This is a genomic window from Pseudomonas reinekei (assembly GCF_001945365.1).
GTDB classification, from domain to species: Bacteria; Pseudomonadota; Gammaproteobacteria; order Pseudomonadales; family Pseudomonadaceae; genus Aquipseudomonas; species Aquipseudomonas reinekei.
On sequence record NZ_MSTQ01000006.1, the window covers coordinates 342627 to 398603 of the forward strand.

At 60.7% G+C, this 55977-nt stretch carries 51 protein-coding genes and 2 tRNA genes (2 of these 53 running past the window's edge); 18 read left to right on the forward strand and 35 right to left on the reverse strand.

Annotated elements, in window-relative coordinates:
• The 6 genes from tsaA to rimO all read right to left on the reverse strand — a co-directional run.
• Nucleotides 1–675: the 5' portion of a tRNA (N6-threonylcarbamoyladenosine(37)-N6)-methyltransferase TrmO gene (tsaA, locus tag BVK86_RS12905; RefSeq protein ID WP_075946791.1), read on the reverse strand. It extends 24 nt beyond the left edge of the window; 675 of the gene's 699 nt are visible here — the first part of the coding sequence; it begins with the start codon at nt 673–675; the stop codon falls past the left edge of the window.
• Nucleotides 676–766: 91 nt separating this feature from the next.
• A complete protein-coding gene (locus BVK86_RS12910) occupies nt 767–1537 on the reverse strand; it encodes an SDR family oxidoreductase (RefSeq protein ID WP_075946792.1) in 771 nt (256 codons plus the stop codon).
• A 183-nt stretch (nt 1538–1720) separates the two neighbouring features.
• Entirely contained in the window at nt 1721–2191 is a 471-nt protein-coding gene (locus BVK86_RS12915) for a YehS family protein (RefSeq protein ID WP_046816549.1), read from the reverse strand.
• A gap of 76 nt (nt 2192–2267) precedes the next feature.
• Entirely contained in the window at nt 2268–2978 is a 711-nt protein-coding gene (locus BVK86_RS12920) for an rRNA pseudouridine synthase (RefSeq protein WP_075946793.1), read from the reverse strand.
• Between the two features lie 190 nt (nt 2979–3168).
• Nucleotides 3169–3642: a GNAT family N-acetyltransferase gene (locus BVK86_RS12925; protein WP_075946794.1), complete on the reverse strand. Its 474-nt coding sequence runs from the start codon at nt 3640–3642 to the stop codon at nt 3169–3171.
• Nucleotides 3643–3765: 123 nt separating this feature from the next.
• Nucleotides 3766–5103, reverse strand: a complete 1338-nt coding sequence (gene rimO / locus BVK86_RS12930; RefSeq protein ID WP_075946795.1) for a 30S ribosomal protein S12 methylthiotransferase RimO — start codon at nt 5101–5103, stop codon at nt 3766–3768.
• A gap of 290 nt (nt 5104–5393) precedes the next feature.
• Here rimO and BVK86_RS12940 point away from each other — a divergent pair, with 290 nt between their 5' ends.
• A complete protein-coding gene (locus BVK86_RS12940; protein WP_075946797.1) occupies nt 5394–7295 on the forward strand; it encodes a potassium transporter Kup in 1902 nt (633 codons plus the stop codon).
• Nucleotides 7296–7620: 325 nt separating this feature from the next.
• Here BVK86_RS12940 and BVK86_RS12945 read toward each other — a convergent pair whose 3' ends face one another.
• The 4 genes from BVK86_RS12945 to BVK86_RS12960 form a co-directional block, all read right to left on the reverse strand.
• Nucleotides 7621–8919 carry a virulence factor family protein gene (locus tag BVK86_RS12945; RefSeq protein WP_075946798.1) on the reverse strand — a complete coding sequence of 433 codons (1299 nt, stop codon included), beginning with the start codon at nt 8917–8919 and terminating at the stop codon, nt 7621–7623.
• Entirely contained in the window at nt 8919–11561 is a 2643-nt protein-coding gene (gene mprF, locus BVK86_RS12950; RefSeq protein ID WP_075946799.1) for a bifunctional lysylphosphatidylglycerol flippase/synthetase MprF, read from the reverse strand. The genes BVK86_RS12945 and mprF overlap by 1 nt, the downstream gene beginning before the upstream one ends.
• A 277-nt stretch (nt 11562–11838) precedes the next feature.
• A tRNA-Met gene (locus BVK86_RS12955) sits at nt 11839–11915 on the reverse strand.
• A 230-nt stretch (nt 11916–12145) separates the two neighbouring features.
• Nucleotides 12146–12222 (reverse strand) — tRNA-Met (locus BVK86_RS12960).
• 299 nt (nt 12223–12521) lie between these two features.
• Between BVK86_RS12960 and dinB the strand changes: the two genes are divergently transcribed.
• Nucleotides 12522–13583, forward strand: coding sequence for a DNA polymerase IV (gene dinB, locus BVK86_RS12965; protein ID WP_075946800.1), 1062 nt, complete (start codon nt 12522–12524; stop codon nt 13581–13583).
• Between the two features lie 114 nt (nt 13584–13697).
• Here dinB and BVK86_RS12970 read toward each other — a convergent pair whose 3' ends face one another.
• The 4 genes from BVK86_RS12970 to BVK86_RS12985 all read right to left on the reverse strand — a co-directional run bounded on the left by BVK86_RS12970 (nt 13698) and on the right by BVK86_RS12985 (nt 18496).
• Nucleotides 13698–14651: a hypothetical protein gene (locus BVK86_RS12970; protein ID WP_075946801.1), complete on the reverse strand. Its 954-nt coding sequence runs from the start codon at nt 14649–14651 to the stop codon at nt 13698–13700.
• A gap of 17 nt (nt 14652–14668) precedes the next feature.
• A complete protein-coding gene (locus tag BVK86_RS12975; RefSeq protein ID WP_075946802.1) occupies nt 14669–16384 on the reverse strand; it encodes a proline--tRNA ligase in 1716 nt (571 codons plus the stop codon).
• A gap of 154 nt (nt 16385–16538) precedes the next feature.
• A complete protein-coding gene (locus tag BVK86_RS12980; protein ID WP_075946803.1) occupies nt 16539–18098 on the reverse strand; it encodes an AmpG family muropeptide MFS transporter in 1560 nt (519 codons plus the stop codon).
• Between the two features lie 44 nt (nt 18099–18142).
• Nucleotides 18143–18496: an MGMT family protein gene (locus BVK86_RS12985; protein ID WP_075946804.1), complete on the reverse strand. Its 354-nt coding sequence runs from the start codon at nt 18494–18496 to the stop codon at nt 18143–18145.
• A gap of 162 nt (nt 18497–18658) precedes the next feature.
• Between BVK86_RS12985 and BVK86_RS12990 the strand changes: the two genes are divergently transcribed.
• Nucleotides 18659–19666: a DUF481 domain-containing protein gene (locus BVK86_RS12990; protein WP_075946805.1), complete on the forward strand. Its 1008-nt coding sequence runs from the start codon at nt 18659–18661 to the stop codon at nt 19664–19666.
• Between the two features lie 112 nt (nt 19667–19778).
• Here BVK86_RS12990 and BVK86_RS12995 read toward each other — a convergent pair whose 3' ends face one another.
• Entirely contained in the window at nt 19779–19988 is a 210-nt protein-coding gene (locus BVK86_RS12995; RefSeq protein WP_002554837.1) for a cold-shock protein, read from the reverse strand.
• Nucleotides 19989–20341: 353 nt separating this feature from the next.
• Here BVK86_RS12995 and dcd point away from each other — a divergent pair, with 353 nt between their 5' ends.
• Nucleotides 20342–20908 (forward strand): dCTP deaminase, encoded by a 567-nt coding sequence (gene dcd / locus BVK86_RS13000; protein ID WP_007940589.1) that lies wholly within the window; start codon nt 20342–20344, stop codon nt 20906–20908.
• Between the two features lie 106 nt (nt 20909–21014).
• Entirely contained in the window at nt 21015–21224 is a 210-nt protein-coding gene (locus tag BVK86_RS13005; protein ID WP_056856149.1) for a hypothetical protein, read from the forward strand.
• 57 nt (nt 21225–21281) lie between these two features.
• Here the strand turns inward: BVK86_RS13005 and pdeM are convergent, their stop codons facing one another.
• From pdeM to BVK86_RS13055, 10 genes are all read right to left on the reverse strand, one after another.
• A complete protein-coding gene (pdeM, locus tag BVK86_RS13010) occupies nt 21282–21941 on the reverse strand; it encodes a ligase-associated DNA damage response endonuclease PdeM (RefSeq protein ID WP_075946806.1) in 660 nt (219 codons plus the stop codon).
• On the reverse strand, nt 21938–24427 hold the full coding sequence (locus BVK86_RS13015; RefSeq protein ID WP_075946807.1) for a ligase-associated DNA damage response DEXH box helicase: 2490 nt from the start codon (nt 24425–24427) through the stop codon (nt 21938–21940). The genes pdeM and BVK86_RS13015 overlap by 4 nt, the downstream gene beginning before the upstream one ends.
• A gap of 175 nt (nt 24428–24602) precedes the next feature.
• A complete protein-coding gene (locus BVK86_RS13020) occupies nt 24603–25367 on the reverse strand; it encodes an ABC transporter ATP-binding protein (protein WP_075946808.1) in 765 nt (254 codons plus the stop codon).
• Nucleotides 25368–25380: 13 nt separating this feature from the next.
• The gene (locus BVK86_RS13025; protein ID WP_075946809.1) at nt 25381–26499 is read right to left on the reverse strand and encodes a succinylglutamate desuccinylase/aspartoacylase family protein; all 1119 of its coding nucleotides are present in this window, start codon (nt 26497–26499) and stop codon (nt 25381–25383) included.
• 11 nt (nt 26500–26510) lie between these two features.
• A complete protein-coding gene (locus tag BVK86_RS13030) occupies nt 26511–27221 on the reverse strand; it encodes an ABC transporter permease (protein WP_075946810.1) in 711 nt (236 codons plus the stop codon).
• Nucleotides 27218–27946: an ABC transporter permease gene (locus tag BVK86_RS13035; RefSeq protein WP_075946811.1), complete on the reverse strand. Its 729-nt coding sequence runs from the start codon at nt 27944–27946 to the stop codon at nt 27218–27220. Before BVK86_RS13035 ends, BVK86_RS13030 begins: the two co-directional genes overlap by 4 nt.
• Before the next feature lie 56 nt (nt 27947–28002).
• Entirely contained in the window at nt 28003–28785 is a 783-nt protein-coding gene (locus BVK86_RS13040) for a transporter substrate-binding domain-containing protein (RefSeq protein ID WP_075946812.1), read from the reverse strand.
• Nucleotides 28786–29125: 340 nt separating this feature from the next.
• The gene (locus BVK86_RS13045) at nt 29126–30814 is read right to left on the reverse strand and encodes an ATP-dependent DNA ligase (protein WP_075946813.1); all 1689 of its coding nucleotides are present in this window, start codon (nt 30812–30814) and stop codon (nt 29126–29128) included.
• Nucleotides 30811–31845, reverse strand: coding sequence for a ligase-associated DNA damage response exonuclease (locus BVK86_RS13050; protein ID WP_075946814.1), 1035 nt, complete (start codon nt 31843–31845; stop codon nt 30811–30813). Before BVK86_RS13050 ends, BVK86_RS13045 begins: the two co-directional genes overlap by 4 nt.
• A 135-nt stretch (nt 31846–31980) precedes the next feature.
• Nucleotides 31981–34431 carry a penicillin acylase family protein gene (locus BVK86_RS13055; protein ID WP_075946815.1) on the reverse strand — a complete coding sequence of 817 codons (2451 nt, stop codon included), beginning with the start codon at nt 34429–34431 and terminating at the stop codon, nt 31981–31983.
• 138 nt (nt 34432–34569) lie between these two features.
• Between BVK86_RS13055 and BVK86_RS13060 the strand changes: the two genes are divergently transcribed.
• Nucleotides 34570–35127 (forward strand): cysteine hydrolase family protein, encoded by a 558-nt coding sequence (locus BVK86_RS13060; RefSeq protein WP_075946816.1) that lies wholly within the window; start codon nt 34570–34572, stop codon nt 35125–35127.
• 102 nt (nt 35128–35229) lie between these two features.
• Here BVK86_RS13060 and BVK86_RS13065 read toward each other — a convergent pair whose 3' ends face one another.
• The 4 genes from BVK86_RS13065 to BVK86_RS13080 form a co-directional block, all read right to left on the reverse strand.
• On the reverse strand, nt 35230–35430 hold the full coding sequence (locus BVK86_RS13065) for an SEC-C metal-binding domain-containing protein (protein ID WP_034146774.1): 201 nt from the start codon (nt 35428–35430) through the stop codon (nt 35230–35232).
• Nucleotides 35431–35435: 5 nt separating this feature from the next.
• Entirely contained in the window at nt 35436–35921 is a 486-nt protein-coding gene (locus BVK86_RS13070) for an LEA/WHy family protein (protein ID WP_075946817.1), read from the reverse strand.
• A gap of 118 nt (nt 35922–36039) precedes the next feature.
• Nucleotides 36040–36516 (reverse strand): YchJ family protein, encoded by a 477-nt coding sequence (locus BVK86_RS13075; protein ID WP_075946818.1) that lies wholly within the window; start codon nt 36514–36516, stop codon nt 36040–36042.
• Between the two features lie 4 nt (nt 36517–36520).
• Nucleotides 36521–37018 carry a DUF6231 family protein gene (locus BVK86_RS13080; protein ID WP_056856134.1) on the reverse strand — a complete coding sequence of 166 codons (498 nt, stop codon included), beginning with the start codon at nt 37016–37018 and terminating at the stop codon, nt 36521–36523.
• Between the two features lie 190 nt (nt 37019–37208).
• Between BVK86_RS13080 and BVK86_RS13085 the strand changes: the two genes are divergently transcribed.
• The 4 genes from BVK86_RS13085 (at nt 37209) to BVK86_RS13100 (ending at nt 39884) form a co-directional block, all read left to right on the forward strand.
• Nucleotides 37209–37904 carry a PA1041 family peptidoglycan-binding anchor lipoprotein gene (locus BVK86_RS13085; protein ID WP_075946819.1) on the forward strand — a complete coding sequence of 232 codons (696 nt, stop codon included), beginning with the start codon at nt 37209–37211 and terminating at the stop codon, nt 37902–37904.
• 90 nt (nt 37905–37994) lie between these two features.
• Complete coding sequence (locus tag BVK86_RS13090; RefSeq protein ID WP_075946820.1) at nt 37995–38708, forward strand: PA1041 family peptidoglycan-binding anchor lipoprotein; 714 nt, start codon at nt 37995–37997, stop codon at nt 38706–38708.
• Nucleotides 38709–38854: 146 nt separating this feature from the next.
• Nucleotides 38855–39133, forward strand: coding sequence for a DUF1145 domain-containing protein (locus tag BVK86_RS13095; protein ID WP_075946821.1), 279 nt, complete (start codon nt 38855–38857; stop codon nt 39131–39133).
• A complete protein-coding gene (locus BVK86_RS13100) occupies nt 39126–39884 on the forward strand; it encodes a collagen-like triple helix repeat-containing protein (protein WP_075946822.1) in 759 nt (252 codons plus the stop codon). The genes BVK86_RS13095 and BVK86_RS13100 overlap by 8 nt, the downstream gene beginning before the upstream one ends.
• A 122-nt stretch (nt 39885–40006) precedes the next feature.
• On the opposite strand, the gene BVK86_RS13105 is transcribed toward BVK86_RS13100, so the two are convergent.
• A complete protein-coding gene (locus BVK86_RS13105; RefSeq protein WP_075946823.1) occupies nt 40007–40471 on the reverse strand; it encodes a CopD family protein in 465 nt (154 codons plus the stop codon).
• Nucleotides 40472–40570: 99 nt separating this feature from the next.
• On the opposite strand from BVK86_RS13105, the gene dinG reads away from it, so the two are divergent.
• From dinG to pdxH, 5 genes are all read left to right on the forward strand, one after another.
• Entirely contained in the window at nt 40571–42715 is a 2145-nt protein-coding gene (gene dinG, locus BVK86_RS13110; RefSeq protein WP_075946824.1) for an ATP-dependent DNA helicase DinG, read from the forward strand.
• A gap of 96 nt (nt 42716–42811) precedes the next feature.
• Entirely contained in the window at nt 42812–45313 is a 2502-nt protein-coding gene (locus BVK86_RS13115) for a beta-agarase (protein WP_075946825.1), read from the forward strand.
• 120 nt (nt 45314–45433) lie between these two features.
• The gene (locus BVK86_RS13120; RefSeq protein ID WP_075946826.1) at nt 45434–46579 is read left to right on the forward strand and encodes a serine hydrolase domain-containing protein; all 1146 of its coding nucleotides are present in this window, start codon (nt 45434–45436) and stop codon (nt 46577–46579) included.
• Between the two features lie 115 nt (nt 46580–46694).
• Nucleotides 46695–47786: an OmpA family protein gene (locus BVK86_RS13125; RefSeq protein ID WP_075946827.1), complete on the forward strand. Its 1092-nt coding sequence runs from the start codon at nt 46695–46697 to the stop codon at nt 47784–47786.
• Between the two features lie 24 nt (nt 47787–47810).
• On the forward strand, nt 47811–48458 hold the full coding sequence (gene pdxH / locus BVK86_RS13130) for a pyridoxamine 5'-phosphate oxidase (RefSeq protein ID WP_075946828.1): 648 nt from the start codon (nt 47811–47813) through the stop codon (nt 48456–48458).
• Nucleotides 48459–48463: 5 nt separating this feature from the next.
• Here the strand turns inward: pdxH and BVK86_RS13135 are convergent, their stop codons facing one another.
• Nucleotides 48464–48700 carry a hypothetical protein gene (locus tag BVK86_RS13135; RefSeq protein ID WP_075946829.1) on the reverse strand — a complete coding sequence of 79 codons (237 nt, stop codon included), beginning with the start codon at nt 48698–48700 and terminating at the stop codon, nt 48464–48466.
• Nucleotides 48701–48866: 166 nt separating this feature from the next.
• Here BVK86_RS13135 and BVK86_RS13140 point away from each other — a divergent pair, with 166 nt between their 5' ends.
• The gene (locus BVK86_RS13140; RefSeq protein WP_075946830.1) at nt 48867–49331 is read left to right on the forward strand and encodes an outer membrane lipoprotein; all 465 of its coding nucleotides are present in this window, start codon (nt 48867–48869) and stop codon (nt 49329–49331) included.
• A gap of 94 nt (nt 49332–49425) precedes the next feature.
• Here BVK86_RS13140 and nhaA read toward each other — a convergent pair whose 3' ends face one another.
• Nucleotides 49426–50613: a Na+/H+ antiporter NhaA gene (gene nhaA, locus BVK86_RS13145; protein ID WP_075946831.1), complete on the reverse strand. Its 1188-nt coding sequence runs from the start codon at nt 50611–50613 to the stop codon at nt 49426–49428.
• Nucleotides 50614–50851: 238 nt separating this feature from the next.
• Here nhaA and BVK86_RS13150 point away from each other — a divergent pair, with 238 nt between their 5' ends.
• The gene (locus BVK86_RS13150; RefSeq protein WP_075946832.1) at nt 50852–51946 is read left to right on the forward strand and encodes a PLP-dependent cysteine synthase family protein; all 1095 of its coding nucleotides are present in this window, start codon (nt 50852–50854) and stop codon (nt 51944–51946) included.
• A 136-nt stretch (nt 51947–52082) separates the two neighbouring features.
• Here BVK86_RS13150 and BVK86_RS13155 read toward each other — a convergent pair whose 3' ends face one another.
• The 3 genes from BVK86_RS13155 to BVK86_RS13165 form a co-directional block, all read right to left on the reverse strand.
• Complete coding sequence (locus BVK86_RS13155; RefSeq protein ID WP_075946833.1) at nt 52083–53696, reverse strand: NAD(P)/FAD-dependent oxidoreductase; 1614 nt, start codon at nt 53694–53696, stop codon at nt 52083–52085.
• Nucleotides 53697–53791: 95 nt separating this feature from the next.
• Nucleotides 53792–54457, reverse strand: a complete 666-nt coding sequence (locus BVK86_RS13160) for a COG3650 family protein (protein WP_075946834.1) — start codon at nt 54455–54457, stop codon at nt 53792–53794.
• 59 nt (nt 54458–54516) lie between these two features.
• The gene (locus BVK86_RS13165; RefSeq protein WP_075946835.1) at nt 54517–55116 is read right to left on the reverse strand and encodes a short chain dehydrogenase; all 600 of its coding nucleotides are present in this window, start codon (nt 55114–55116) and stop codon (nt 54517–54519) included.
• Nucleotides 55117–55222: 106 nt separating this feature from the next.
• Here BVK86_RS13165 and BVK86_RS13170 point away from each other — a divergent pair, with 106 nt between their 5' ends.
• A protein-coding gene (locus BVK86_RS13170) for a LysR family transcriptional regulator (protein WP_075946836.1) crosses the window boundary here: on the forward strand, nt 55223–55977 show its 5' portion. Its footprint extends 154 nt past the window's final position; only the first 755 of its 909 coding nucleotides appear in the window; the start codon lies at nt 55223–55225; the stop codon falls past the right edge of the window.

The window sequence follows — 55977 nt, forward strand, 5'->3', positions numbered from 1 at the left end:
CAGCACCCGGATCAACTCCGGCGTCGGATAATGCCAGCGCACATCCACATCCCAGAACTGCGCACCGTACTCCCGCTCCGGTGCAGGCGTCTGGTAAGCCGGGCGTGGATCCTGCGCCAGGCATTGCTCGATCAGCTCGATCAAAGGCTCTGCGAGGCGCTGAGCATGGCCATGGGCCTGTTGCAGCGCAATATCCGTCCACTCCACGGCAATCAGCTGCGGCGCGGCGCTGGCGATGGTATTGGAGGCATCGTCAATGATGTCGGCGTAGGGCACGTAGGGTTTGATATCGAGGATGGGCGTGCCGTCCAGCAAGTCGATGCCGGATATCCACAGACGATTGGCTTCAACCTTGTCCAGCTTCACCACGGACTGACCAATGCCGTTGGGACGGTGGGTTGCGCGGGTCGCAAACACGCCCATGGATTTGTTGCCGCCGAGGCGGGGAGGGCGGACCTTCAGCCTTGGCTTATCTTCCAGAGCCTGATGGAACAGGAACAGCAGCCAGACATGGCTGACCTGTTCCAGGCCCTGCACGGCATCACCCTGATCGAACGGCGCCACCAGTTCCAGAACGCCACGTGCGGCCGGGGCCAGTTGCGGTTGGCGCGGGATGGCGAACTTCTCCTTGAAGCAGGAACGCACGAAGCCGATGGGAGAAACGCTGTAGGTCATGGTTTGAAATCGAGGCGCAAAAGAGGCGGGCATGATAACCCATGCGCATTCCGTGGCGAGGGAGCAAGCTCCTTCGCCACAAAAGCGGGTGTCAGAGGCTGAACCCACCATCCAGCGGAATGATATTCCCGGTCATATAGGCCCCAGCCGTACTCGCCAGACTGATCGCCAGCGCCGCCATCTCCTCCTCGCGGCCCCAACGCTTCATTGGAATCAGGTCCGTATCCTGCGCCAGCGCCTGTTCATCATTGCCGATGTGCTGAGTCATCTTGCTTGGAAAACGCCCCGGCGCGATCACGTTGACGTTGATGTGCTGGCTGACCAGCTCCCGGGCCAGGATCCGCGACAATTGATGCAGCGCCGCTTTACTGGGGCCGTAGGCGTAGGCCTGTTCGCCGAAGGAGGAAATGCCAGCCACCGAGCCGATGTTGATGATCCGCGCCGGATTCACTTCAGAACCGGCTTTGCGTAGCAATGGCAGGAACTGCTGGATGCAGTTGAACACCGAGGTCACGTTGAGTTGCATGACCTTTTCCCAGCCCTTGATCGGGTAGCTTTCCAGTGGCGCGCCCCAAGTCGTGCCGGCGTTGTTCACCAGAATGTCGAGATGGGTGATCTGTTCGCTCAGGCGCGTGGCCAGTTGCTGTACGCCTTCTTCGGTGGCCAGGTTGGCGGCCACTGCGTGGCAGCGTCCGAGGGCGCCGAGTTCATCAGCTGTTTGCTGGCAGGCCTCGACGTCGCGGGCGCAGATGTACACGGTCGCGCCGGCATCTACATAGGCCTTGGCGATCATTTTGCCGATACCACGGGTACCGCCGGTCACCAGGGCGGTGCGGCCTTGCAGGGAGAAGTAGGGGTGCATGGCGAATCCTGAGAGCTGAGAGTCATTACACCCTAGTCGTCAGCCGCTGGAAGCGGAGCCACTATTTTTGCGAGGAATGGGGATTCATACAGACAGCTTTGTAGAAGCCGGCTTGCTGGCGATGGCGATCTTCAAAACGCTATCGCCAGCAAGCCGGCTCTTACAGGTCAACGCGCATCAGGCTTACTGCGGGCGAACGCGCAGGGTCAGGCCCTTGAGGAAATTGCGCAGCAACTGGTCGCCGCACGGGCGGTAGTTGGTGTGGCCGAACTTGCGGAACAGCGCGCTCAGCTCAGGCTTGGACACCGGGAACTCGGCGGCCTTGAGGATCGCGTGCATGTCGTCTTCCTTCAGTTCGAAGGCCACGCGCAGTTTTTTCAGGATGATGTTATTGGTCACCGGCACTTCGATCGGCTGTGGCGGGCGGCTTTCGTCCTTGCCGCGCTTGAAGATCACCAGGCCGTCGAGGAAATGCGCCATGACTTCGTCCGGGCAGCGTACGAAGCCTTCCTCGTCTTCTTCTTTCTTGTCGAGATAGGTCAACAGGTCTGGCAGGGTGACGTCCATGCCGCCGAGCTTGATGATCTCGATGACTTTCTTGTCGCTGATGTCGAGCATGTAGCGCACGCTGCGCAGTACGTCATTGTGAATCATGGTGTGCAGTCCTGATATTCAGCAGTGGGTGCCGCATGAAACAGCGGCACCGAAATGTGTGGCGGCGTCAGAAGTGTTAGAACTTCTCTTTGCCGGACAGATAGCGCCATTGCCCCACGGGCACTTTGCCGATTGACACGCCGCCGATGCGGATGCGGCGGATGCCCACGACCTTCAGGCCGACGGCCTGGCAGAACAGGGCAATCACGCCCGGTTGCGGGTTCTTCATGGCAAAACGCAGGCGGTTTTCGTTTTGCCAGCTGGCCTTGACTGCGGGCAATTCCTTGCCTTTGTAGGTCAGGCCGTGCTGCAAGCGGTTAAGGCCGTGTTCGACCATGTCGCCTTCGACTTCGACCACGTATTCCTGCTCGATCTTGTTGGAGTCGGCAGTGAGCTTGCGCAGGATCTTCCAGTCTTGCGTGAACACCAGCAGACCGCTGGCATTGGCTTGCAAGTCGGTGCTGGCGGTCAGGCGCTGGAAGTGGCCCTTGAGCGGACGTTTGCCGTAGCGGTGCTCTTCACTCAGCGTCTCGGCGCTGATGGTCGCCATGGCGGTGTCCGCGTCCATGCCGGCGGGCACGTTGAACAGAAGGGTGACCGGTTCCGGCGCAGTGGCCTTGGCCTCTGGATCGAGTTCGACTTTCTGGGTGCCGACCTTGAACTGCGGCTCGTCGATGACTTCGCCGTCGACGGTGACCCAGCCGCCCTCGATGAACAACTCAGCCTCCCGACGGGAACAGCCGACGAGTTCGATGAGGCGTTTGGAGAGACGAATCGGGTCAGTCATGTCAGGGCCGTAACAAAAAAGGGGATGGGCATTGTACCTGCCTGGCGCCGGTTAAGCCCGGTTCCATTTCGATGCAGTTGCATTCCATGTGGGAGCTGGCTCGCCAGCGATTGCATCACCTTGGCGCATCAGGATAGACCGCAGCGTCTGCATCGCTGGCAAGCCAGCTCCCACAGGGTTCAGTGTCAGGTCAGCCGTGCTGTGAAAGTTTGTGATTTTGGCGCATCCGCATGTGCAACAGCGGATACGGCTGGCCCATGCCATCGACTTCCGAGCGGCCGATCACTTCGAAACCCTGTTTGAAATAAAACCCCAACGCTTGCGGGTTCTGTTCGTTAACGTCCAGTTCATCGGCGTTGAGGTTTTCCATGGCATAGCGCAGCAATTTCTTGCCCAGTCCCTGACCGCGATGCTTCGGGTCGATAAAGAGCATTTCGATCTTGCCCGCCGCGATCCCGGCAAAACCGGTAATGCGCTGGCTGGCGTCCTTGGTGCAGATCAGCATCACCGCATCGAGGTAGCGGGTCAGCACCAGGTTCTTCAGCAGATTGATGTAGCTGTCCGGCAGAAAGTCATGGGTGGCGCGTACTGAGGCCTCCCAGACCCGGGTCAGCTCTTCATAGTCACTCTGTTTCGGTGTGTGGATGACCGAATGTTGGCGCATGCCCGCCTGCTCCTTCTCTCTGCAACCGGCTGTAAAAGATGAGATTCCGTTCTTCACCAAACGATAGCCGTAAAAAAGCCCCGCATCTCGTCAAGAGAGCGGGGCTTTTCATATTTTTTGCGTTTAGATCTGTTCAGCCCACAGGTCGTATTCGTCGGCGTCAGTCACTTTGCACCAGACTTTGTCGCCCGGTTTCAGGTTACTGCCGTTGTCGATGAATACGTTGCCGTCGATTTCCGGGGCATCGAAGAAGCAGCGGCCGACCGCGCCTTGCTCGTCGACCTCGTCCACCAGCACTTCGATTTCACGGCCGATGCGCATTTGCAGGCGCGCCGAGCTGATGGCCTGCTGGTGCGCCATGAAACGCTCCCAACGATCCTGCTTGACGTCATCCGGCACCACGTCCAGGTCCAGGTCGTTGGCCGGCGCGCCGTCGACCGGCGAGTACTGGAAGCAGCCGACACGGTCGAGCTGGGCTTCGGTCAGCCAGTTCAGCAGGTACTGGAAGTCTTCTTCGGTCTCGCCCGGGAAGCCGACGATGAAGGTCGAACGAATGATCAGGTCCGGGCAGATTTCGCGCCAGTTTTTGATGCGCGCCAAGGTCTTGTCTTCGAACGCCGGGCGTTTCATCGACTTCAGCACTTTCGGGCTGGCGTGCTGGAACGGGATGTCCAGGTACGGCAGGATTTTGCCGGCAGCCATCAGCGGGATCAGTTCGTCAACGTGCGGGTACGGGTAAACGTAGTGCAGGCGCACCCAGACGCCGAGGGTGCTCAGGGCTTCGCAGAGTTCGGTCATGCGGGTTTTCACCGGCGCGCCGTTCCAGAAGCCTGTGCGGTATTTCACGTCGACGCCGTAGGCGCTGGTGTCCTGAGAGATCACCAACAGCTCTTTAACACCGGATTTGACCAGACGTTGGGCCTCGTCGAGTACGTCGCCCACCGGACGGCTGACCAGTTTGCCGCGCATCGACGGGATGATGCAGAAGCTGCAGCTGTGGTTGCAGCCTTCGGAAATCTTCAGGTACGCGTAGTGGCGCGGGGTCAGTTTGATCCCTTGCGGCGGCACCAGGTCGATCAGCGGGTTGTGATCCTGACGCGGCGGCACGACTTCGTGCACGGCGTTGACCACTTGCTCATACTGCTGCGGACCGGTCACGGCCAGCACGCTCGGGTGCACGTCGCGGATGTTGCCTTCCTCGACGCCCATGCAGCCGGTGACGATGACCTTGCCGTTTTCCTTGATCGCTTCGCCGATCACTTCCAGCGATTCCGCCTTGGCCGAATCGATGAAGCCGCAGGTGTTGACCACCACGACATCGGCGTCCTGATAGGTGGACACGACGTCATAGCCTTCCATGCGCAGCTGCGTAAGGATGCGCTCGGAGTCGACCAGTGCTTTCGGGCAACCCAGGGATACGAAGCCAACCTTTGGATTGGCCGGCGCAGGAGTGGTGGACATGTCTAACCTCGGTGTTTTGTGACGCCTCCAGCCGTGATCGGCAAGGCGACAGACGGACGCTTTAACGCGCATCTGATCAAAAAGTGCGCAATTCTAGCGATGGTGGACGCACTTGACCAGCTTTATGCAGGGAAATACGACGAGTGCTGCGCTATGCTTCGCGCCGTTGGGCGTTACCGATTTTTTACTGTCAACAAAACGTCTGTAACGTGAAGTAAAACAGCGCATGCTCACGACAAAGCATAGTGCTTCTTCGAAGAAGCCCCGGGTCTGGGTAGTAGGAGTGATGGATGGGTCAGGCAAGAAGTCAGACTGCGGGTGCCGAGCATTCGGCAGCAAAGCCGATCGGCATGCTGGTCGCGGCGGTCGGGGTGGTTTACGGCGACATTGGCACAAGCCCGTTGTACACCCTCAAGGAAGTGTTTTCCGGCGGCTATGGTGTGCCGGTCAATCATGACGGCGTATTGGGGATTCTGGCGCTGATCTTCTGGTCGCTGATCTGGGTCGTGTCGATCAAGTACATGATGTTTGTCCTGCGCGCCGACAACCAGGGCGAGGGCGGGATCATGGCGCTGACTGCACTGGCGCGGCGGGCGGCGGCAGGGCACGCGAAATTGCGCTCGTTACTGGTGGTCTGCGGCTTGATCGGTGCGGCGCTGTTCTATGGCGACAGCATGATCACACCGGCGATTTCCGTGCTGTCGGCGATCGAAGGCCTGGGGCTGGCATTCGACGGTATCGACCATTGGGTCGTGCCGCTGTCGCTGGTGGTGTTGGTGGCGCTGTTCCTGATCCAAAGTCACGGCACCGCGCGCATCGGCATCCTGTTCGGGCCGATCATGGTCACCTGGTTTGTGGTGCTCGGGGCGCTGGGCGTCTACGGCATCCTGCAGCACCCTGAAGTGCTGCAAGCGATGAACCCGGTCTGGGGCGTGCGCTTCTTTATCGTCCATCCGGGCATGGGCGTGGCGATCCTCGGCGCGGTGGTGCTGGCGTTGACCGGCGCCGAAGCGCTGTACGCCGACATGGGCCACTTTGGCCGCAAACCGATTGCCCGCGCCTGGTTCATCCTCGTGCTGCCAGCGCTGGTGCTGAATTACTTTGGTCAAGGTGCGCTGCTGCTCGGCGATCCGGAAGCCGCGCGCAACCCGTTCTATCTGCTGGCGCCGAGCTGGGCGTTGATTCCGCTGGTCGGCCTGGCGACGCTGGCCACGGTCATTGCCTCGCAAGCGGTGATTTCCGGGGCGTTCTCACTGACCCGTCAAGCGATCCAGCTGGGCTACATTCCGCGCATGCACATTCGGCACACGTCCAGCGCTGAGCAGGGCCAGATCTACATCGGTGCCGTGAACTGGGCGTTGATGGTCGGCGTGATTTTGCTGGTGCTGGGTTTCGAATCCTCAGGTGCGCTGGCATCGGCCTACGGTGTGGCCGTGACCGGGACCATGCTGATGACCACCATTCTGGTGTCGGCGGTGATATTGCTGCTGTGGAAATGGCCGCCGGTGCTGGCGGTGCCGATTCTGCTGGGTTTCCTGTTGGTAGATGGCCTGTACTTCGCGGCCAACGTGCCAAAAATCGTGCAGGGCGGCGCATTCCCGGTGATCGCCGGTCTTGCGCTGTTTGTGCTGATGACCACCTGGAAACGCGGCAAGCAGCTGCTGGTCGAACGTATCGACGAAGGTGGCCTGCCGCTGGACATTTTCATCAGCAGTATCGCCGTGCAACCGCCACATCGCGTACAGGGCACGGCCGTGTTCCTTACTGCGCGACCGGACGCCGTACCTCACGCATTGCTGCACAACCTGCTGCATAACCAAGTGTTGCACGAGCAAGTGGTGCTGCTGACAGTGGTGTACGAAGACATTCCGCGGGTGCCGCCGAACCGACGCTTTGAGATCGATTCCTACGGCGAAGGGTTCTTCCGGGTGATCCTGCACTTTGGCTTCGTTGACGAACCGGACGTGCCGCAAGCGCTCAAGCTGTGTCATCTCGATGACCTCGACTTCAGCCCGATGCGCACCACCTACTTCCTCAGCCGCGAGACGGTCATCGCCTCCAAACTCGAAGGCATGGCGCGTTGGCGCGAGGCGCTGTTCGCCTTCATGTTGCAGAACGCCAACGGCAACCTGCGCTTCTTCAATCTGCCACTGAACCGGGTGATTGAGTTGGGGACGCAGGTGGAGATGTAGGCCCTTCGCGCAATCCCGGGTCCTGCGGATAATACAAATATCTGTAGGAGCCGGCTTGCTGGCGATGGCGCCTGACGACCGGCCATATTCTTCCCACCGAGGCGGCCTGCGGGCCGACTGCCTTTTTGGTGTACGCGTTCCCTCTGTAGGAGCCCGGCTTGCCGGCGATGGTGGTGTGTCGGGCGCGGCGATGTCGACTGGAAGGCCGCCATCGCCAGCAAGCCGGCTCCTACCGATAGAGCATGGCTTTGCGAAGTTTCGTGAAGACCAAAAAAACGCCCCGGCTCTCGCGAGTCGGGGCGTTTTTCGTGGGTGAAACTACAGATCACTCCTGAGCTTCAGTTTCCTTGGCTTGCCGCTTCTCGATCACACCCACCAAACGCTGCGCCAGCGCCGGGTAGTTTTCGTCGAAGTGGTGGCCGCCGGGCAGTTTGATGACTTCGCCTACGGCGGTCTTGTCGGTGCAGCCGCTTTCATCGACTTCTTCTTCACCGTAGATGCACACCACTTTGGCGGCGGGCAGCTTGGCCATTTCCGGGCCGGTGGCGGCTTCTTTGCCAGCGTTGCCGAGCCAGCCTTCGACTTCGATTTCGAAGCTGCCGGTACGGGCGAAGGCCAGCAGGATGATCGCGTCGACGCGATTCTGTTCCGATTCGGCCAGGCGGTTGTAGATCGCTGGCAGAACGTCGGCGCCGAACGAGTAACCGGTGAGGATGAAGCGCTTGGTGCCCCATTTCTGCCGGTAGTGCTGCATCAGCTCTGCCAGGTCCAGGGCGCTTTGCTCGGGGCTCTTGTGCTGCCAGTAGTAGCGCAGGGTGTCGATGCCGACCACCGGGTAGCCGATCTTGGCCATTTCACCTGCGACGTCGCGGTCCAGGTCGCGCCAGCCGCCGTCACCGGAGAGGAACAGGGTGACGGTGTCCTTCGCCTGGCCGGCCGGCACTTCAACCACCGGAATCTGCAGGCCGCCGGCGGCTTTGTCGCCGCCGACGAGGAGCTTGCGCAGCTCGTTGTTCAGCACTTGCGGCAGGTTGATGTCGTAGTCGCTGATGCTGGTTTCGGCGTTGGGTTGATCGCGCACGAAGCCGGCGCTGGTGTCGTCCGGGTTGTCGTTCCAGGCCACCAGCCAGTGACCGTGGGCGGCGCTTTTGGGCAGCAAGTGCGTGCAGCCACCGGGTTTTTCCAGGGCCAGGTCCACCGACACGGCCTGCGCCTTGTCGTTCTTCTGTTCCGACAACCAGCGCCAGGCCAGCACGGCGCCCGGGCCGATGCCGCTGACCAGCGTGGCCGGGCCTTTCAACTCGCGCAGGCCGGCTTGCAAGGCGCGGCTTTGCAGCAGGCAGTCCTTGGGGAGAATCACCTGGACGATTTGCGCCGAGGCGCTGCGGCTCAGGGTGGTCAGCTGCTTGTCATTGAGTTTCTGATCGTCAGTGACCGCCACCAGCACCTGGGCTTTGGGTGTGGTGCCGGGGATGACGCGGGTCATGGCCGCGCCATCGGCCGGTGTGAGTTGTTCGAGGGGCGGTTCCGGTGCCGGGCGTTTGAGGTACCAGAAACCGCCACCGACAATCACGGCCAGCACAATCAGTGCGGCCAGGATGTACTTCAGGGAGCGTTGAATCATCAGCGTTTCACCAATCCAGTCAAGCCGCCTGCAATCAGGGCGGCAGTATCGGCCAAGGCAACCAGCGGATCGAGTCCGGCGGGCACGGCCATATAACGGGGTTCCCAGTCAGGCTGGAACTTGTCTTTGAAGCGGCGCAAGCCTTGGAAGTTGTAGAGCTGCTCACCACGGCGGAATACCATCGAGCCCAGGCGCTGGGTCAACGGTGCCCCGCGACGGGGTTGCAACCCCGACAACGGCACCATGCCCAGGCTGAAACGCGCGTATCCGTGACTCTTATAGTGTTGAATCAGGCCAACCATCATGAACTCCATGGTCAGCTTCGGAGCTTCGGGGTGTGCACGCATCAGGTCGAGGCTGGCCAGGTCATGGCTGTAGGTCTCGAGCAGGTTGGCGAACGCCACCGGGCGTCCTTCGAAGCGGATCACCGCAATGCGGAAATGCCTGAGGTAATCATCACTGAACCGGCCGAGGGAGAAGCCTTTCTCGCGCACGTTCTTGCCGGTCAGCCAGGCATCGGAAATCACTTTGAGCTCATCTATCGGCGCCTGGCCCGGCTCATGGATTTCCAGCGACAAGCCATCGCGGGTGCCACGGTTCCAGGTGTAGCGCAGGTCCTTCATCTCCTTGCCCTTGGCTTCGAGATCAAAGCGCTTGAGATCGACCCGGGCTTCTTCACCGAGCTTGATCGCGGTCAGGCCGATGTCCATGTAGTACGGCAGGTTCTCCGCGCGCACTTGATAGAACACCGGGCGGGCGTGGTGGATGTCGCACAGGTCACGGAACTGCCAGATCATTTCCGCCCGTTGCTGGCCAGGGCCGATCGGGTCATACAGCGCCACCAGGCTGCGGCCACGACGGGCATACATCAGGAACGCCTCATCGTTGGGATGAAACAGCAGCGCCTTGTCACCGGTCAGGGCCAGGCCGCCGTCCGGTTGCGCGGATGCCATGAGGATTTTGCTGGCGCGCTCCAGTTCATCTGGCGTCGGCAGGTGAATCACCGGGCGGGCAGTGCGCAGCAGCCAGGTCAGGGAGACCACCACCAGCAGCACCGCAGCGCCGAGCAGCGAGCGCAAACCTCGGGGTGCATCGGCGTCGAGGGTGAACTGCCACCAGAGCTGATGGCTGTAAGGCACGTCCTGATAGGCGAACAACAGCAGCCACATCGAAGCCCCGAGTACGCACACGCTGGCCACCAGGTACAGCGGTGAGAACGGCAATTCGGTCAGGCGGCTCGGGCGATAGAACGAGCGGCGGAAAACCCCCAGCAGGCTCGCAGTCAGCACCATCAGGCTGGCTTCCTCCCAGTCGAAACCCTTGAGTAGCGAGAGCAGGGCGCCGACCAGCAACAGAATGGTGGTCAGCATCCACGCTGCCGACAGTCGCCGACGCAGGCCCTGGGCAAGCAGCAGGCACAACACGCCGATCAGGCTGGCGCCAAGGTGCGAGGCGTCGACCAGTCGATGGGGAATCAGGAAACCGATGTGTTCCAGGCGGGTGTCGATTTCCGGTGTTGCCCCTGAAAACAACAGCACCACGCCGGACAGGAACACCAGCACAGCGAGGATTGGCGCTGCCAGGCCAGACGCGGCGCGCAGCGTCTGGCGAGTCTGGAACAGGCGTTGGCCTTCGTTGATTAACAGCAACAGGCACGCCACCAACATCGGCAGCACCACGTAGATCAGGCGGTAGAGCAGCAGGGCAGCGGCCAGTGGCGCGGCGCCGAGTTTGTCGGAGAAGGCCGCCAGCAAGATCGCTTCGAACACGCCGACGCCACCCGGCACATGACTGAGTACGCCGGCAGCCAGAGCCAGCAGATACACCAGCAGGAACGCGCCAAAAGGCGGGGCTTGCGGCAGCAGGAGATAAAGCACGGTCGCGGCGGCGGCTACGTCCAGGGCGGTGATGATCAGTTGCAAGAAGGTCAGGCGGCGCCCTGGCAGGCGCAGGGTGCGACGACCGATCTTGACCAGCAGGTTATCGGGGTAAGGTTGTTCCGGCAGCCTGCGACGGTACAGGCCGATGGCGAGTACGCTGAACAATAACAGTACGGCGGCGGAGATGGCGCCAAGCAGGGTTTCGGAGAGCCCCAGCGCCGCAGAGGCCGCGGGCAGGCTGCTGAGCGTCGCCAGTGCTGCCAGCGGCGGCAGGGCGCAACCGAGCGACAGGCTGGCGAACAGCGTCATGTGCGCGACTTCAGTGGCCCCCAGGCCGTGACGTGAATATAAACGGTAGCGAACCGAACCGCCCGAGAGCATCGAAAGGCCGATGGCATTGCCGATGGCGAAAGCGGTGAAACCGCCCAGAGCCAGGGTGCGCGGTGCCAGGCTCACGCCGGCGTAGCGACTGGCTGACCATTCGTAACCGAGCAATATGATGAAGCCCGCCACGGTCGCGCCCAGTGCACCGAGCAATGCCGGTTTTGGTACGTCGAGAATCGAGTCGTGCAGGGCGTCCAGATCAAGTTCGCTCAGCAGGTGACGACAGGCAATCAGCGCGATCGCGAACAACAGCAGCGTGACCGCAAGGCCGATGGGCTGACGGTATTTGCTGACACGATCAAGCAAGCGCAGCCGCTCGGCCTTGATCGGTTGTGTTGCTGTGACGGTGTCTTGTGAATCAGACGAGTTGGCGCGCATCAATCACCTCTTGGATTGTGCGCGACAGGATGGAGGTATCCAGCCAAGTTACCAATCCCTGCAGAAAAAAATAATCACAAATATTAACGCCTCGCACCGGATGATGGAGAGAGCGCGTCATCAGTCGTAGAGGGTTCAGTCTGCGATAGAGCATAGTCTGAACTCGGCGCATGGGGGACCCGAATGGCGTGCTACACAGTGACAGATCATTGTTGCGAAAGGACTTTTTCAACAGATACAAAAAAGGCCACTCTTTCGAGTAGCCTTTTTTGATGTTTGGTTGCGGGAGCCGGATTTGAACCGACGACCTTCGGGTTATGAGCCCGACGAGCTACCAGACTGCTCCATCCCGCGTCTGTGTGGCGGCATTCTATAGAGTATCGGCGAGGTGTCAACCGTTAATCCCCGCAAGGGTCAAATAAACGTAAAAGCGCGGCAAACGGTCGCAGGTGCAGCTTAAGTCACAGAATCGCAACGATTTCTCATTTGGGGTCAATTCAGGATTCAACATCAGTTAGAGGCTTGACCCTATAAAACAGGCGCGCACAAAAAAGGCCACTCTTTCGAGTAGCCTTTTTGATGTTTGGTTGCGGGAGCCGGATTTGAACCGACGACCTTCGGGTTATGAGCCCGACGAGCTACCAGACTGCTCCATCCCGCGTCTGTGTGGCGCATTCTATAGAGAATCGCCGGGGTGTCAACCCGCAGATCCGACAAAATCCGTTTCGCTTCAATTGCTTAGCTAAAAGGCGAGTTGTCGGAAAGGCCTGAGACGCAGGCGTGGCAAGGCTTTCAGCTCTATTGGCATAAGCTTTTCGATTGAGAAAATAAATTCATCGAGAGCTTTCCTACAGATCCTCAGGAAGATTGAGCACTACTGGTGCTATATACAGGTGTCGGTGAGATACTGCGTGTCCTACACCTCGTACGCTAATTCTTCATCATGAACACCGCGTTTATATGACCCAGCGAAAAATCATCCACGTCGATTGTGACTGTTTCTACGCCGCCATCGAGATGCGTGATGACCCGCGCCTGGCCGGCAAGCCCCTGGCGGTAGGGGGCTCCGCGGATCGGCGTGGGGTCATCGCCACCTGCAATTACGAGGCACGGGCGTATGGGGTGCGTTCGGCCATGTCTTCCGGGCATGCATTGAAGCTGTGTCCCGACCTGACCATCGTCAAGCCGCGTATGGATGCCTATAGAGAGGCGTCAAAGGAAATTCATACGATTTTTCGCGATTACACCGACATCATCGAGCCGTTGTCCCTGGATGAAGCGTACCTCGACGTGTCGGACAGCGCACATTTCGGTGGAAGCGCCACGCGGATCGCCCAGGACATCCGCCGTCGTGTATCCAATCAGTTGCACATTACGGTGTCGGCGGGTGTGGCGCCTAACAAGTTTCTCGCCAAGATCGCCAGTGACTGGAAGAAACCCAACGGTTTGTTCGTCATCACGCCGGATCGGGTCGAAGACTTTGTCAGTGGCTTGCCGGTGAGCAAGTTGCACGGGGTCGGCAAAGTCACGGCCGAGCGGTTGGGCAAGCTCGGCATCGTCGATTGCTCGCACTTGCGCGAGTGGGACAAGTTGGCGCTGGTGCGTGAGTTTGGCAGTTTTGGTGAGCGACTCTGGAGCCTGGCGCGTGGAATCGATGATCGCCAGGTGCATAACGACAGCCGGCGGCAGTCCATCAGTGTCGAAAACACCTACGACGTTGACCTGCCGGATCTGCGTAGCTGCCTCGACAAACTGCCGGAGCTGCTGGACACCCTCAAAACCCGTATGGAACGAATCGACAGCAGCTATCGGCCGGGCAAGCCGTTCGTCAAAGTGAAATTCCATGACTTCACCCAGACCACGCTGGAGCAGGCAGGGGCGGGAAGGGATCTGGGCAGTTATCAGTTGTTGCTGACCCAGGCTTTCAATCGCGGTGGTAAACCGGTGCGGTTGCTGGGGGTGGGGGTGAGGCTGGAGGATTTGCGAGGCGGGTTTGAGCAGATGGAGTTGTTTGAGCGGTAGGGTCAGGGTTTTGATGCCGCAGTGAATGTCGGGCAGCCATCGCAGGCAAGCCCGCTCCCACAGGTACTGCATCGTCCTTGTGGGCGCGGGCTTGTCCGCGATGCTTTTCAGGCCTTAATTAGGCCCCGGGTCTGCCACCAGCCGCCCGGCATCCTTGGTCAAGGACTTGAGGAATTCAGTCTGCAACTCAGGATCATTGCGAGTCAGCTCAATCAGGCTTTGCTCCAGCTCGCTGGCTTCTTCTTCCAGACCCAGTTCCGACAGGCGCTTGACCCGGTGCACCCACTGGCTCACTTCGTCGTCTTCGAGGTCGTCGTAAATCAACCCGTGGGCTTCGAGCAGCTTGCCGCGCAAGGTGTGGCTGAGGGCGAGGGACGAATCGGTATGCACGTCGTCCTTGGCGTCCTCGACATTGATCTGCAGCTTGCTCAGATGATTGAGGTCATGTTCGGCGAACGGGCTGTCCAACAGGTTCAGGCGCAATATGCCGTTTTTGTCGGTGCTCAGCTCGAAGGTTTCCTTGCCGGCCTTGACCTGCACCGGACGCTCGCTCCACGGCAGGCTTGAGTATTCCGTGCGCTTGTCGAGCTGGACTTCATCGATGCCCGCCAGGTTCTGCTGCGCGCGACCGTTGGATTGCACGTTCATGAACGGGTTGAGTCCGGCAAAGCCGTAGCTGAACCAGTCCTTGGTCACGCTATCCGGAAGGTTGCCGAGGGCAAAGACATTGACCACGTTTGCACCGACGCCGCCGACCACCGCCACCGCGCCCAACGGGATCTCGTAGACCTCCCGCCAAGGCTGGTACGGCGTGTAGCGATCGTAATGGCGCGTGACTTCGAACTCGGTGACTTCGAAGGTCTTTTGCTCGTGGATTTTCACCCGGCGTTGCGGCAGCTCAAGCACCTTGGGCTCACCAACATCAATCTGCAGGCTGTGATCGAGCAATTTGCGCTCGACACGTTCCTCGTGCTCGCTGCGTTGTGACATGTGATTGGCACAGCCGCTGACCAGCAGGGTGCCGCACAGGGCGGCACCACCGAGGCCTAAGGTGTTTCGCTTGAACATGACGTCTCTATCTGGTTTCAGCGGCGGATACGGGCCTGAAGGAAAGGCAGTACGTCGGCAACCGGCAGCGCTTGCGGCTCGGCCTCGGTACGGCTCTTGTATTCCAGGTTGCCTTCGGCAAGACCACGGTCGCTGACCACGATCCGGTGAGGAATGCCGATCAACTCCATGTCCGCGAACTTGATGCCCGGGCTGGTTTTTTTGTCGCGGTCGTCCAGCAGCACTTCGAAGCCGGCGGCAGTCAGTTCTGCATACAGCTTGTCGGTGGCTTCGCGAACCAGGTCGGTTTCATAGCGCAACGGCACCAGGGCGATCTGGAACGGCGCGAGGGCGTCGCTCCAGATGATGCCTTTGTCGTCGTTGTTCTGTTCGATGGCCGCCGCCACCACGCGGGATACGCCAATGCCGTAGCAGCCCATTTCCAGGGTCACCGGCTTGCCGTTCTCGCCCAGCACTTCGCACTTCATCGCCTTGCTGTATTTGTTGCCCAGCTGGAAGATGTGCCCGACTTCGATGCCGCGCTTGATTTCCAGGGTGCCCTTGCCGTCCGGGCTTGGGTCGCCGCTGACCACGTTACGCAGGTCGGCAACGGTCGGAACCGGCAGGTCGCGTTCCCAGTTCACGCCGAAGTAGTGCTTGTCGTCGATGTTGGCACCGATGCCGAAGTCGCTCATCAGTTCGACCGAGCGGTCGATGATGATTGGCAGTGGCAGGTTCAGCGGGCCGAGGGAACCAGCGCCGGCGCCAATGGCGTCACGCAGTTCGGCATCGCTGGCCATGACCAGCGGGCTGGCTACGCCTGGCTGGTTCGCAGCCTTGATTTCGTTGAGTTCGTGATCGCCACGGATGATCAGGGCAATCAGCTTGCCTTCTTCCTCGGCATGCACGATCAGGGTCTTGATGGTCTTCTCAATCGGCAGATTGAATTTTTCCACCAGTGCGGCAATGGTTTTGGTGTCTGGAGTGTCGACCAGGCGCAGCTCTTCGCTCGGTGCGGCGCGCGAAGTTTCGCGAGGCACGGCTTCGGCTTTCTCGATGTTCGCGGCGTAGTCGGAACCGTTGCTGAAGACGATGTCGTCTTCGCCGGACTCGGCCAGCACGTGGAACTCGTGGGAACCGGCGCCGCCGATGGAGCCGTTGTCGGCTTCTACAGGGCGGAACTTCAGGCCCAGACGGGTAAACACGTTGCAGTACGCCTGGTGCATGCGGTCGTAGGTGACCTGCAGCGAAGGCTGGTCAGCGTGGAACGAATAGGCGTCCTTCATGATGAATTCGCGGCCGCGCATCAAGCCGAAGCGTGGGCGGATTTCGTCACGGAATTTGGTCTGGATCTGGTACAGGTTGATCGGCAGCTGTTTGTAGCTGCTCAGCTCGTTGCGCATCAGATCGGTGATGACTTCTTCGTGGGTCGGGCCGGCGCAGAAATCGCGACCGTGGCGATCCTTGAAGCGCAGCAGCTCAGGGCCGTACTCTTCCCAGCGACCGGATTCCTGCCACAGTTCAGCCGGTTGGGTGCTCGGCATCAACACTTCGAGCGAGCCGGCGGCGTTCATTTCTTCACGAACGATGGCTTCGACCTTGCGCATCACTCGCAAGCCCATCGGCAGCCAGGTGTACAGGCCCGAGGCAAGTTTGCGGATCATGCCGGCACGCAGCATCAGCTGGTGGCTGATCACGACCGCGTCGGAAGGCGTTTCTTTCTGTGTGGCGAGCAAAAATTGACTGGTGCGCATGGTTGGCCGTTATCGATTGCTGATGACGAGAAATGACGGAGCATTGTACGGGCGAGATCCGCTGTCGTACAGGCGTGCGGTCGGCGGTGCGGTCGGTGGTGCGGTGGAGGGCGGGAATCGCCGCGCCCTCGGCCTTGTTTCTTACAGATGCATCCTACGATTCTTCTACAACCTGGGTCGGTACGGGTTCCGGCGTCGGTGTCGGGCCTTCGCGACGGCTCTCCTGGAACCAGTGCAAGGCGATCAGCACCAGCGTCGGAACGCCCAGCAGAGCGGTGATCAGGAAGAAGTCGTGGTAACCGAATTTCTCCACCATGACCCCGGAGTAACCGCCGATCAGGCGAGGCAGCAAGAGCATGATCGAGCTGAGCAGGGCGTATTGGGTGGCGGAGAACTTGAGGTTGGTCAGGCTCGACAGGTAGGCCACGAACGCCGAGGTCGCAAGGCCCGAGCTGAAGTTGTCCAGCGAGATGGTCACCACCAGCATGTTCAGGTCGGGGCCCATGTCGGCGAGCATCAGGAACAGGATGTTGGTCGCGGCCGAGGCCACGCCGCCGATGAACAGGATCGGCAGGATGCCGAATCTAACGATCAGCAGGCCGCCCATGCCGGCGCCCACCAGGGTCATGATCAGGCCGAAGATTTTGCTGACGCTGGCGATCTGGTCCTTGGTGAAGCCCTGGTCGATGTAGAACACGTTGGCCATTACACCCATGACCGTGTCGGACATCCGGTAGGTGGCGATCAGGCCGAGCAGCAACAGCGCTTGCCAGCGATACCGCAGAATGAAGTCGTTGACCGGGGTCAGCACCGGCGCCAGGCCGCGCCGGCCCATGGCTGACAGGCACAGGGCGGTGAGCGTGGTGTAGAGGATCGCCCGCAGGAAGGCGCGGTCTTGAAGCAGCAGGTCGAGCAGGCTCACGCCTTCGAACAGCACGCTGGCGAAGTCGGTGTTGTAGAGCTGGGTGAACATCGCTGGCACGGAGACCAGTAATACGATCAGCACGAACACCGAAGCCAATTGATGCACGAAGCTGTAGCGCCCGGCCTGCAGTTGCGTGCGCAGTGGTACCGGCGGTTCGCGCATGAACAGCGAGGTCAGCAACGCCGGAACCATCAAGGCGCCGAACAACAGGTAAGTGCCGGCCCAGGCCGAGTGCTTGTAGTTGAAACCGGTGGAGCCGAAGCCTTCAGCGAAAAACAACGCGCCGGCGGTGGCCAGCAGCGCCGCGATTCGATAACCGGACATGTAGCTGGCGGCCAGGGCGGCCTGCCGATTGTCCTCGGCGATTTCCAGTCGGTAGGCGTCAACCGCGATATCTTGCGTCGCCGAGGCGAACGCGACGACTACCGCGATGGCGATCAACCAGGACAGATGTTTTTGCGGGTCGCAGAAACCCATGCCGATCAGGCCGAGAATCACCAGGGCTTGGGAAAGCACCAGCCAGGAGCGTCGTCGCCCCAGCTTGCCGAGCAACGGCAGGCGCCATTGGTCGAGCAGCGGGGACCAGACCCATTTGAAGGCGTAGGCCAGACCAATCAGGCTGGCGTAGCCGATGGTCTCGCGCGCCACACCGGCTTCACGCAGCCAGACGGAAAGCGTCGAGAACACCAGCATGTAGGGCAGGCCGGCGGCGAAACCCAGCAATAACAATACAAGCGTCGAGGGGCTGGCATAGGCAGCGAGCGCGGCGCGCCAGGTTTTACGGGGCATGGGCTGGAGTCTGCCTCAAGAAATACGGAAACAAAGCGCGCACTCTAACCGCTGTGCTCTACCGGGCGCCACCCATGACGCTGAATATCAACACGATTATTCAGGATACTGATGCCCTCAATACGCAATCGCGCGCGTTGTTCGTCCCCCGATGGACTGCCAGCGGGGAGGCTGATGCGCCCGCCGGCGCCGAGTACACGGTGCCAGGGTAACTTACTGTCGCCGGGCAGCTGGCTCAGCGTCCGTCCTACCCAGCGCGCCGCCCGTCCCAAGCCGGCCAGCTCCGCCAACTGACCATAGCTCACCACTTTGCCTTCGGGCACTTGCGCCAAGGTCAGATAGAGCGCCGTGCGTCGGATTTGTGCCGCGCTTTCGGGTTCAGCGTTTGTTTCGATCACGTGCGCAGTTCCTGAAGAAATTCACAGTACCGCCCGTAGAGTAAATCCTTGATCGACAGATGAGAAATGAACTCAATAGTCATAGTCGGGTCAGTCCTTGCTAGGGCCTTATTCCTGCGGATAATGCCGACTTTTTTCGCGAACCTGAGCCTTGATTTGCTTATGTTGTCCAGAACCCTGCTGTGCCTCGCTGTCGTCAGTGCCTCCACTCCCTTGCTCGCGGACACCGTCTGGTTGAAGAACGGTGACAAGCTGAGCGGCAAGATCATCCTGTTCGATGGCGGCAAGCTGCTGGTTCAAACCGAGTATGCCGGTGCCGTGCCGATCGACTGGAACAAGGTGAAAACCCTGGAGAGCGATCAGGAGTTGCTGGTCAAGCAGGACGCCTACACCGGCGAGAAAGCCAAGTCGCTGCACGCGGCGGAAGACGGCAAGGTGACCCTCGAAAACGGTGAAGCGCCCAAGACGGTCGAACTGGCGAGTGTTCAGCAAATTCTCAAGCCCAAGCCAGTGGTCGAGGATTTGGTGTGGAAAGGCAATATCGACGCGGCGCTGGATTACCAGCGTGCCGACAAGGACACCGACGATTACGACATCGACTTCAAGACCACTGCGCGTCATGGTCGCTGGAGGCATATCGCGGAAGGTGAGTACAACCGCGAATTCCAGGATGACGTGGTGACCACGGACAACTGGCGGGGCGAGTATTCTCTCGACCGCTTCCTGACAGAAAAATGGTTCTGGCAGGGGCGTCTGGTCTACAAACGCGACAAGGTTGAAGACCTGTCCCGTCAGCGCACGGTCGGTACCGGCCCGGGTTACCAGTTCTGGGATGACGAACTGGGTGCGTTCTCCCTCGGTTCGCTGGTCAACCGCACGGATTACGAGTTCGCCGACGGCAGCAAGGAGAATTTCTATTCCGTGGCCATGAAGTGGGATTACAACCGCTACCTGATCGGCAAGAAGGTCGAGTTCTTCACCAATGGCGAGGTTGGCAAGCCATTGTCCGGTGTGGCGGAGTACGCGCTGGATTCGGAAATCGGCCTGCGCTACAAGGTGACGGACTGGGCTTCGCTCAATCTTAAGGCCGAGCGCAACATCATTGAGGGGACCGACGACGCCGATCTGGACAAGACCCGCTACACCGCAGGGTTTGGCGTGACCTGGTAAGGCGTTGAAAAAAATCGCGACATTGGTCGCGATTTTTTTGCCTGGCAAAAACACACAGGCACAAAAAAACCCCGCTTTTGAGGGCGGGGCTTTTTACTAAAGCAAGTACAAGTTAGATAACTTGAACTTCTTCAGCTTGCATGCCTTTCTGACCGCGGGTAGCGATGAAAGAAACCTGTTGGCCTTCTTTCAGGCTTTTGAAGCCGTCGGATTGGATAGCTTTGAAGTGAACGAACAGGTCGTCACCGGATTGTGGGGTGATGAAGCCGAAGCCTTTTTCATCGTTGAACCACTTAACGGTACCGGTTTGGCGATTAGACATGGTGTAACTCCTTGAACAAAGATAACTGCGACTCAGGAAGAACCCTGGCCGAGACTGAGTGCAAAGAGCAGGAAAAATTCTTGTAGATGGTTGGATCGAAATTCAACATATCGTGTAGAGATTCTCAGTGACACAAGCAGCACAGTGGCGCCACCTTAACCCTTTTTCCGGAACGTGCCAATGCTTCTTGCGCAGGTTTCTCTGTTTTAAGGATCGACGGTGTGACGGTTCGTCGCCAGCGCGGGGGAATTCGAGGCTGTTCGGCGAGAATTGCAGTGCGGACTTTGAACCCGGCGGCGCGCCCGGTAAGATGCCGGACAGATTTTTTCCACCTCGCTATTCAGGACACCGCCATGAGCATCAAATCGGACAAGTGGATTCGCCGCATGGCGCAGGAACACGGCATGATCGAGCCGTTCGTAGAGCGCCAGATGCGTGGCAGCGACGACAGCCGTGTGATCTCCTACGGCGTGTCCAGCTACGGCTACGATGTGCGTTGCACCAATCATTTCAAAGTGTTCACCAACATCAATTCGGCCATCGTCGACCCGAAAAACTTCGATGCCGGCAGCTTTGTCGATATCCACAGTGATGTGTGCATCATCCCGCCAAACTCCTTCGCCCTGGCCAGCACCGTCGAATATTTCCGCATTCCGCGCAATGTACTGACCATCTGCCTGGGTAAAAGCACTTACGCGCGCTGCGGCATCATCGTCAACGTCACGCCGCTTGAGCCAGAGTGGGAAGGGCACGTGACCCTGGAGTTCTCCAACACCACCAATCTGCCGGCGAAGATCTACGCCAACGAAGGCGTGGCGCAGATGCTGTTCCTTGAGTCCGACGAAGAATGTGAAGTCTCGTACAAGGACCGTGGCGGCAAATATCAGGGCCAGCGTGGCGTGACCCTGCCGCGGACCTGAGTCAGCCGTCCGACAGAACGTGGGAATTCCTGAGCGAGCGTACACTCTATGGAGGGTACGCTCCGATCCGCGCAAGGCGGGTCGAGCCATCGCTGAGGAGTGCTTTATGAAGATCGACCCGCAAATAAGTGCCGAACTGGCAAGGCTTGAGCCCAATCAGGTTGGCGTTTTAGCCTGGTCCTTGCTGGCGCATCCGACTATCAGCATGGCAGGTGGCATTCCCGGCCAGCCTGATCCTGATACGCCCAACGAACAGCCTACCGAGCCCGGTGAACCGACCCTTCCGGATGAGCCGCCGCCCGCACCTGTGGCCTGATTCCTTAACGGCTTCTGAATCACTGCAGGAGCGAGCATGCTCGCTCCTTGCTCGCACCTACAGGTTCACCGGCCATATTTCGTTATCGCCGATGACGAAGATTCTGCTGTTGTCGTCCAGACTGACCTGATACCCGCCGGTAAACGCACCGAAGGCCGGAAGAAGGCTCACGTCCTCACCCATCCTGAAACACGCCAGCCGCAAGCTCTGACGACCTTTGCCATGCAGCCGATAAACCGGATGCACATGCCCGGCCAGTACGTGGCGCCCGGGGTGCGGGGTCGGTTCGTGCTGCAAGGCAAATGGACCGAGCAGCACGGGTTCAGGCACTACACAAATATTCAGCGCCGCCGGCGGATCGCCGGCCCGTTTATCGTGGTTGCCACGAATCAGGGTCATGTCTATACCCGCGTGTCGCGCTCGCCATTGGCTCAATGCCGCCAGCGTGGCCACGGCATGGGAGCCGGGCCCGTGGAGAAAGTCACCGAGGAAAATCAACTGCCGACAGGGCAGTGCCGACAACAGGGCATCGAGTACTGCAATGTTTTGCGTGGTGGTGCCTTGGGGAACGGGTTGGCCAAGGCTTCGATAAGCGGCAGCCTTGCCGAAATGCACATCGGCGATCAGCAGCGCTTGTTGCGCTGGCCAGTAAATGGCCTTCTCTGGCAGCAACCAGAGTTCTTCTCCTGCCAACTGCACGGGATAGGGCGTGTTCATCGGGTTTTCCCGGTGTCGGCGGTTTTTTCAAGATCGCTGACCATGCGTCGGATGCGGTCAGCGAGTTTTTCCGAACTCATGCTTTCCCGCATGCGCTCCACCAGCAGTGGAAACCCGAGGGGCGTCGGGCGTTTGATCTGATGCAGGTCCAGTTTCATCCGGTTGATTCGCTCCAGCGTCTGTTCCAGACGACGAATATCCAATTCTTCCCGCAGCACTTCCTCCCCGGCCTGAGCCAGCAACAGGTTGCCCGCGTCATATTGTTTGAACACTTCGAAGAACAGACCGCTGGAGGCCTGGACTTGTCGCGTGCTTTTCGGCGCACCGGGGTAGCCGGCGAACACCAGTCCGGCAATCCGGGCGATTTCCCGAAAGCGGCGCAGCGCCAGTTCGCCGGCGTTAAGACTGGCCAACACGTCCTTTAACAGATCAGCGGGATTGAACAGGGCGGCATCGAGTTGCTCCGCCCAATCGACGGGCGTGGCGCTGAGCAACTCAAGGCCGTAATCGTTGACCGCAATCGAGAACGTTAACGGTTGACGCTGACTGGCTCGCCACGCCAGCAGGCTTGCCAGCCCGAGATGCACTTGGCGCCCGGCGAAGGGGAAGAGAAAAAGGTGCCAGCCTTCGCGCGATTTCAGGGCTTCGGCCAGCAAACGGTCTTCGCTCGGTAAGCCTGACCAGTGTTGCTGCACCTGCAGTAAGGGGCGCATCGCCTGCATTTCCGGGCCGTCGTAATGCCCCTGCGCCGCCGCGCTGAATCGGGCGACCAGCGCTTGCGCCAGTTCGTTGGAGAGGGGCATGCGTCCGCCATTCCAGCGCGGTACCGCGGCTTTTTTCACCGTGCTGCGTTTGACATACGCGGTCATGTTTTCCACCCGCACCAGTTCCAGCAAACGACCGGCAAACAGAAAGCCATCGCCTGGCTTGAGCCGTGCAATAAAGCCTTCTTCGACGCTGCCCAATTGTTTTCCGCCGCCGCCCTTGCTCCAGAATTTCAACTGGACAGTCGCGTCGCTGACGATGGTGCCGATGCTCATGCGATGCCTGCGGGCCAGTCGCGCATCCGGTACGCGCCACACACCGTGTTCATCGGGTTCGACCCTGCGGTAATCCGGGTAGGCGGTCAGGGAAAGCCCGCCATGGCGTACAAAAGCCAATGCCCAGGCCCATTCGGCCTGGTTCAGGTCCCGATAAGCCCAGGCTCCGCGTACTTCTTCGTACAGCTCATCGGGCACAAAACCGCCCCCCAATGCGATGCTCACCAAGTGCTGCACCAGCACATCCAGTGGCTTGACCGGCGACAGTCGCGGTTCGATACGACGTGCCGCCACGGCATCCTGCGCCGCTGCGGCCTCGATCAATTCCAGGCTGTGCGTCGGCACCATGGTGACCCGCGACGCGCGTCCTGGCGCATGACCGGAGCGCCCGGCACGTTGCATGAGCCGCGCGACGCCTTTGGCGGAACCGATTTGCAGCACCCGCTCCACAGGCAAAAAGTCCACACCCAGATCGAGGCTGGAGGTGCAGACCACCGCCTTGAGTTGGCCGTCCTTGAGGGCGCGTTCGACCCAGTCACGGGTGTCGCGGGACAATGAGCTGTGATGCAAAGCGATTAACCCGGCCCAGTCCGGACGCGCCTCGAGCAAGGCTTGATACCAGATCTCCGATTGGGCACGGGTGTTGGTGAACACCAGGCTGCTGGCGCTGGATTCGAGCTCGCTGACCACTTGCGGCAGCATCTTCAGCCCGATGTGCCCGGCCCAGGGAAAGCGCTCGATCGCCGGCGGGAGAAGGGTGTCAATGCGCAGCTCTTTTTTGCTCTGGCCCTGAACGCTGATCCCGCCACCGTTTGGGATCAGCACCTGCTCGGCGTGCGCCTGATTACCCAAGGTCGCGGAAACGCCCCAGACGATCAGGTCGGGATGCCAGCGGCGCAAACGGGCGAGAGCCAGTTGCAACTGCACGCCGCGTTTGTTGCCGAGCAATTCGTGCCATTCATCGACCACCACCATGCGCAAGCTCGAAAGTGCTGTTTGCGCGTCGGCACGGGCAAGCATCAGGGTCAGGCTCTCTGGCGTAGTGATCAGCGTGGTCGGTAGTCGCCGACTCTGGCGCGCCCGTTCGCTGCTGCTGGTATCGCCGGTACGCAGGCCGACGGTCCACGGAATCTGCAAATCCTGCAGCGGCGCTTCAAGTGCGCTGGCGGTGTCGGCGGCCAAGGCGCGCATGGGGGTTATCCACAACACAGTCAGGGGCTCGGCCACGGGCTTGCGTTTGCGGGATGTTTCTGCGGGAGAGGAGGCGCGAGCGAAGCGATTGAGTGCGCCGAACCACACCGCGTAGGTTTTGCCGGCGCCGGTGCTGGCATGCAACAGCCCGGATTGTCCTTGTTTTACCGCCGTCCAGACTTGTTTCTGAAAGGCAAACGGCTTCCAGCCGCGAACGGTGAACCAGCGTTTAGCGAAGTCAGTGGTGGTTCCCATGCTGGCGGGTGCGCTCTGGACGTGTTCTTTCAGTGACCGCGGGGCAATGGGACAAGTTTTACTGCGATGACTTCTAGGAGCAATCTTGCTCGCGATGACGGTGTGTCAGGCGACGAGGACGTCAGCCGAAAAACCGCTATCGCGAGCAAGCTTGCTCCTGCGAGGGAGAGGTGAATTACTTCAGGTTACCGCTGAGGAACTGCTTCAAGCGCTCACTCTTGGGATTGCCCAGCACGTCTTCCGGCGCGCCTTCTTCCTCCACCAGACCCTGGTGCAGGAACAGTACCTGGCTGGATACCTTGCGGGCGAAGCTCATTTCGTGGGTCACCATGATCATGGTCCGACCTTCTTCGGCCAGGCCCTGGATCACTTTGAGCACTTCACCCACCAGTTCCGGGTCCAGCGCCGACGTCGGTTCGTCGAATAGCATGACTTCCGGCTCCATGGCCAATGCCCGGGCAATCGCCACGCGTTGCTGCTGACCGCCGGAAAGGAATGCCGGGTATTGATCGGCCACCCGCGCCGGTAAACCGACTTTGTCCAGGTAGCGGCGGGCACGGTCTTCGGCTTCCTGCTTGCTGCAGCCCAGCACCCTGCGTGGCGCCATGGTGATGTTTTCCAGCACGGTCATGTGGCTCCACAGGTTGAAGTGCTGGAACACCATCGCCAGGCGGGTGCGGATCCGTTGCAGCTCGTCGGGATCGGCAACGTGCATGCCGTGGCGATCCTTGATCATGCGGATGGCCTGGCCGTCCAGGCTCATGGCGCCGTCGTTGGGTTGTTCGAGAAAGTTGATGCAGCGCAGGAAGGTACTTTTGCCCGAGCCGCTGGCGCCGATCAGGCTGATGACGTCGCCGGTGTTGGCCTTGAGCGAAACGCCTTTGAGCACCTGATGATCGCCGTAGCTTTTATGCAGGTCTTCGATGGTCAGTTTGTACATGGAACATGCATCCTCAAGGCGAAAGTAGGTAGCCGCTGCGATAGGCTTCGGTGCCCGCGACATGGGCGATCACCATGCCGGCAGTGGCCATGCGGCGCAGCGAGCGGGCGTACATCAGGCCGGCGGCGGTGCAATGGACTGGAGTGACGCGATCGGTGATCGGGTCAATGATTTCGGCGATCAGTTGCCCCGCTTCCAGGTACTCACCCGGCAGTGCGGTGAACACCAGCAAACCGCCGACGGGCGTCGCCACCGGCTCCACGCCGGCCAGCGGCGTAGCCGGGTAGGGCAGCTCTGGCATCGGCGCCGGTTCGCCGGCAATTGCACCGAAGTGAATCAGGTAATCGATCACGGCCTGGCTGTCGAGGCTGGCCAGCGGGTGATTCACATCGCCCTGGCCGCGCAGTTCGACGGTGACCGAGAAACTGCCCGGTGGAATGTCGAACTGTTCGCCGAAGCGTTCCTTCAACTGCCACCACAGCAGGGTGAAGCATTCATCGAACGACTGCCCGCCGGAATCAGTGGCCAGCAAGCTGGCTTCGGAACCGATGTAACGCGCCAGTGGTTCGACCCGCGCCCAGGCTTCGGGCGTGGTGTACAGGTGCGCGACGGCTTCGAAATCGCAGTGCAGGTCCAGCACCATGTCGGCGTCGCAGGCCAGCCGTTGCAGGGTCAGGCGTTGCGATTGCAGTTGGGTGGTGGCGGTCTGCCGTGCCAGTGCGTTGCGCAGGCTGTGGCGGATCAGTTCGAGATTGCGTTGCGGGTCGTCGCCGAGCTGACCTTCGATCTCGTTGCCGACCTCTTCGCTCAAATCGACGAACCAGCGGTTGAAGTTCTGCCCGCTTTCCAGCTCGTAGCGACCCAGCGGCACGTCCATCAGCACTTGTTCCAGGCCGACCGGATTGGCCACGGGAACCAGGACGATTTCACTGCGCAGCCGCCCGGCCGCTTCCAGCTCGGTCAGGCGTTGCTTGAGGTGCCAGGCGACCAGCATGCCGGGCATTTCATCGGCATGCAGGGACGACTGGATGTAGATTTTGCCTTTGGCCGGTTGAGGGCCGAAGTGAAAACTGTGGATCTGTCGTGCTGTCCCCGGCAGCGGGGCCAGCAGGTCATGAATCTGGTGGCGCATTGCGAAAAATCCTAGTGGGTCGGCCCAAGGAAGGCCAGCCATCGGCGTTCGGCGAGACGGAACATTCCAACCAGTGCAAAGGTGACGGTCAGGTAGATCAGCGCGGCGATGCCGAACGACTGGAAGGTCAGGAAGGTCGCCGAGTTGGCGTCCCGGGCGACTTTCAGGATGTCCGGGATGGTCGCGGTGAACGCCACGGTGGTCGAGTGCAGCATCAGGATCACTTCGTTGCTGTAGTAAGGCAACGAGCGCCGCAGTGCCGAAGGCATGATGACGTAGGCATACAGCTTCCAGCCGGTCAGCCCGTAGGCCTTGGCTGCTTCGACTTCACCGTGGGCCATGCTGCGAATCGCCCCGGCGAAAATCTCCGTGGTATAGGCGCAGGTGTTCAGGGCAAACGCCAGGATGGTGCAGTTCATCGCATCGCGGAAGAAACTGTCGAGCACCGGTTGCGCCCGCACGGCGGCGAGGCTGTAGATCCCGGTGTAGCAGATCAGCAACTGGATATACAACGGCGTGCCACGGAACAGGTAGGTGTAGAACTGCACCGGCCAGCGAATGTAGAAGTGCGGTGAAACCCGGGCGATGGACAGCGGGATCGAGACGATGAACCCGATGAAAATCGACGCGCTGAGCAGCCACAGGGTCATGGCCAGGCCGGTGATGTTTTGGCCGTCGGTGTAGAGGAAGGGTTTCCAGTATTCCTGCAGGAGTTCAATCATCTTACGGCCTCGCGGGTCCCGGCGGCGTAGCGGCGTTCGAGCCAGCGCAGAATGAAGTTGGAGGCACTGGTGATCAGCAGATAGATCAGCGCAGCGAGCACCAGGAAGTAGAACAGTTGATAGGTGCTTTTACCCGCATCCTGGGCAGCCTTGACCAGATCGGCCAGACCGATGATCGACACCAGCGCAGTGGCCTTGAGCATCACCATCCAGTTGTTGCCGATACCCGGCAGGGCGTAGCGCATCATCTGCGGGAACACCACGATACGAAACCGCTGGCCGCGCTTGAGGCCGTAGGCGGTGGCTGCTTCGACCTGGCCGCGCGGCACTGCAAGGATGGCGCCGCGGAACGTCTCGGTGAAATACGCGCCGTAAATGAAGCCCAGGGTCAGAACCCCGGCGCTGAACGGGTTGATCTCGATGTATTCCCATTCCATGTAGTCGGTGAGCGACGTCAGCCAGGTTTGCAGGCTGTAGAAAATCAACAGCATCAGCACCAGGTCCGGCACCCCGCGAATCAGCGTGGTGTAGCACTGGGCAACCAGGCGCAGCAGTTTGACTTTGGACAGTTTGGCGCTGGCGCCGAGCAGGCCGAGCAACACGGCCACCAGCAGCGACATCGCCGATAATTTGATGGTCATCCAGGTGCCTTCCATCAGCAAAGGACCGAAGCCCTTAAGGCTGAAGGCGGAGAGCCCCAGAGTTTGCAGGAGGTTTTCGAACATAAATCAGCAACCTGATCGGATGAAAAAAGCGCCCATCGCGAGATGGGCGCCGGGCATTATTTGCCGCTGTACAGATTCAGATCGCCAAAGTGTTTCTTCTGAATGGTGGCGTAGGTGCCATCATCGTGTAACGCTTTGATACCTTTATCCAAAAGTGCTTTCAGCTCGGTGTTACCTTTCTTAATACCGACCGCTGTCTTGGCTGGCAGCAGTTCGCTGTCGACCGGCTTGCTGACTTCGTAGCCCTCGCCTTTTGGCGACTTCAGGAAGCCCAGTTCGGCTTGCAGCATGTCCTGGATCGCAGCGTCGAGACGGCCGGAAGTCAGGTCCGAATACACCTGGTCCTGGTTCTGGTAGGCCTGGGTTTTCACGCCAGCCTTGTCCAGAACGGCTTTGGCGTAGGCTTCCTGGATGGTGCCTTGCTCGTAGCCGACGGTTTTGCCCTTCAGTGAAGCGACGTCTTCGCTCAGGCCGGAACCTTTCTTGAACACGTAGGCGGTTGGGCCGGAGAACAGCTCACTGGAGAAGTCGATGACTTTTTCACGGGCCGGGGTGACGGTCATCGAAGAGATCACACCGTCGAATTTATTGGCCTTGAGGCCAGGAATCATCCCGTCGAAATCGCTTTCGACCCATTTGCACTTGACCTTCAGCTCGGCGCAGATTGCGTTGCCCAGATCGATGTCGAAGCCCACCAGGCTGCCGTCGGCCGCTTTCGACTCGAACGGTGCGTAGGAAGGATCAACGCCAAAACGCAATTCTTTGTATTCCTTTGCCATGGCGGAGCCAGCGGCCATGCACAACGCCAGTGCAGAAAGGGTCAGCAATGCTTTTTTCATTATTTATTCCCTAAAACCAATATGAGCGCTTGTGGCGCAGAATTATTGTTACTGGTAAGCGTAAGACCTAATGAAAGTAGCAATTTCCGAACCAGAGTGCCGAACAAGCGTTTAAAAGGCGCGCGGGAAATTGCCGGAGGGGATTAGTGCACGAAAATGGGCAGCGTGGGAAGCCTGCACCTTTTCGGTTCGAATAGACAAAAGAGCCTGTGGCGAGAGAGGTTGCTCCCGCTCGGCTGCGCAGCAGGCGTACGCAACATCGATCAGGCATCGCGTGAATAGGTTTTGGGGCCGCTTCGCAGCCCAGCGGGCGCAAACTCCCTCGCCACAGGGGGGCGGGTCAGGCAAGCAGGTCCTGCAAGGTGCCGAGATGGTCGGCCTCATCGACGGTTTTATCCTGGCGCCAGCGCAGCATCCGCGGAAAGCGCACCGCAATCCCGCTTTTGTGCCGCTTGGACAGGGCAATCCCCTCGAAGCCCAGCTCAAACACCAGGCTCGGTTTGACGCTGCTCACCGGACCGAACTTTTCCACGGTAGTTTTTCGCACGATGCTGTCGACCTGCCGCATTTCTGCATCGGTCAGTCCTGAATAGGCCTTGGCAAAGGGCACCAGCGTACGTTCGCTGGCATCGGGCGGACCGTCCCAGACGGCGAAGGTGTAGTCGCTGAAAAGACTGGCCCGGCGGCCATGACCGCGTTGCGCGTAAATCAGGACGGCGTCGACGCTGAACGGGTCGACCTTCCATTTCCACCAGACGCCCACATCCTTGGTTCGCCCCACGCCATAGCGTGCGTCGCGAGCCTTGAGCATCATGCCTTCGACCCCGAGGCGGCGAGAGGCCTCGCGCTGGCGGGCGAGGTCGAACCAGTCATCGCCGGTCAGCAGCGGCGACGCCAGTAATGCCGGGTGATTACAGCGGGCAATGACCTGCTCCAGCTGCACACGCCGCTGCGCCTGCAATTGATTGCGCCAGTCTTCGCCCGCCCATTCCAGCAAGTCGTACGCGAGGATAACCACCGGGATATCGTTGAGCATTTTCTTGCTGAGGGTTTTCCGACCGATTCGCTGTTGCAGCAGGGCAAAAGGTTGCACGGCGGGGGCGGTCGGCGAGTGTGGGTTGAAGGCGTCGTCGGTATCCGGTTGAGCGCTTTTCCAGACCACGATCTCCCCGTCGATCACCGTGCCGTCAGGCAGGCCGTGAAGCAGGTTTCCCAGTTCGGGAAAGCGTTCGGTGACCAACTCCTCACCCCGCGACCAGACCCACAATTGGCCGGCACGCTTGACCACTTGGGCGCGGATGCCATCCCACTTCCATTCCACCTGCCAATCGCTGGCGGGGCCAAGCAACGCGTCGAATTGTTCGACCGGTTGCGACAGAGCGTGGGCGAGAAAAAACGGATAAGGCTGACCGCCTCGCTGGGCATGTTCATCGGCCGATTCGGCGGCGATCAGTTTCAAGTAACTGGCGGCGCTCGGGCGATTCGACAGATCGGTGTAGCCCACCAGCCGTTGCGCCACGCGTTTGCTGTCCAGTTGCGCCATGGACGCGAGCGCGCGGGTAACCAGCAATTTGGAGACACCCACGCGAAAGCTGCCGGTGATCAGTTTGATGCAGACCATCAGACTCGTGCGGTCCAGTTGCGACCAGAGTTCGGGCAGTTGCCGGGTCAGCACATCAGGCGATTCGCCGCGCAATGGCAGAAGCTTGTTTTCGACCCACGCGGTCAGCCCGTCGGTGGACACGTGGGGTGCCTCGGGCAGGATCAGCGAAATGGTTTCCGCCAGATCGCCCACGGCCTGATAACTCTCTTCGAACAACCACGGCGACAGCCCCGAATGCGTCACGGCCAGCTCATGCAGAAGACGCACCGGCACCAGTTGCCGGGGCCGTCCACCGGACAGGAAGTACACCGCCCACGCAGCATCTTCCGGTGCGGCTTGCGTAAAGTAGCGTTGCATCGCCGCCAGTTTCGCGTTGCTTGAGGTCGTCGCATCGAGCTCGGCGTACAACTCGGCGAATGCCCTCATGACCGTGCCTCGACGAGCGCGGGTTCGGCGGCCAGCGGTTCTTCTTCATCGTCGCCGTATTCGGTATCGAAGGCCTGGGCGTCGAGGCCTTGCTCGCACAGGTGCCGTACCAGCACCGCGACAGAGCCGTGAGTGACCATCACCCGTTGCGCGCCGCTCTGCTCAATCGCCCAGAGCAAGCCGGGCCAGTCTGCGTGATCGGAGAGCACGAAGCCGCGATCCACCCCGCGTCGCCGACGGCTGCCACGCAGACGCATCCAGCCGCTGGCGAAGCCATCGCTGAAATCGCCAAAGCGGCGCATCCAGGTACTGCCGCCTGCTGAAGGCGGGGCGATGACCAGCGCTTTGCGCAGCACGGGATCGTTTTTTTCGATGTCGCCGGCGTAGATCGTGGGGGGCAGATGAATCCCCGCTTCCCGGTAAACCCGATTCAGTGGCTCGACCGCGCCATGGGCCACTATGGGGCCGAGGCTGGCATCGATACCGTGGAGAATGCGCTGGGCTTTGCCGAAGGCGTAGCACAGCAGCACGCTGGTTTTTTTTTCGGCCGCGTTGGCTTGCCACCACTGATTGATTTCGTCGAAGACTTGCGCCTGGGGCTGCCAGCGATAAATCGGCAGGCCGAATGTCGACTCGGTGATAAAGGTGTGGCAGCGCACCGGTTCGAACGGGGTGCAGGTGCCGTCGGGTTCGATTTTGTAATCACCGGAAGCGACCCAGATTTCGCCACGGTATTCCAGGCGGACCTGTGCCGAGCCGAGCACATGGCCGGCGGGGTGAAAACTCAGGGTGACGCCGTGATGCAGCAAGCGCTCGCCATAGGCCAGCGTTTGCAAATTGATGCCCTGGCCAAGGCGAGAGCGCAGAATCCCTTCGCCGGGCGCCGCTGCCAGGTAATGTTGGTTGCCCATGCGCGCGTGGTCGCCATGGGCGTGGGTGATGATTGAACGCTCGACCGGCCGCCACGGATCGATATAGAAATCGCCAACGGGACAGTACAGGCCTTCGGGACGCGCGATGACAAGATCCATGGCATTGCCGGGGTGGTGGGACTTGTTAGCTATGAGGCTGGCACGAGGAAAGAAGTTCTATCGGGTTCAATGGGGGCGCGACATTGCAAATGCGGGAGCGAGCCTGCTCGTTCCCGCATTGTTGCGGTGGTGACCTTACTTGCCCGGTGTCAGGGTCAAGCGCTTGGTCCCGTACACCCTGTCAAAGTTCTGCGGTTGCATCGGCAGGCTCTGATACTGACCCTTGAGCCACGGATCGATGTTGTTCAGGTAACTTGGGCTGGCGGGGTTGCCGGACTGGCCCGTGGCGTTCTGGCCCATCAGCGGTTCGGGCTGGCCGAAGTCGACGATAAAGCGCATGGCCGGGGCCAGCGTGGTGTTGAAGTCCTGGCCCCAGGCGAACGCAGCGGTATTGAGCGTGGTGTGATCGCCGCCGGCCGGCACGGGGCCGCGCACGGTCTGGCCGCTGGCGTTCTTCCATTCATAACGGTGCAGTTTGCCCCACTGCCAGGCCTTGTGATCGCCGCCCAACTGGCTGTCGCCGGCGGTAATGGCCGCGGCGAGGCTGCGGGCGAGAATCGCCGGTTTGTCTTCTTTCTGCGCGGTGCGCGCATCATCCCAGAACGGACTGTCTTCGCGGCCCAGCAAGTGATCGGCCTGGGCGGAATAGGACAATCTGCCGTTGGCGACGAAGGCGTTCCAGGCCGGGCTGCTTTGCGGCCCCAATTCATCGAGGAAGATCTGTTTCATGCTTTCCTGCAGAAACAGTTCGTAGATCGCCGCGTCGGTGGACGTCGGGGCCAGTTTGCCGTCGAAGGCCATCAAGCGTGTCAACGCCTCGCGCGCCTTGCCGCGATCCGCCACCGGCAGGGCCTCGATGGCCTGTTTGAGTGGCTGGGCCATGCCCGGCGCTTCGAACATTTTCTTCAGTTTGGCGGCGAAGGTGGTGGTCTGGTCGTACTGCATGGCGATCAGGCTGCGGGTGTCATGTTTGCCCACGCCGGCCAGTTCGGCCAAACGCTCGCCACGCTCAGGTGCCGACCAGGAATTGGACAGCTGCATGCCGTAGCCATGGGGAATGACCCGCTGGTTGGCGGTGCCAAGCCAGCCTTGCGCCGGGTCCTGATCGTACGGGTGCAGCATCGGGTCGGCGTAGCCGTCCCAATCGTAACGACCCTCCCAACCCGGCGAGGGCAGCAGGCCTTCGCCTTCGCGGCGGTTCGGGTAACGGCCGGTGACTTGCCAGCCAATATTGCTGGCATCGGCGAACACCAGGTTCAGTGCGATGGCGCGGATCTCGCGGCTGGCGTCGGAAGCCTTCTCGACCGTCTGCGCGCGGGACAGGTCGAAAAACGCGTCCAGGGATTTGTCGTCGGTGAAGTTCGGCGTCTGTAAGGCCAGGCCGAAACCGCTGCCTTGCGCCAGGCCTTGTACGCTGTTGAGCAGCGGGCCGTGGCGCGTTTCGTACACCGCTTCGCGAATCGGCCGCTGGCCTTTGACGAAGTAGGTTTCGTTGCGCACGATCGCCGGTTGCCATTTGCCGTTGGATTCGTAGGCAAGACCGTTACCCTGGCGGCGGATTTTTTCCAGGAACAGGTCCTGGTTGTCACCCATGACGGTGGTCGTGCTCCACGCCACTTTGCCGTTGAAGCCACCCAGCACCATGGGCAAGCCGGCGATGGTCACGCCGGACGCCTGATACTTCGGCGCGCGAATCTGCACGTAGCTATAGAGCGACGGCACGCCCATCGGGCCATGGCTGTCGCTGGCCAGCAGGCTTTTGCCGCTGCGGCTGCGCGAGGGGGCAATCGCCCAGTTGTTCGAGGAAATCGCGCCCAGCAGGTTCAAGTCGGACAGCTGGCCCGTGGCTTTGCTGAGGTCGGCCAACCCCGGGATCTGTCCGTTGAGCTTGATGCCTTGCAGCTTGTCGCTTTCAGCCGATGGCAGTTTTTCGTCGGGAGCGGACGGCGTCAGCCACGGCAGTTTGTCGGTGGTGACGGTTTGCGCGAGGACCAGCGAGGAAATTTCTTCCGGCAGGTTGGCGGACTGACTGAAGTTCAACAGGCAGAAAATCAGCGCTGAATCTTCCGGCTTCCAGTATTCAGGCTTGTAGCCGCTGGCAACCAAGTCGGCCGGCAGCTTGTCGCGGAATCGGAACAGGTAGGCGTTGACCCCGCGGGCATAGACTTCAAAGAAGCGTTTAAGGCGCGGCGAAGAGGCTTTGTACAGTTCACCGGCGCTTTTCTTCAGATTGACGGCGCGCATGTAGCGGTCGGCGTCGAGCAAATCCGCACCGTGCATTTCCGCCAGTCGGCCCTGAGCCAGCAAGCGCAGGGTGACCATTTGCGTAATGCGATCGCTGGCGTGCACATAACCGAGGGTAAACAGCGCATCGTGGAATGTGCTGCTTTCGATCAGCGGCATGCCCATCGTGTTGCGACGCACCGAAACGTTCTGCGCCAACCCTTTTAGCGGCTGTACGCCGGTGGTCGGCGGGAGGGTGTCCTGGGCATTGAAACTCTGACAACCAGTCAGGCTCAAAACCCCCGCGACTGCTGCGGCAACGCCGAACCGGGGTAGAAAATGTATGAGGGCTGGCGAGGCCATGGCAAAGCTCCTGCGGGGGGTAGCGTCAGTAAAGCCGCTACGTTAGTGAGCGGGAGGTGGCCGCGCAAGCGGGCTACAAGGTTATTTCAGGATTTGTCTGATAAGTTCAGCGACCAATGGTCAGGGAGATACGTCGGTATGGCGCTAATGGCAAACGCGGCATTGATCATCATCGATCAACAGAAGGGCATCCTGCACCCCAGGCTCGGCCCTCGGAACAATCCTCAGGCCGAGGAGCGCATGCTCGAATTATTGAGGCATTGGCGCCGCAGCGAGCGACCGGTCATTCATGTCCAGCACTTGTCCCGCTCGGAAGACTCGGTGTTCTGGCCGCAGCAATCGGGTGTGGAGTTTCAGGAACGATTTCAGCCGTTGCCTGGTGAGCATTTGATTCAGAAACAGGTGCCAGACGCGTTTTGTTCCACCGGACTGGAGAGCCTGTTGCGCGAGGCGGGGATCGCGCAGGTGGTCATTGTCGGCGTGGCGACCCACAACTCGGTAGAGTCCACGGCGCGCTCGGCAGGCAATCTGGGGTTTGAGACGTGGGTGGTGCACGACGCATGCTTTACCTTCGACAAGGCCGATTTTTTCGGTCATGCCCGTTCTGCAGAGGAAGTGCACGGCATGTCGCTGGGGAATTTGCAGGGGGAGTATGCGACGGTGGTCGATACCACGCAGATTCTCACGGCTGACTGAAAACCTGTGGGAGCTGGATTGCCAGCGAAGCGGTGTGTCGGGCAAACCGCGTTGCGTTGATCGCCAGCAAGCCGGCTCCTACAGGGGGATGGGGTTAACCCATCAAGCGCCGTGACACTTCTTGAATTTCTTGCCGTTGCCGCATGGGCAAGGGTCGTTGCGGCCAACGTCTTTCAAGGCGTTGCGCACCGGTTCCTGGTGGGCGTGGCCGCAGTTCGGGCCGTGGACATGGCCATGGTCGTGATCATGGTGGTCATGATCGTGGTTGCAGTCAGGGCCATGGACATGGGGTTGCTGGGTCATCGGGGTTACTCCGGAATTAGATCGGCGGGGATTATCACGCCATTACGCGTCAGGTGCACGTAGTGGGCGATGAATAAACCGGTTTCCATTTCACCTTCGAGACGATAGGGAATGCCTTGCTCGGCGTTTTTCAGCTGTTTGACCAGGTCCCTGACCTTGGGCCACAGGTTGGTGCGGATGGGCACCTTGTACGAACGGCTGGCCTTGGGCCCGATGGTGATCCAGTGTTCATGTTCGCCATCGGCCAGCAGGATGTCGCCCAGGTGAATACGATATTCCAGGCCGCGCACGGTCAGTTCGCTTTCGCTGCGGTTGTCGATGCGAAAGTGCAGCACGAAGCGCTGCTCCAGCAGTTTGGCGCGCACCACTTCCACCCGGGTCAGGTGCACCTCGGGCTCCGGCTCATCGCTGCTGAACCAGGACGCACAACCGCCGAGCCCGAGAAACAGGGCTGCCGTGAGCAGACAAAGTGCGATTCGCCGGGTGATCATGGTCGTGGTTCTCCTTGAACCACAGTCTAGCCGCTAAAAGTCGCAGCCTTCGGCAGCGCCTGCAAGCCCGCGCAATCTGCGCAGGCGCTGCCGAAGGCTGCGATCTTTTGACCTTGTATCAGCTTCCGAAATACCCCGAGCAGCACTTCTTGAATTTCTGCCCACTCGCGCAAGGACAGGCATCGTTGCGCCCGATGTCGAGTGCGACGGTGGGGTCGATGAAGTACCAGCGGCCGGCGTTCTGCACGAATGACGAGCGTTCGCGGTGGCTGTGTTCGCCGGTGCCGTCGTGCCAGCGCGCGGTAAAGGTCACGAAAGCGTGTTCCGGCTGACCGCCGAGCACTTCCGAACTTTCCACCTCAAGACCCAGCCAGGTGCTTTGGGCGCTCCAGTCGCTGATCGATTGCCGATCGAGCCCTGATTGCTGGGCGGGCAGGGTGGTCGCCACCAGGTAATCGATCAGGCCCAGCACATAGGCGCTGTAGCGCGAGCGCATCAAGGCTTCGGCACATGGCGCCGGGTGACCGGCATGGTAATGACCGCAGCAGGCGTCGAGCAGGGTGCCGCTGCCGCAAGGGCAAATGGATGTACTCATTGCGTTACCACCAGTATTTCCCGAAGTTTTCCGGATTGGCCCAGAAACGCGAATTGAGCCAGTCGGGGACTTGTTTGTAGTCAAGCAGATCATAGGTGAACAGGGTCAGCACCTGCTCGTCGCGCTGGAAACGCTCGCTGGCTTGCAGGGCCAGGGAGAAAAAATCGGTCTCCTGCCAGCCGCTGGCCGGTAAGTCGGCCAGGACAGCGATGCGACTGGCATTGAGGTTACGGATGCCGCCGAGCAGGTTCAGGCCATCGCGCTTGGGCAAGTGTTCGAGGCAATCGACCACCAGCGCCAGATCAAACCGGCGCGCCGCCAGCTCGGCCGGCAACGCGCCGGGCGCCGCATGCGCCACGCAGCTGTCGGGGTGTGCGAGCTTGAAGGCTTCAAGCGCCGGGAATTCGCTGGCGCCAATCAACAGCAGACGCGCCGGAGCGTAGCGATCCAGCAAAGCGGCCAGCGCCTGTTGCGGCGTGCGCGAAGAAATAGCTGCAATCATCGAAGTTCCTCAATCAGATGCGCCAAGACTAGCCTGCCCGCAAGTTCGAGCCTAGAGCGGCTTTTGCCGAAAAGTGACGATCTGCCGTGAACACGGGAGAAAACTGCAATGGCGTATTGCTGGCGGAGAATTAAACTCGGGTCTTTACTCCCTGAATCGGTTCTAAGCCGATCCTTAAGGAGAAAACTAGATGAGCATAGTTCGGACAGCATTACCCCTGGTTCTGCTAACCAGTGTGTTGACTGGTTGTGCAGGTTTGCAGAAAACCGACTGGCCGACCTGTGCGGCCGTCGGCGGTGTCGTAGGTGCGGGTCTCGGCGCGACCGAAAGCTCGTCGTGGGCTGGCTGGGGCGCCTTGGTGGTGGGTGGTACGGCAGCAGCCTATTGCTGGGTTCACGGTGATGGCGACGAAGACGGCGATGGTGTGCCGGATAGCCGCGACAAGTGCCCGGGCACGCCTAAAGGCGTTCAGGTCGATGCCGATGGCTGCCCACCACCAGCACCTGCTCCAGTGGTTGAAGAAGCGGTGGTGGTCAAGGAAGAAACCATTGTCATTCGTGATGTCCACTTCCAGTTCGACAAAGCCACGCTGACCCAGTCTGACAAAGCAGTGCTCGACAAGATCGCCACTCGCTTGAAAGGGGAAGCACCAAACGCCCAACTGACGGTAACCGGTCACACTGACAGCGTGGGCAGCGATGCCTACAACCAGAAACTGTCGGATAGACGCGCCCACTCGGTGGTTGAATACCTCATCCAGGAAGGCGTACCACGCAGCAGCTTCGTGTCTGTATCCGGTGCCGGTGAAAGCCAGCCGGTTGCCGAAAACAAAACGGCTGATGGCCGCGCGATGAACCGTCGCACGGAAATCAAAATCAACCGCTAGGTCCCTCGCATCCGCGGCTTGTGCAGTCGCGGATGCGGGTCTTTACTCCTGTGTAACCGGCATTGGCCGGTGACACAGGAGCTTCCAAAAATGAGCAATCTCACACGGACCGTCTTGCCGGTTCTGCTGCTGGGCAGCCTGTTGACCGGTTGCGCTACCCACAGTGATGGCACTGCCCCCCTCAATCAACGTACCTGGCCGATCTGCAGCCTCCTTGGCGGACTGGTCGGCGGTGGCCTTGGCGCTATCGAAAGTAGCGGTTGGGCGGCCGGTGGAGCGGCACTCGGTATTTTGACCGGTGGTTTGATCTGTTACGCCCAGGACGGTGACGAAGACGACGATGGCGTGTTTGACCGCCGAGATCGCTGCCCCGACACCCCGGCCAACACCCCTGTGGAACATCACGGTTGCCCGCTGCCGCAATACCCGGCCAGCGTCAAACCGGCCGAACCTGCGGCCCCTGAAGTCATCACGTTGAGCAATGACGTGTTCTTTGGCTTCGATAAGTCGGACCTGACCCCGACCGCGAAAAGCGAACTTGACGCGATCATGGGCAAACTGGAGGACGCCGACGTGGTGAGCATCAAGGTGATCGGCCATACCGACAGCGTGGGTTCGGACAGCTATAACCAAGGCCTTTCGGAACGTCGCGCGAGCAGCGTAGCGGAGTACCTGCTGAGCCAGGGCGTAGCGCCGAACAAGCTCACCAGCGAAGGCAAGGGTGAAAGCCAGCCGGTGGCCGACAACGAAACCGAAGAAGGCCGCGCAAAAAACCGTCGCGTGGAATTGCACATCAATCGCTGAGCCGCTAATTAGAGCTGTCGAGCGCGGATTGCCCGCGTTCGACGGCCATTCGGCGATCTTCATGAAGAATTTTTGCTCACCCTCTGGCTTATCCCGCGTGGAAGCCGTTACTGTGCGCGCAAACAATAATTCTCATCGAGGGGCGTATGAAGGTGATCTGGGGGCTGGGGAAGCTGTTGACCCTGCTGTTCTGGCTGGTGGTGCTGGTCAATCAGCTCATGCCATTTGTCCATCCGCTGCACCTGCTGGTCGCCCTGTCCGGCGGTGTTCTGGCGATCCTCCATCTGCTTGAAGCGCTACTCTGCAACCGCAGCCTCAAAGGCCGCGCGCACCCTTGGCGTGATCGTCTGAAGATTGTCATTTTCGGCGTTTTCCACCTGCAAACCATCCCCGCTCCCACCGCATCTAAGGCTTCCCATGCGTAAACTCTGTCTGCTCGCCGCACTCATCAGCCCACTGGCCTGTGCTCAGGTGGTGAGCGTGGAAACCAACTCGCTGATGCGCCTGCCCAACACCACCAGCACCTTGCAGCTGGAACGCCTGGAAGTGGCGGACTACGGCACCTTGTTGATTCCCTCGAACGTGACCGAGGTGACCGTCGGCGAACTGCACCTGGGCCGTGATGCGCGGATCGCGATCGTGCCCAGCGAACAGGCCCTGGAACTGAAAGTCAGCCGTGCCGAATTGTCCGAAGGCAGCCAGATTACCGCACGCGGCGCGCCGGGCACTTATCAGAAAGCCGCTCGCTCCGGGCGCAACCTGAATCTGCAGATCAAAACCCTCAATGCCCCGCAATTGTTCGTCGATGCGCGCGGTGGTTCGGGGGCGCCGGGCTTCGTCGGCCTCGACGGCGCCAATGGTCAGGCCCCGGGCTGCACCTGGGGTCAGGCCGGCCGAGGTGCCGATGGCAGCGACGGCAGTGACGGTCAGCCAGGCGCACCGGGAGCGCTGGTGAAGCTGGCGGTGTCGCGTGATTACCCGGCAGAACAGATCAAGGTTCAGGTCGCCGGTGGTGCAGGTGGCCTGGCCGGGCCTGGTGGAAAACCGGGGGCAGGCGGCAAGGCCAAGGGGTGTCTGATCTATAAAACCGATGGCGGCAAAAGCGGCAAGCCGGGTGCGGACGGGCAACCGGGAGTTGCCGGAGCGGCGGGCTCTGTGACAGTACAGCGCTTATAAGAATCCCGACGACCCCTGTGGCGAGGGAGCTTGCTCCCGCTGGGTCGCGAAGCGGCCCCAGAAGATGGCCTGCTGCGCAGTCCAGCGGGAGCAGGCTCTCTCGCCACCAGTGCTCTGTCAGCTCAAAAAATTGGCCTGACCGCTGCAATCGCCACCAACACCAACCCCACCAGCAAATTGATTCCCACCAAGCGGCGAATCCGTCCCAGCACCGCAGCGCCCGCCGGCCAGTCTTGCGCTTGTACGGCCGTGCGCAGTTCCGGCAGCAGCAACGCCTGAATCCGGATAAACAGCGCCGTCATCACCACAAACAAGCCCATCATCACCTGCACGTAGCGCGGCGCGTGTTCAAAGCCATTGAAATTCATATTCAGCATGACCACACCGCTGACGGGCAGCAGCACCACCGCGCCCCAGACCCAGCGGAAAAAACCTTGAAACACTTCCACCCACAGCTTAAGGCGGGCGGGTCCCTCAAGTGCCGTGACCGCCGCAGGGCGCAGGACCATCCAGGCGAAAAACATGCCGCCCACCCACACCAGTGCGGCGAGGACATGCAGGCTATAAACGAGGCTAAAAGCGGTCATTCGGGTACTCCGTTCTGCGCGGGATTCATTAGCGGGGTATGATAGCCGCCGAACCGAACCACTGAAAATTTATCCAGCGTTTTTTGCGCCCGACAATCCATGATCAGCACTGAACTCAAAACCACGATCCAGGGCGCCTACTCGCGTTTTCTCGAAGCCAAGAGCCTCAAGCCGCGCTATGGCCAGCGCCTGATGATCGCCGAAATTGCCAAGGTCCTCGGTGACATCGACACCGACGATGAAGGCCGGCGCAGTGGCGACCCCGCTATTGTTGCGGTGGAAGCCGGTACCGGTACCGGCAAGACTGTGGCCTACAGCCTGGCGGCGATCCCGACGGCGAAGGCCGCGGGCAAGCGCCTGGTGATCGCCACGGCCACCGTCGCCCTGCAAGAGCAGATCGTCTACAAGGACTTGCCCGACCTGATGCGCAACAGCGGGCTGAACTTCAGCTTCGCCCTGGCCAAGGGCCGCGGGCGCTACATGTGCCTGTCCAAGCTCGACATGTTGCTCCAGGAAGGTCACGCGCAAACCGCCACGGCGCAGTTGTTCGAAGAAGAAGGCTTCAAGATCGAGGTCGATGAGGCCAGTCAGAAACTGTTCACCAGCATGATCGAGAAGCTTGCCGGTAATAAATGGGACGGCGACCGCGACAGTTGGTCCACCGCGCTCGAAGACGCCGACTGGGCGCGCCTGACCACCGATCACAGCCAGTGCACCAATCGCCATTGCCCCAACTTCGGCCAGTGCGCCTTCTACAAGGCCCGCGAAGGCATGGGTAAGGTCGACGTGATCGTCACCAACCACGACATGGTGCTGGCTGACCTGGCCTTGGGTGGCGGCGCCGTGCTGCCGGACCCGCGCGATACCATCTACGTGTTTGACGAAGGTCACCACCTGCCGGACAAGGCCATCGGCCATTTCGCTCATTACACGCGCCTGCGTTCCACCGCCGACTGGCTGGAAACCACCGCGAAAAACCTCACCAAGCTGCTGGCCCAGCATCCGTTGCCGGGTGATTTGGGCAAGCTCATCGAGCAGGTCCCGGAACTGGCGCGGGAGATCAAGACCCAGCAACAGTTCATGTTCACCGCCTGCGAACAGGTCGCCGATTTCAAGCCCGGCGAAGACGTCGAAGGGCGCGAACGCCCGCGTCATCGGTTCGTCGGCGGGGTGATTCCCGAGCACATGCGCGAGATGGGCACCGAATTGAAGAAAGGCTTTGCCCGCCTGACTGACCTGTTCACGCGCCTGACCGAATTGCTCAAGGAAGGCATGGACGGCGAGGTCAACATCGGCATCGCCAGCAACCAGGCCGAAGAATGGTATCCACTGTTCGGCAGCCTGTTGTCGCGTTCTTCGGGCAACTGGGAGTTGTGGGTCGCGTTCACCGCTGAAGACCCGGAAGACAACCCGCCCATGGCCCGTTGGTTGACCCTGGCCGAAAGCGGTTCGCTGTTCGACATCGAGGTTAACGCCAGCCCGATCCTCGCGGCAGAGATGTTGCGACGCAATCTGTGGAACGTGGCCTACGGCGCGCTGGTGACCTCCGCGACCCTGACTGCCCTCGGCACCTTCGACCGCTTCCGCATGCGCGCCGGCCTGCCGAAGAAAGCCGTCACCGCCGTGGTGCCGAGCCCGTTCCATCACGCTGATGCCGGTGTGTTACGGGTGCCGAACCTCAACGCCGATCCCCGTGATGCGGCCGCGCACACCGCTGCGATCATCCGCGATCTGCCGGACCTGGTCGAAGGTTCGCGCGGTACGCTGGTGCTGTTCTCGTCCCGCAAGCAAATGCAGGACGTGTTCGACGGCCTCGACCGCGACTGGCGCAAACAGGTGTTCATTCAAGGCAACCTGTCGAAACAGGAAACCCTGAACAAGCACAAGGCGCGGGTTGATGGTGGTAATTCCAGCGTGTTGTTCGGCCTGGCCAGTTTTGCAGAAGGGGTCGACTTGCCCGGTGCCTATTGCGAGCATGTGGTCATCGCCAAGATTCCGTTCTCGGTGCCGGATGACCCGGTCGAAGCGGCACTGGCCGAATGGATCGAAGCCCGAGGCGGCAATCCGTTCATGGAAATCTCGGTGCCGGACGCCTCGTTGAAGCTGGTTCAGGCCTGTGGGCGCTTGCTGCGTACCGAAGAAGACCGCGGCACCATCACTTTGCTCGACCGGCGTCTGGTGACCCAGCGCTACGGAAAAGCGATCCTCAATGCGTTGCCTCCTTTCCGACGTGAAATTTCCTGAAACACCGGTGGGCAGTTTTGCCCGCCGTGTTGTCTATCTTTCAGCCATCGCTTTTCCACTGGCCCATTGAAGGTCGTTAGGGAGAATTTCGTTCTCATGATTCGCCGTTCGTTGCCTGCTGTTTTTGCCCTGTTGTTCGCAACGCCTTTGCTGGCTGCTCCCGCCGGGCAGCAGACGCTGTTCAACTTTGTACGCCCCGCCGACGTGGTCCAGGTGGCGACTCAGGACGCCAGCCTGCCGCAATCCAACGCCGAGCAAACCCCCGAGGGCGAAGTGTTGCGCCGGGTGACCTTCAACCCGGTCGCCAGGCCGACCCTGCGCCTGACCCCGCAGACCGGGGCCTGGGACTGGTCGCAATCGGGGGTGATGAGCCTGCGCATCCAGAGCGCAATGAACTGGGCCGTGACCCTGTACGTGACCATCCAGAGCAACGATGGCAAGACACTGGTCAGCCGTGTCGATCTGCCGGCCGGTCCGGCGCAAACCCTGCTGGTGCCGCTGCAGCCGACGTCGCCGCTGAGCCAGGGCATGAAAGCCGGCCCGCCGATGCCGATGACCGTCGACGGCCAGCGCATTCTGTTGGCCAGCAGCGCCGGTGAGCTGGATCGCCGCCAGGTGGTGTCGGTGAGCGTGTCGATGGATCAACCGAAAGTGGCCCAGAGCATCTTGTTGGAGCGCTTTGGCGTGCAGGATGGCGAGGCCGTCATCCAAGCCGTGTATGGCGGCCTGGTGGATGCTTACGGTCAATCGACCCGGGCCAAATGGCCTGAGAAAGTCAGTAACGATGAACAACTGAAAAGCGCCGCCGCCAAGGAGCAGCAACAGCTGAAAACCTGGCTGGCCGAGCGCGAGAAGTCTTCACTGGACAAGTTCGGCGGCTGGACCAAAGGCCCGGTATTCAAGGCCAGCGGTTTTTTCCGGACCGAAAAGCGCGACGGCCGCTGGTATCTGGTGACACCGCAAGGGCATCCGTTTTATTCGCTGGGGGTCAACACGGTTGCAGCAGACGTCAACCAGACGTACATCGCCGGCCGCGAGTGGATGTTCGAATCCCTGCCCAAGGCTGAGGAGCCTTTGGCCAGCCATTTCGGCGAAGGGGATAACCGCGGCGGCAACGGTGCCGATCAGGGGCGTGGCTTCAGCTTCGGTCGCTGGTACGACTTTTACGGGGCCAACTTGCAGCGCCTGTACGGCGACCCCTGCGCACGGGGCAGCGACACCAAGGCCGGTGTTGCCGCAGCCGCCAAGGCTGACGCGGTAGAGGCAACGGCAGAAAAAGCCGCCGAGCAACCGGTGGTGCCATCGAATGCCGAATCGGGTGTTGCCGAAGCGGCCAGAACCGATGCCAGCGACGCGAGCGCCGCTAAAACCGTCGAGCCAGCACCTGTCGAACCCTGCAAAGTGGCCTTTGACGAAGAACGCTGGACCGGTCACACCCTCGACCGTCTGCAAGCCTGGGGCTTCAACACCGTGGGCAACTGGAGCGCGCCGGCACTGGCCAATGCTGACCGAGTGCCCTACACGTTACCGCTGTCTATTGTCGGCGATTACGCCAGCATCAGCACCGGCAGCGACTGGTGGGGCGGCATGCCTGACCCGTTCGACCCGCGATTTGCCATGGCCACCGAACGCGCCGTGGCCATCGCCGCCCGTGATCATCGCGACGATCCATGGCTGATCGGTTACTACGCCGACAACGAACTGGCCTGGGCCGGTCCCGGCGATGACCCGACAGCCCGTTATGCCTTGGCGTACGGCACCTTGAAAATGACCACGGACGTGCCGGCCAAACGTGCGTTCCTCAAGCAGTTACGCGACAAGTACCGCAATCAGGCGGGCCTTTCCAAGGCCTGGGGCATTTATCTGCCAGCGTGGGAGTTGATGGAAGACCCGGGTTTCGTGCCGCCGCTGCCGAGCGCCGAGCACCCGGAAATCGAGGCTGACTTCAAATACTTCCAGAAGGTTTTCGCCGACACCTACTTCAAGACCATTTCCGACTCGCTCAAGTGGCACGCGCCGAACCAATTGTTGCTCGGCGGCCGTTTTGCCATCAGCACCCCGGAAGCCGTCGAGTCCTGCGCCCAATATTGCGATGTGTTGAGCTTCAACCTGTACACCCTGCAACCGCAGGACGGTTACGACTTCGCCAAACTGCGCAGCCTGGATAAACCGGTGCTGATTACCGAGTTCAACTTCGGCTCGACCGATCGCGGTCCGTTCTGGGGCGGCGTGACGCAGCTGGCGAAGGAAGAAGATCGTGGCCCGGCTTACGCGAACTTCCTCAAACAGGCGTTGAACGAGCCGTCTATCGTCGGGGTGCACTGGTTCCAATACCTCGATCAACCGGTGACCGGGCGTCTGCTGGATGGTGAAAATGGGCATTTTGGTCTGGTGGGGATTACCGATCTGCCGTTCCAGGGTTTTGTCGATAGCGTGCGCAAGAGCAACCTCTCGGCCATTGATCAGTTGGCCAGGGACGCCGAGAAGGCAGCAGCCGAGGCGAACAAAGTCAGTCATGACGCTGAGGGTGGCCGAGAGGCCAGTGCCGGTAAAGGACCGGGGAAGGGGGCTGGTGGGCATTCTGGCAAAGGCCATTAAAGCGGTTGCCGCAGGCTGCCTTCAGTTGACCTGACCGCCCAGCCTGCCCCTGTTCCCAAAACCCTCAAGGGCTGGAACAATGCGGCCCACTTTACAGAACGTTTTTCCGGGGAGTTGCGGGTGCAGATTCAGGGTCATTACGAGCTTAAGTTCGAGGCAGTGCGCGAAGCGTTCGCGGCATTGTTCGACGATCCCCAGGAACGTGGCGCGGCGTTGTGCATCAAAATTGGCGGTGAAACCGTGCTCGACCTCTGGTCCGGCACCGCTGACAAGGATGGTGCCGAGGCTTGGCACAGCGACACCATCGCCAACCTGTTCTCTTGCACCAAGACCTTCACCGCCGTCACCGCCTTGCAATTGGTGGCCGAAGGCAAGTTGCAACTGGATGCCCCGGTTGCCCGTTACTGGCCTGAATTTGCCGCCGCTGGCAAAGAAACCGTGACCCTGCGCCAACTGCTCTGCCATCAGGCCGGCTTGCCGGCATTGCGTGAGTTGCTGGCGCCCGAAGCGCTTTATGACTGGCAGACCATGGTCGACGCCCTGGCCGCCGAAGCGCCCTGGTGGACGCCGGGTGAGGGCCACGGTTATGCGGCCATCACCTACGGTTGGCTGGTTGGCGAATTGCTGCGCCGGGCCGACGGGCGCGGTCCGGGTGAATCTATTATGGCGCGGGTCGCCAAGCCGCTGGGTCTGGATTTCCACGTCGGCCTGGCCGATGCAGAATTCCATCGCGTGGCGCACATCGCCCGCGGCAAGGGCAACGTCGGCGATGCCGCCGCCCAGCGCCTGTTGCAAGTGACGATGCGTGAGCCCACGGCCATGACCACCCGAGCGTTCACCAACCCGCCTTCGGTGCTGACCAGCACCAACAAGCCGGAATGGCGGCGCATGCAGCAACCGGCGGCCAACGGCCATGGCAATGCGCGCAGCCTGGCCGGGTTCTACGCCGGTTTGCTCGACGGCAGCCTGCTGGAAAGCGAAATGCTCGACGAACTGACCCGCGAGCACAGCCTCGGCGAGGACAAGACGCTGCTGACCCGTACCCGTTTTGGTCTGGGTTGCATGCTTGATCAACCGGATGTGGCCAACGCAACATTCGGCCTGGGCCCACGAGCGTTCGGGCATCCGGGCGCCGGTGGCTCCATCGGCTTTGCTGACCCGGAGCACGATGTGGCTTTCGGTTTCGTGACAAATACACTGGGGCCGTACGTCTTGATGGATCCGCGCGCACAAAAGCTTGTGCGGGTACTGGCCACTTGTCTGTAAAACCTGCTGAGGGTTCCGGGAGCTGGAACCCAACAGCCTTTTCAGTTTCAAAGCGTCTGTTTATGCGGGCCAATCCGGCCTGATTTTTTTATGACTTCATTTTTGTGGATATCCAATGTCAACCAAACCCACCCTCGCTTTGGCACTGTGCTTCGCTATTACCGGTTGCGCACAGAATCCTAAAAATGATGCAGACGGCGGCAGTTGGTGGCCGTTTGGCTCTTCCGACAAAGTTGCCGCGAAAGATCCTGCGCCGGCCCCGCTGAAACCTGCCGCCAGCGCTCCGGTGGCCAAGACTGAAAGCACCAGCCCCTGGTACTGGCCGTTCGGCTCCGATGACGACGCGAGCAAAACGGCTGCCAAAGCGGAAGTCAAACCTGAAGCCAAACCCGCCGCTGTCGCCAAGGCCGATGCCGAAGCAGGTGGCAAGTGGTGGTGGCCGTTCGGTGGCAAAGAGCAGAGCACCGCCAAAGTCGTGCCGATGCCTGATCCGAAAGTCACCCAGGCCTGGCTTGACGACTACGAACCGCGCCTGCGTGCCGCGATCAAGGACAGCAACCTGCAACTCGAGCGCCGTGAAAACGTACTGGTGGTGACGGCGCCGGTCGAAGGCTCGTTCAACCCGGATCGCCCGGCCATGTTGTTACCGGTAACCCTCGGTCCGTTCACCCGTGTCGCGAAAATCCTCGAAGTCGATCCGAAGACGGCCGTATTGGTACTGGGCCACAGCGATACCTCGGGCGCAGCGCCGGCCAACGTCAAGTTGAGCCAGGAACGTGCTCAAGCGGTCGCCGCGATCTTCCGTCTCAGCGGCCTGCAACGTGATCGCCTGATGCTGCGCGGCATGGGCAGTGAAGCGCCGCGTGCGGCCAACGACAGCGTTGAAGGGCGCGCCTTGAACCGTCGCGTGGAACTGCTGGTGACCCCGCAAAACACCATGGTCGCCTTGCTGAGCAAGTACAACATGCCGGCTCCGGCGCCAGTCACCCTGGTGGCTGCCCAAGACATCAAACCGGTCGCCAAGCCTGTAACCCCGGCCCCGGCCGCGAAGAAGGCTGCAGTGCCTGCCGCGAAAAAAGCACCGGCCAAGAAAGCCGCGGCCAAGAAGACCCCGGCTAAAACAGCGACTCCGGCGAAAAAGACTGCACCGGCCAAAGCCGCTGCCGACACCAAGAAAGTCGCGGCCGCCGATTCCACAAAGAAGTGATTCGTTAACCAAAAGGAATGCGCCATGACCAAGGCCCTGGCTGATATGCGTCGCGACTACACCCGTGATGGCCTGACCGAGGCGCAAGCCCCGGCCGAGCCGTTTGCGCTGTTCCACCAGTGGTTTGCCGATGCGGTGAAAACCGAACAGGCACCGGTAGAAGCGAACGCCATGACCTTGGCCACGGTCGACCCGGACGGTCGGCCGCATTGCCGTATCCTGCTGCTCAAGGGCCTGGACGAAAAAGGCTTCACTTTCTTCACCAATTACGACAGCGCCAAGGGCCAGCACCTGGCGGCGAATCCGTTCGGGGCCATGACGTTTTTCTGGCCGACCCTGGAACGCCAGGTTCGGATTGAAGGACGGGTGGTGAAGGTCACGCCTGCAGAGTCCGATGCCTATTATCAGGTTCGTCCGCTGGGCAGCCGCCTGGGCGCCTGGGCATCACCGCAAAGCCGAGTGATTGCCGATCGCGGGGAACTGGAGAAATTGCTCAAGGAAACCGAGCAACGCTTCAGCGATACCCAGCCACACTGCCCTGAACATTGGGGGGGGTACCGCCTCTTGCCCGAGCGCATCGAGTTCTGGCAGGGGCGTTCCAGCCGCCTTCACGACCGCCTCAACTACCGCCTGCAGGGCGCCGACTGGATTCTTGAACGTCTGGCACCCTGAGCAGTCTACCGCTCGAGATAACCTGCCGCAGCGGCCTCCAGCCATTGCGGCAGGTCTCGACGCCTGATCTTCTGCGTCCGGGCAATGGCCAGTTGCTGGAGCATGAACGCTTTTTTCCGTTCGTCATGCCCTGCCAGCGCTAGCGCCAGATCGCGGTCCATCCAGCGTCTGATTCGCACGTACAGCCACCCGTGGAAGTACAGGCCAGCGACAGTCGTGACGACAATGATAAAGTAATCCATGAAAATCCTCGGCCAGCGGCGCAGATTGCCGAAATTGCCGCTAATGTGTGATGAGTTCGCGCCGGCCCTGTACGGGAACTGAATGAAATCATTTTTATCCGGGCGATGCCGTGACAGGCGTCAAGCTGCGGAGTTTAATGAATACCTGTCCTTTGGAGTTGATGCTATGCGTAAGTCTGTTCTGCTGGTTGCTTCTTTTTCCACGATGGCGATGTTGCTCACTGGTTGCCAATCGAGCCTGACCGGTGACTCGTACTCCCGTGACGAAGCGCGTCGCGTGCAGACGATTCGCATGGGGACCATCGAAGCGCTGCGCCCGGTAAAAATCGAAGGCACCAAAACCCCGATCGGCGGCCTCGCCGGGGCAGCCGTTGGCGGCGTGGGCGGTAGTGCCATTGGTGGCGGTAAAGGCAGCATCGTTGCTGCGGTCATCGGCGCCGTCGCCGGCGGCCTGATTGGCTCGGCCACCGAAGAAGGCCTGACCCGCACCCAGGGCGTGGAAATTACCGTTCGCGAAGACGACGGCAGCATGCGCGCCTACGTGCAACAGGTTCAGGAAAACGAAGTGTTCCGTGTCGGCGAACGTGTGCGCATTGCCACGGTTGATGGCACCAGCCGCGTTTCGCACTAGGCGCAAACGAGTAACAAACCAAAACCCCGATCAGGTGACTGATCGGGGTTTTTTATTGTTTGTAGCGCAGGCTCGGGCCGAAAATTAATTCAGGTTATGCGATACGGGACTCATGCTTACGGCTCGCCATCGCCGTCACCGCATAACCAATCAACGCCGCCAGTATCGAACCGGTCAAAATCCCCATCCGGTCCATCCCCGCGTAGTCGCTGACACCCGGCTCAAAGGCCAGGGAGCCGACAAACAGGCTCATGGTAAAGCCGATGCCACAGAGAATCGCGACGCCCAATATCTGACCCCAATTGGCGCCTTGGGGCAGGGCGGCGATGCCGATCTTGACGGCCAGCCAGGTCAGGCCGAACACACCGACGGTCTTGCCCAGCAACAGGCCGACAGCGATGCCCATCGGTACGTCGTGGGTGAAACTGTCGACGGTGACGCCGCTCAGCGACAACCCCGCGTTGGCGAAAGCGAACAGCGGCAGGATGCCGTAGGCCACCCACGGGTGCAGTGCGTGTTCGAGCGTCAGCAGCGGCGACGGCTCGGCGTTTTTCGTGCGCAGCGGGATACAGAACGCCAGGGTCACACCGGCCAGCGTGGCGTGCACGCCGCTCTTGAGCACGCAGACCCAGAGGATCAGACCAATGATCATGTAAGGCCCGAGCTTGGCCACCCCGAGCCGGTTCATGCCGATCAGTGCCGCGATGCAGGCTGCCGCCAGCGCCAGGGACACGGTCGACAATGCGCCGGAGTAGAAAATCGCAATGATGATAATCGCGCCCAGGTCGTCGATGATCGCCAGGGTCATCAGGAACAGTTTCAGCGACACCGGCACCCGTTTGCCCAGCAGCGCCAGTACACCCAACGCAAACGCGATGTCGGTGGCGGTTGGAATGGCCCAACCACTCAGGGCCGCCGGGTTGTCGCGGTTGAGGAACCAGTAGATCAGCGCTGGCACGACCATGCCGCCGATTGCCGCCGCGCCGGGCAGGACAATCTGTGACGGCCTGGCAAGCTGGCCGTCGAGGACTTCGCGCTTCACTTCCAGACCGATCAGCAGGAAGAACAAGGCCATCAGGCCGTCGTTAATCCACAGCAGCAGCGGCTTGGCGATTTTCAGCGCGCCGACCTGGGCCACCACGGGAGTGTCCAGCAGGCCGTTGTAGAGCCACGACAGCGGCGAGTTATTGATAATTAAAGCCAGAACGGCTGCGGCGATCAGTAACAGACCGCTGGCAGCTTCCAACTGAAAGAAACGCGTGAAAGTGCTACGCAGAGGCAAGGTCGCTCTCCATCGATAAATTCAAAAGGTGGCACACCCTAACCTGTACCGTTTGTTGTTAAAACAAAAGTTATATTCTTTTTTGTTATATGCCGTTACGGTCGAAAGGTCGACATGGACCTGAGCCTAGCAGTTGCCGGACGTATTGAAGCTCAGCTGTATCTGTGCGGGATGTCGGATTTTTCCTAAGCTTCAGGGCTGAGCCTTGCGACAAGGCCGACTCAACGAGAAAACCACCATGAGCGACAATCGACAGTGGGCCCGCGAAGCCATCCGCATCATCGAAGCCGACTTCCAGCGCAGCGCCGACACCCATCTGATTCCTTTGCCGCTGCCGGGTTTTCCGGGCATTGACCTGTATTTCAAGGACGAGTCCAGCCATCCCACCGGCAGCCTCAAGCACCGACTGGCGCGCTCGCTGTTCCTCTATGCGCTATGTAACGGCTGGCTCAAACCCGGCGCGCCGGTGATCGAGGCGTCCAGCGGTTCGACGGCGATCTCCGAGGCATACTTTGCGCGTTTGCTTGGCCTGCCGTTTATTGCGGTGATGCCGGCCACCACCTCAAAGGAGAAGATTGCACAGATCGCTTTCTATGGCGGCAAGAGCCATCTGGTGGACGATCCGACGCAGATCTATGCCGAGTCCGAGCGCCTGGCGCGCGAGCACGACGGACACTTCATCGATCAGTTCACCTACGCCGAACGCGCCACCGACTGGCGGGCGAACAACAACATTGCCGAATCGATCTTTCATCAGATGCGCTTCGAGCAGCACCCCGAGCCGAGCTGGCTGATTTCCAGCCCTGGCACCGGCGGTACCACCGCCACTCTGGGCCGCTACGTTCGCTATCGCCAACATGGTACCCGGGTGCTTTGCGCCGATGCCGAGCGTTCGGTGTTTTTCGATTACTACCTGACCGGCGATGCCAGCCTGCGCCTGGACCACGGCTCGCGAATCGAGGGCATTGGTCGGCCACGGGTGGAAGCGTCGTTCCTGCCCAAGGTGATCGATGCCATGGTCAAGGTCCCGGACGCACTGTCGCTGGCGGCAATGCATTACCTGGCTGAGCGGTTGGGTCGGCATGTGGGCGGGTCGAGCGGCACCAACCTGATCGGTGCGCTGATGGCTGCGCAGCCAATGAAAGCGGCAGGGGAGACGGGGTCGATGGTGGCGATTTTGTGTGACGGCGGCGAGCGTTATGCCACGACCTATTACGATCAGGATTGGCTTAAGGCGCAAGGGTATGAGTTGAGCGGGTTGATAGATGCGGTTGCTGCGACGGTCGAGCGCGGCGAGCCGCTGCCGAACACGGTGCTGCGAGCCAATATCTGACGGGCAGAAGAAACAAAGGGTGGGAGCGAGCCTGCTCGTGAAGCGGCAGACCAGTCAACATCCGTGTTGAATGTCACTCCGTCTTCGCGAGCAGGCTCGCTCCCACAGGGTTTTGCATTTAATCCAGGAATGCAGGTCAGGCTTCGAGGCCGAGGATGTCCCGGGCCACCGCTTCCGCAATGCGAATCCCGTCAACACCCGCCGACAGAATCCCGCCCGCGTAACCCGCGCCTTCACCGGCCGGGAACAGGCCTTTGACGTTCAAACTCTGCATCGACTCGTTACGGGTGATCCGCAGCGGTGACGACGTGCGGGTCTCTATCCCGGTCAACACGGCGTCGTGCAGCGAGTACCCGCGAATCTGCTTCTCGAAGGCCGGCAGTGCTTCACGGATCGCTTCGATGGCAAAGTCTGGCAAAGCCAAGGCCAGATCACCCAGGGCAACGCCTGGTTTGTAGGACGGTTCAACGCTGCCCAGCGTGGTGGACGGCTTGCCCGCAATGAAGTCGCCGACCAGTTGTGCCGGAGCTTCGTAGTTGCTGCCGCCGAGCACGAAGGCGTGGGATTCCAGGCGCTCCTGCAACTCGATACCGGCCAGCGGGCCACCCGGATAATCGACTTCCGGGGTGATGCCGACAACGATCCCGGAGTTGGCGTTGCGTTCGTTACGCGAGTATTGGCTCATGCCGTTGGTGACCACACGATTCGGCTCGGAGGTCGCCGCTACCACGGTGCCGCCCGGGCACATGCAGAAGCTGTAGACCGAACGACCGTTCTTGGCGTGGTGCACCAGTTTGTAGTCGGCGGCGCCGAGTTTCGGGTGGCCGGCGTACTTGCCCAGGCGTGCGCGGTCGATGAGCGACTGCGGGTGCTCGATACGGAAACCCACCGAGAACGGTTTGGCTTCCATGTACACGCCACGACCGTGGAGCATGCGGAAGGTGTCACGGGCACTGTGGCCGAGGGCGAGGATCACGTGCCTGGAGTGGATCTGCTCGCCGCCATCGAGTTCGACGCCGACCAGTTGCCCATCTTCGATCAGTACGTCGGTGACGCGCTGCTGGAAGCGGACTTCGCCGCCCAGAGCGCGAATCTGTTCACGCATGTTTTCCACGACACCGGTCAGGCGGAACGTACCGATGTGCGGCTTGCTGACGTAGAGGATTTCTTCCGGCGCACCGGCCTTGACGAATTCGTGCAGGACTTTGCGGCCAAGGAATTTCGGGTCCTTGATCTGGCTGTAGAGCTTGCCGTCGGAGAATGTCCCCGCGCCGCCCTCGCCGAACTGCACGTTGGATTCCGGGTTGAGCACGCTTTTACGCCACAGGCCCCAGGTGTCCTTGGTGCGCTGGCGTACTTCGGTGCCGCGTTCGAGGATGATCGGCTTGAAGCCCATTTGCGCGAGCAGCAGCCCGGCGAAAATCCCGCACGGGCCGAAGCCGACGACGATCGGGCGAGCACTCAGGTCGGCCGGTGCGCGGCCAACTTCTTTGTAGCTGACATCCGGCGCCACGTTGACGTTACGGTCATCGGCGAACGTGTGCAGCACCGCCGCCTCATCGCGAACGTTGAGGTCGATGGTGTAGATGAAGCACAGTTCGGAGGACTTTTTGCGCGCATCATAGCTGCGCTTGAACAAGGTGAAATCGAGCAAATCATCGCTGGCGATGCCCAGGCGCTGCACGATGGCAGGGCGCAGGTCTTCTTCGGGATGGTCGATCGGCAACTTGAGTTCGGTGATTCGTAACATGGCGGGATCCGGTTCGCGGGGCGCACAACTGCGCCAGGGCGTTTGAAGCCGGCGATTATAAGCTCCAAAGGCCCGGTTCCGTGAGGCTTAAACGATCAGTCGTCGCGCGAGCCGCCGAAATACCCGCAACCGCGCTGCACCTGACCATCGATGCGCAGTTCGGCGCTCATGTGCTGAATACTGCCGCTGCTGCTGTCGACGCAGCGTTGCGGTGCGACCCACAATTCAATGTGTTGGTTGTTGGCTTCGGTGCTCAGGTTGAAGCGACCGTCGCCCAGTTGTTCTTCGACATACGGCACGGCCAATGGCGGCTGACCGGCGCGCTCGATGACCATGCCTTTGCCGCTGACCTTCACGCTCCACTCGGGCGCATGGCCGGCGGCGCGCAGGATCAGCAACTTGAAATTGGGATCGTCACACGCGGTGCCCGAACGTTCGACACGGTAGAGGGTTTCCAGGTCGAGCTGGCCGTCGCCATTGCCGGCAACGACTCGCCCACGCACATCGGCGAACAACTTGCCCTGGGCATCGGCCAGGCTCGCGGCCTGTTGCAACACGCTGGTGCTGCCCGTGTCGTTGACCACATAACGACGGGTGTCGCCGCACGGCTGGAACAACAGCTTGCCATCCGCTGCGGTTAACTGGCCTTGCATGCGGGTCTGGCCGACGTGGGCAGCATTTTCACGCGGGCCATCGAACAACTGGCAAGCGGCAAACAGCGGAAGCAGGGCAACAAGGACTAAGGAACGGGCAACACGCATCTTGGGGTCTCCTGACAAGTGCCGCCACGTTACGCAGCCTGACCGTTCATCACAAGGCTTTAGCCCACGTGAAAGGTTTGTCCCGTCTGCAAGCCTTCGACACTTTTGGCGTAGGCCAATGCCACATCCGCTGCGGGAACCGGTTTGAAACCGCGGAAGTAGGGTGCGTATTTGCCCATGGCTTCGACCAGCACGTTCGGGCTGATCGAGTTCACGCGCAGGCCACGCGGCAGTTCGATGGCGGCGGCGCGGACGAAACTGTCCAGTGCGCCGTTGACCAGTGCGGCCGAGGCACCGCTGTAAATCGGATCGTGGCTGAGCACCCCGGTGGTGAAGGTGAACGAGGCACCGTCATTGGCGAACTCGCGGCCAATCAACAGCAGGTTGACCTGCCCCATCAACTTGTCTTTGAGGCCCAAGGCAAAACTGTCCTCGGTCATCTCTGCCAGCGGCGCGAAGGTCACGTTGCCGGCGGCGCAGATCAGCGCATCGAATTTGCCGGTCTGCTCGAACAGTTTGTGAATCGAGGTGCTGTCACTGATATCCACTTGAAAATCACCGCTGCTGCGGCCAATGCGAACGATCTCGTGGCGCTGGGACAGTTCCTTGTCGACCGCCGAACCGATGGTGCCGCCTGCGCCGATCAGAAGAATTTTCATGGGTAGTGATCCTCATGGGGATTGAATGAGGCTTCAGTTTAGAGTGGTTTTTTCTGCGGATAAGCGTGCTAATAGGCAACCTTTGGTTTTCAAATGGAAACAATCCATGAGCGAAATGGATGATCTGGCGGCGTTCGCGGTACTGGTCGAAGCGGGTAGCTTTACCTTGGCCGCACAGCAACTGGGCTGCAGCAAGGGGCAATTGTCCAAGCGCATCAGTCAACTGGAGACGCAGTTTTCCGTGGTCCTCTTGCAACGCACCACGCGGCGCTTGAGCCTGACAGCGGCGGGCGCTGCGTTGTTGCCGCAGGCGCAAGCGTTGGTGGTTCAGGTGGAAAGGGCGCGCCAGGCGCTGGCGCGGCTGAAGGACGACATGGTCGGCCCGGTGCGCATGACCGTTCCGGTGTCGCTGGGGGAAACGTTCTTCGATGGTCTGCTGTTGGAGTTCTCGGCCAAATATCCGCAGGTGCAGATCGAGCTCGACCTCAGTAACCACTACCGCGACTTGTCTCGTGAGGGCTTTGATCTGGCGGTTCGCTCCGATGTCGGCAATGACGAACGTCTGGTTGCGCGACCGCTGTTGGCTTGGCATGAACTGACCTGCGCCAGCCCGGCATACCTTGAGCAACATGGCGAGCCATCGACCCCGCAGTCGCTGACTGAGCACCATTGCTTGCTCAATAGCCACTACAGCGGCCGCGAAGAATGGCTCTATCACCAGCAGCATGATTTACTGCGTGTGCGGGTGTCGGGACCGTTCGCCAGCAACCACTACAGCCTGCTCAAAAAAGCCGCGCTGGCGGGCGCTGGCATTGCGCGCCTGCCGTCCTACTTGCTGCAAGCGGAATTGGCTGGCGGGCG

What these genes read in the sequence shown, in the direction of transcription:
- BVK86_RS12910 (WP_075946792.1), bottom strand. Translation starts at nt 1,537, where the DNA reads ATGCACCCCTACTTCTCCCTGCAAGGCCGCACCGCCCTGGTGACCGGC.
- BVK86_RS12915 (WP_046816549.1), bottom strand. Translation starts at nt 2,191, where the DNA reads ATGATTCACAATGACGTACTGCGCAGCGTGCGCTACATGCTCGACATC.
- BVK86_RS12920 (WP_075946793.1), bottom strand. Translation starts at nt 2,978, where the DNA reads ATGACTGACCCGATTCGTCTCTCCAAACGCCTCATCGAACTCGTCGGC.
- BVK86_RS12925 (WP_075946794.1), bottom strand. Translation starts at nt 3,642, where the DNA reads ATGCGCCAACATTCGGTCATCCACACACCGAAACAGAGTGACTATGAA.
- rimO (WP_075946795.1), bottom strand. Translation starts at nt 5,103, where the DNA reads ATGTCCACCACTCCTGCGCCGGCCAATCCAAAGGTTGGCTTCGTATCC.
- BVK86_RS12940 (WP_075946797.1), top strand. Translation starts at nt 5,394, where the DNA reads ATGGGTCAGGCAAGAAGTCAGACTGCGGGTGCCGAGCATTCGGCAGCA.
- BVK86_RS12945 (WP_075946798.1), bottom strand. Translation starts at nt 8,919, where the DNA reads ATGATTCAACGCTCCCTGAAGTACATCCTGGCCGCACTGATTGTGCTG.
- mprF (WP_075946799.1), bottom strand. Translation starts at nt 11,561, where the DNA reads ATGCGCGCCAACTCGTCTGATTCACAAGACACCGTCACAGCAACACAA.
- dinB (WP_075946800.1), top strand. Translation starts at nt 12,522, where the DNA reads ATGACCCAGCGAAAAATCATCCACGTCGATTGTGACTGTTTCTACGCC.
- BVK86_RS12970 (WP_075946801.1), bottom strand. Translation starts at nt 14,651, where the DNA reads ATGTTCAAGCGAAACACCTTAGGCCTCGGTGGTGCCGCCCTGTGCGGC.
- BVK86_RS12975 (WP_075946802.1), bottom strand. Translation starts at nt 16,384, where the DNA reads ATGCGCACCAGTCAATTTTTGCTCGCCACACAGAAAGAAACGCCTTCC.
- BVK86_RS12980 (WP_075946803.1), bottom strand. Translation starts at nt 18,098, where the DNA reads ATGCCCCGTAAAACCTGGCGCGCCGCGCTCGCTGCCTATGCCAGCCCC.
- BVK86_RS12990 (WP_075946805.1), top strand. Translation starts at nt 18,659, where the DNA reads ATGTTGTCCAGAACCCTGCTGTGCCTCGCTGTCGTCAGTGCCTCCACT.
- BVK86_RS12995 (WP_002554837.1), bottom strand. Translation starts at nt 19,988, where the DNA reads ATGTCTAATCGCCAAACCGGTACCGTTAAGTGGTTCAACGATGAAAAA.
- dcd (WP_007940589.1), top strand. Translation starts at nt 20,342, where the DNA reads ATGAGCATCAAATCGGACAAGTGGATTCGCCGCATGGCGCAGGAACAC.
- BVK86_RS13005 (WP_056856149.1), top strand. Translation starts at nt 21,015, where the DNA reads ATGAAGATCGACCCGCAAATAAGTGCCGAACTGGCAAGGCTTGAGCCC.
- pdeM (WP_075946806.1), bottom strand. Translation starts at nt 21,941, where the DNA reads ATGAACACGCCCTATCCCGTGCAGTTGGCAGGAGAAGAACTCTGGTTG.
- BVK86_RS13015 (WP_075946807.1), bottom strand. Translation starts at nt 24,427, where the DNA reads ATGGGAACCACCACTGACTTCGCTAAACGCTGGTTCACCGTTCGCGGC.
- BVK86_RS13020 (WP_075946808.1), bottom strand. Translation starts at nt 25,367, where the DNA reads ATGTACAAACTGACCATCGAAGACCTGCATAAAAGCTACGGCGATCAT.
- BVK86_RS13025 (WP_075946809.1), bottom strand. Translation starts at nt 26,499, where the DNA reads ATGCGCCACCAGATTCATGACCTGCTGGCCCCGCTGCCGGGGACAGCA.
- BVK86_RS13030 (WP_075946810.1), bottom strand. Translation starts at nt 27,221, where the DNA reads ATGATTGAACTCCTGCAGGAATACTGGAAACCCTTCCTCTACACCGAC.
- BVK86_RS13035 (WP_075946811.1), bottom strand. Translation starts at nt 27,946, where the DNA reads ATGTTCGAAAACCTCCTGCAAACTCTGGGGCTCTCCGCCTTCAGCCTT.
- BVK86_RS13040 (WP_075946812.1), bottom strand. Translation starts at nt 28,785, where the DNA reads ATGAAAAAAGCATTGCTGACCCTTTCTGCACTGGCGTTGTGCATGGCC.
- BVK86_RS13045 (WP_075946813.1), bottom strand. Translation starts at nt 30,814, where the DNA reads ATGAGGGCATTCGCCGAGTTGTACGCCGAGCTCGATGCGACGACCTCA.
- BVK86_RS13050 (WP_075946814.1), bottom strand. Translation starts at nt 31,845, where the DNA reads ATGGATCTTGTCATCGCGCGTCCCGAAGGCCTGTACTGTCCCGTTGGC.
- BVK86_RS13055 (WP_075946815.1), bottom strand. Translation starts at nt 34,431, where the DNA reads ATGGCCTCGCCAGCCCTCATACATTTTCTACCCCGGTTCGGCGTTGCC.
- BVK86_RS13060 (WP_075946816.1), top strand. Translation starts at nt 34,570, where the DNA reads ATGGCGCTAATGGCAAACGCGGCATTGATCATCATCGATCAACAGAAG.
- BVK86_RS13065 (WP_034146774.1), bottom strand. Translation starts at nt 35,430, where the DNA reads ATGACCCAGCAACCCCATGTCCATGGCCCTGACTGCAACCACGATCAT.
- BVK86_RS13070 (WP_075946817.1), bottom strand. Translation starts at nt 35,921, where the DNA reads ATGATCACCCGGCGAATCGCACTTTGTCTGCTCACGGCAGCCCTGTTT.
- BVK86_RS13075 (WP_075946818.1), bottom strand. Translation starts at nt 36,516, where the DNA reads ATGAGTACATCCATTTGCCCTTGCGGCAGCGGCACCCTGCTCGACGCC.
- BVK86_RS13080 (WP_056856134.1), bottom strand. Translation starts at nt 37,018, where the DNA reads ATGATTGCAGCTATTTCTTCGCGCACGCCGCAACAGGCGCTGGCCGCT.
- BVK86_RS13085 (WP_075946819.1), top strand. Translation starts at nt 37,209, where the DNA reads ATGAGCATAGTTCGGACAGCATTACCCCTGGTTCTGCTAACCAGTGTG.
- BVK86_RS13090 (WP_075946820.1), top strand. Translation starts at nt 37,995, where the DNA reads ATGAGCAATCTCACACGGACCGTCTTGCCGGTTCTGCTGCTGGGCAGC.
- BVK86_RS13095 (WP_075946821.1), top strand. Translation starts at nt 38,855, where the DNA reads ATGAAGGTGATCTGGGGGCTGGGGAAGCTGTTGACCCTGCTGTTCTGG.
- BVK86_RS13100 (WP_075946822.1), top strand. Translation starts at nt 39,126, where the DNA reads ATGCGTAAACTCTGTCTGCTCGCCGCACTCATCAGCCCACTGGCCTGT.
- BVK86_RS13105 (WP_075946823.1), bottom strand. Translation starts at nt 40,471, where the DNA reads ATGACCGCTTTTAGCCTCGTTTATAGCCTGCATGTCCTCGCCGCACTG.
- dinG (WP_075946824.1), top strand. Translation starts at nt 40,571, where the DNA reads ATGATCAGCACTGAACTCAAAACCACGATCCAGGGCGCCTACTCGCGT.
- BVK86_RS13115 (WP_075946825.1), top strand. Translation starts at nt 42,812, where the DNA reads ATGATTCGCCGTTCGTTGCCTGCTGTTTTTGCCCTGTTGTTCGCAACG.
- BVK86_RS13125 (WP_075946827.1), top strand. Translation starts at nt 46,695, where the DNA reads ATGTCAACCAAACCCACCCTCGCTTTGGCACTGTGCTTCGCTATTACC.
- pdxH (WP_075946828.1), top strand. Translation starts at nt 47,811, where the DNA reads ATGACCAAGGCCCTGGCTGATATGCGTCGCGACTACACCCGTGATGGC.
- BVK86_RS13135 (WP_075946829.1), bottom strand. Translation starts at nt 48,700, where the DNA reads ATGGATTACTTTATCATTGTCGTCACGACTGTCGCTGGCCTGTACTTC.
- BVK86_RS13140 (WP_075946830.1), top strand. Translation starts at nt 48,867, where the DNA reads ATGCGTAAGTCTGTTCTGCTGGTTGCTTCTTTTTCCACGATGGCGATG.
- BVK86_RS13150 (WP_075946832.1), top strand. Translation starts at nt 50,852, where the DNA reads ATGAGCGACAATCGACAGTGGGCCCGCGAAGCCATCCGCATCATCGAA.
- BVK86_RS13155 (WP_075946833.1), bottom strand. Translation starts at nt 53,696, where the DNA reads ATGTTACGAATCACCGAACTCAAGTTGCCGATCGACCATCCCGAAGAA.
- BVK86_RS13160 (WP_075946834.1), bottom strand. Translation starts at nt 54,457, where the DNA reads ATGCGTGTTGCCCGTTCCTTAGTCCTTGTTGCCCTGCTTCCGCTGTTT.
- BVK86_RS13165 (WP_075946835.1), bottom strand. Translation starts at nt 55,116, where the DNA reads ATGAAAATTCTTCTGATCGGCGCAGGCGGCACCATCGGTTCGGCGGTC.